Raw genomic sequence first — 55,443 nt, 5'->3', positions numbered from 1 at the left:
ATGCCGTCGGTCGCCGCCCGTAGTGAGCCATCAAAATCAATCGCGCGGCACAGTGCGACATCGACAGTCACGCGGAACCCCAGTTTCGCGGCGTCCACAGCAGAGTAGTTGACGCAATAATCCGTCGCCAACCCTACAAGCGTGAGCCGGTCGATACCGCGGGTTCGCAGATAGCCGTCAAGCCCGGTGGGCGTTCCGCGGTCATTTTCAAAGAACGCAGAGTAGCTGTCGATGGCCGGGTTATACCCTTTGCGGATGATCAGATCGGCCCGGTCGGTGGCCAGATCAGGGTGGAATTGCGCCCCAATAGACCCCTGAATGCAGTGATCGGGCCAAAGGACCTGCGGGCCATAGGGCATGTCCATCATGCTCATCGGTGCCGCATCATGGCTGGACGCAAAGGACGAGTGCCCCGCCGGGTGCCAGTCCTGCGTCAGGATCACCGCGTCAAAGTATTGCATCGCGGCGTTGATCCCCGGCACGATGTCGTCGCCACCCGCTACGGCAAGCGCGCCGCCGGGGCAGAAATCGATTTGCATGTCGATGACAAGAAGGGCGTGGGTCATGGCTGTCTCCCATTGGTTTTGGACAGGTTAGCAAGAATTGCGCTGGGCTGCACCGGTGTTTGTTGGGGTTGCTGCGTTGCGCATTATCGCCTAGATGCCCGCCTTTCCCCTTTGGACGCATCCCATTATGAACACGCTTGGCATTGATTTCGGCACATCGAACACAGCCGCTGGGGTGATGGTCGCGGGCCGCCCATTCTTGATCGAAGTGGAGCCGGGGCGCACGACGCTGCCGACCTCGGTTTTCCTGGACTATGACCGCAAGCAGACGACCTATGGGTCCATAGCCAACGCCGCGCTGATCGACGGGCGCGAAGGGCGGTTCATGCGGGCGCTGAAATCGGTTCTGGGCACGCCATTGATGCGCGAACGGCGCCAGATAGCGTATGAGCGGATGACACTGCTAGAGGTGGTGGCCCGGTTTTTGCGGATGATCCGCGAACGGGCAGAAGCGGCGACAGGCGTGGCCTATGATCATGCGCTTTCGGGGCGCCCGGTGCAGTTCCATTCCGCTGACGCCGTGCGCAATGCGCAGGCCGAAGTGGACCTGCGCGAAGCCTATGTGATGGCGGGCTTCAAGGACGTGACATTTATGTACGAGCCAGAAGCCGCAGCGCTGGCCAGTGGGCCGTTGGCTAAAGGCACGCTGGGGCTGATCGTGGATATCGGCGGTGGTACATCAGATTTTTCCGTGTTTGAGCGTGATGGCGAGGCGACGGCGGTGATTGCCAGCCATGGCGTGCGCGTCGGCGGCACCGACTTTGACCGCGCGATTAGTCTTGCCCATGTCATGCCCCTGCTGGGGCGGGGCGCCGAGGTGCGTAATGCAATGGGCCCCGGCACGCATCTGGCACCCAATGCGGTCTTTAATGATCTGGCGACCTGGCAAAAGATTGCTTTCGTCTACACGCCTGAAAACCGCAGGATGGTTGCGGATTTTGCCAAGAAGGGTGTTGATCCGCAATTGTTTGGCCGCCTGAAGACCGTGCTTGACATGGGATTGGGGCATGACATTGCCTTTGCGGTCGAGGCCGGGAAGATCCAGATCAACAGACCCGGCGTGCAGGATGCGGGCATTGATTTGCGGGTGATCGACAAGGCGCTTTGGCCGCGTTTCACCAAACCCGCGTTGGCTGACGCATTGGCCGACCACGCCGCACAGATCAGTGCGTGTGCAGCAGAGACCCTGAAAATGGCGCATGTCACCCCCGAGCGGATCGGAAAGATTGTTTTTGTGGGTGGGTCCAGCCTGATGCATGTGGTCGAGGATGCGATGGTCGCGATGTTCCCGGATGCCGCGCTTGAACGTGGCGAGGCATTTACCGCCGTTGCGGATGGTTTGGCGATTGCGGCCGGAAGCGTCTGACAGGCCCTTGCTCCTTTGGTCAGAGAGGCTTATTTCGGGCGCATGTTTACTGTTGCAGCTCTTTATCACTTTACCCGGTTCGATGACCCTGCCGCATTGCAGGGGCCGCTGCTGACGCTGTGCAAGGTGCGGGGAATAAGCGGGACGTTGCTGTTGGCGCGCGAAGGGATCAACGGCACGATTGCCGGGGATCGCGGTGGGATTGATGCCGTGATCGCGCATATCCGGGCCTTGCCCGGCTGCACGGATTTGGAGTGGAAACAAAGCACCGCCGCCACGCCACCGTTCCACCGCATGAAGGTCCGTCTTAAGCGCGAAATCGTGACGATGGGCCAGCCCGATGTGGACCCGGTCGCGCGCACGGGGCATTATGTCGATGCCGCAGATTGGAACGATCTGATCAGGGGGCCGGATGTGGCCGTGATCGACACGCGCAATGATTACGAAGTTGCCATTGGTACTTTTGACGGGGCGATTGATCCGCAGACCAAAAGCTTTGGTGAATTTCCTGCATGGTGGGAAGCCAACAAGCACCGGTTCCATAACAAGCGGATTGCGATGTTCTGCACCGGGGGGATCAGGTGCGAGAAATCAACGAACTACCTGATGGGGCAAGGGGTCGAGGATGTGTATCACCTTAAGGGTGGCATCCTGAAATACCTTGAGGAAGTGCCGCAAGAGACCAGCAAATGGGACGGCGATTGTTTCGTCTTCGATGCGCGCGTCAGCGTGGGGCATGGGTTGGCCGAGGGGCCGCATATTTTGTGCCATGCCTGCCGCCGCCCGCTGCGCCCCGAAGACCGTGCGCATGCATCCTATGAGGAAGGCGTCGCGTGTCACCAATGTGCCGACGAGACGACCGACGACGACAAGGGCCGGTTCCGCGAGCGCCAAAAGCAGATCGCGCTGGCCCGTAAACGGGGTACGCATCATATTGGCAGGCTTTAGGTGAACGGCTGGCAATCGCAGGGGTTTGCCTTGGCGATTGGGGTGATTTGCGGGATTGCTGCCTATAGGGTGGGGTTGCCGTTACCGTGGATGCTTGGGCCGATGATTGGCAACACGATTGCCGCGATGCTGCACGCGCCGGTGCAGGCGCCGATGAAATTGCGACCGATTGTGATGCCGGTGATTGGCGTTTTGCTGGGGTCCGCTGTGTCGGCGCAGGTGTTTGGCCTGTTGGGGTCCTGGATTGCCACGCTTTTGGTTTTGCCGCTGTTTCTGGTCTGTGCCGCGGCGGCGTCATATGCCGTGTATCGCCGGGTTGGCGGGTATGATCGGGTCACTGCATTTTATGCGGCAATGCCTGGCGGGTTGAACGATATGCTGATCCTGGGGGCCGAGGCGGGCGGGGACGAGAGGCGCATCGCGCTGGCCCACGCCGCGCGTATCTTGATCGTTATCAGCTTTGTCGCGTTGTTCTTTGGCTTGTTCCTAGGGGTGTCCACGGGCCGGGGTGCAAGTGCGCATTGGACCGATTTGGGCGCGCTGGGGCTGACGGACTACCTGATCTTGGGGATCTGTGCCGCATTGGGCGCATGGATTGGCAAGGCTGCCCGACTGCCAGCCGCCCCGGTCTTTGGCCCGATGATCCTAAGCGGGATCGCCCATGTGACCGGCTGGGTCACGGTGCCGCCACCGACGTTGTTTGTGATTGCCGCGCAGATCAGCATCGGGACAATCATCGGGACCCGTTTTGCCGGAGCAACCGTGGCTGAAATCCGGCGTGACCTGTCGCTGGCGACACTTGCGACGCTGGGCATGTTGGCTGTCGCGGTCTGCTTTGCCGAAATCATCGCGCAGGGCAGTGGTGTACCGCTGAGCCAGGCGTTTCTGGCCTATTCGCCCGGCGGCCTGACGGAGATGTCTTTGCTGACGCTCGCGCTGGGTCAAGACGTGGCTTATGTGTCGGTCATGCATGTGATCCGGATCACTTTGGTGATTGGCGCCGCGCCTTTCGTGTTGCGATGGATGCCACGCTAGGGCCTTGTCGTGGCGTCGCTTGCACCCTAGACGTAGCGGCAATATTTATGACACCGCCAGCAACGGGACCACCCTATGTCTAATGTAAACTCGGTCGAAGACAGCGCGATCTATCAAAACGAAGACCTGATCCGTGGGCTTGTGGCGAAATATCACAGCCCGCTTTACGTATTTGATGAAAATACCATCCGTGAAAACTGCCGCGAAATCAAAGCCGCAGTGCCCTATGCCCACCTGCACATTCGCTATGCGTGCAAGGCGCTGTCGCTCCAGGCCGTGCTGAAGATCATCCACGACGAAGGTATGTGGATTGATGCGTCGTCGATCAACGAGGTGCACCGCGCACTGCTGGCCGGGTTCCAACCGCATGAAATTTACTATACCGGCGAAGGTGCCGCGCTGAGCGTTTATCAGGACCTTGTTGTGCGCGATGTGCTGGTCAATTGCACGTCGATTGATCAGATTCACCTGCTGGGTCAGGCCAAAGGGACCCGCTGTTCGATCCGAATCAACCCCGGTGAAGGTCACGGTGCCAACACACAGACCAATACAGGCGGGCCAAGCAGCAAGCATGGGATCTATTTTGATCAGTTGGACGCGGCAAAGGCCGCCGCAGCACAATATGGCATCAAGATCACCGCTATTCATTCGCACATCGGGTCGGGCACTGATCTGGGGCATTGGCTGCGGATCAAGGATAAGACGCTGGATTTTGCACGCGGCTTTGACGGGATCGACACGATCAATCTGGGTGGTGGTTTGCCCGTAGTTTACAATAAAACCAATGACATGCCGATGCCACTGCGCGAATGGGGTGCCGCGCTGACACAGTCCATGGAGGAGTTTTCAGCCGAGATGGGGCGCGACATTGAACTGCAATTGGAACCCGGCCGCTTTCTGGTTGCCGGCGCGGGCGTGCTGCTGGCCGAGGCGCAGGCCGTCAAGACAACGACCGCGGCTGACGGGTCGGTGCAGTATAACTTTGTGATCGTGAACACCGGTCTGAACCATAACATTCGCCCCGCACTTTATGGCAGCTATCACCCGATCCGCTTTGTCACACCTGACGGCAAAGACCGCGACACCATGCGCGACTATGTCATCGCCGGGTATCTGTGCGAATCCGGAGACCTGTTCACTGTGGATGCAAACGGCACACTGTGCCCGCGCGTGATGCATGAAATCAAGGTTGGCGATATCATGGTCATGGCGGGTGTCGGCGCCTATTCGCACTCACTCAAAAGCGAATACAACTCGATGAACCTGCCCGCATCCGTCCTGATCCAGGCAGACGGCACGCCGCGCCTGATCGAACGGCGCGGGACGTTGGATGATGTCATGCGCCGCGAGCTTGAGGTTTATGAGGATGGCAGCGGGTCCTAGGTGCTTCGCAGACACCGTTCCAACCTGATGCACAAAAATAGTCGTCCGAAAATATAGTATCGCAAAGCCAATGCGGCTTCAGATTTCGGGCGCCTTCGGTTTGCCATTGAAAATTAAAACAAAGGGCCCGCTTCCACTCTTTCCTCCACGCGATCAGAAATCCAGGTTTTCGACATTCAATGCGTTGTTCTGTATGAATTCCCGGCGTGGCTCAACGACGTCGCCCATCAGTTTGGTGAACAGATCATCTGCTTCTGCAAGGTCTTCGACACGGACTTGCAGTAGCGTCCGCGCGTCCGGGTCCAACGTGGTTTCCCACAGTTGATCCGGGTTCATTTCGCCCAGGCCTTTGTAACGTTGCAGTGAAAGGCCTTTTTCGCCTTCCTGCAATATAGCCTCCAGCAGGCCCAGCGGCCCGTGGATCACTTGGCTGCGGTCCTTGCGCACCAATGTCGCCGGCTGGTCATAGACATCTTGCAGGCTTTGCGTGAATGTCCCTGCCCGCCGTGCTTCGCCAGATCGCAGGATGGACCCGTCGAGTGTCCGCACTTCTTCGACGCCGCGCAGGATGCGGGCAAGCTTCATGCCTTTGTCCTGCGTGATTCGGCCCTGCCAGCCCCGTTCCCATTCCAGCGCGATCAGATCAAGTCGCTTGGCAACTTTGTCAGCAACACCCTGCAGATCAGCGTCCACGACGCCCGGCACAAAGGCCCCGGCAATCGCGGCCTGTTCAAGAATGTGGCGGGGGTAATGCGTCGGGAAAGCATCGAGCACTCGCTTGAGCTGGCGTGCCTCATCGACGATGCGGCGCAGATCGGCACCACTGATTTCTTCACCGTTACCTTGGCGCAGCATCGCGCCGTCGATACCTTGTTCGATCAGGTATTCGTCCATCGCCGCCTGGTCCTTGAGGTAAACCTCGGATTTGCCACGCGCAACTTTGTAAAGCGGGGGTTGTGCGATATACAGATAGCCGCCTTCGATCAACTGGGGCATCTGCCGGAAGAAAAAGGTCAGCAGCAGCGTGCGGATGTGCGCACCGTCAACGTCAGCATCGGTCATGATGATGACCTTGTGATAGCGCAGTTTTTTGATGTTGAATTCATCGCGGCCAATGCCCGTACCCAGCGCCATAACAAGATTGCCGATCTCCTGAGAGCCAAGCATCCGGTCGAAACGCGCGCGTTCCACGTTCAGGATCTTGCCCTTCAGCGGCAGTATAGCCTGCGTGCCACGATCACGCCCGGTCTGGGCGGAACCACCTGCAGAGTCACCCTCGACCAGGAAGACTTCGGTTTTTGACGGGTCTTTTTCCGAGCAGTCCTTGAGTTTGCCCGCCAGAAAATTCACGTCCATCGCCGTCTTGCGGCGTGTCAGATCGCGGGCTTTGCGCGCCGCCTCGCGGGCCTGCGCGGCTTCGACGATCTTGCCAACGACGATCTTGGCGATTTGGGGGTTTTCCTCGAACCATTCGGCCAGTTTTTCACCGACAAGGTTTTCGACCGCCGGACGCACTTCGGAACTGACGAGCTTATCCTTGGTTTGCGAGGAGAATTTTGGGTCCGGCACTTTGACCGACAACACGCAGGTCAGACCCTCGCGGGCGTCGTCGCCGGTAAAGCTGATCTTTTCCTTTTTGGCGATGCCAGAGGATTGTGCGTAGTTGTTGATCGTCCGGGTAAGCGCGCCGCGAAATCCCGCCATGTGGGTGCCGCCATCGCGTTGCGGGATGTTGTTGGTAAAGGGCAGCACCATTTCATTGTAGCTGTCGTTCCACCACATCGCGACCTCAACCCCGATGTCGTCACGTTCGCCCCTGATGTAAATCGGTTCAGGCAGGATAGAGGATTTCGACCGATCAAGATATTTGACGAATTCCTTGACTCCGCCTTCATAGAATAATTCCGCGCGCAGTGGCTCGGCGGGCCGTGCGTCTTCCAGAATGATCCGGACGCCAGAGTTCAGGAAGGCGAGTTCGCGCAGACGCTTTTCCAACGTGTGAAAATCAAAATCACGGTTGCTAAAGGTGTCGAGGCTGGCCAGAAAACGGACTTCGGTACCTTTGCGGCCATTTGCGTCGCCCACAACGCGCAGGTGTTCGGTGGTAAAGCCGCCTTCGAACCGGGCAAAATGTTCCTTGCCGTTGCGCCAGATGCGCAGTTCCAGAAAATCGGAAAGCGCGTTTACAACAGACACGCCGACGCCGTGCAAACCACCCGAGATCTTGTAAGAGTTGCTGTCGAATTTTCCGCCAGCGTGCAGCTGGGTCATAATGACCTCAGCGGCTGAAACTCCTTCGCCCTCGTGGATACCAACCGGAATTCCGCGCCCGTTGTCGCCCACAGTGACCGAGTCATCGGCGTTGATTTTTACGTAAACATGGTCGGCGTGACCGGCCAACGCCTCGTCAATTCCGTTGTCCACGACCTCGTACACCATGTGGTGCAGACCAGAGCCGTCATCCGTGTCCCCGATATACATGCCGGGACGCTTGCGAACCGCCTCTAACCCTTTGAGAACTTTGATAGAATCTGCGCCGTATTCTTCGTGCGGTGTCTCGTCGTCGGCCATGTAATTTTTCCCGTGTCTCTACTCGCAAAATATATGCTTTTCAGGCCGGTTTGTCACGCGAATGGCACAATATTTTGTGGTTTGACGATACATTCGCGTAGGGTGGGTTTTAACCCTCCGCGCCGGGCCGCAAATGCCTAGGTGAACCCGATCACAACACCGACCCCAATCAGCAACCAACCGGCGGTCACATTCATCCGCCGGACAGCGCCCGGTGTCTTCAGAACACTGCGGACCCGGTCGACCGATGCGGCCAATATAAGGTTGCCCAGCAGCGGGATCAGAAAACTAAGAAAGCAGATCGCAGCGATATCAAGACCCGTCACCTTGGTCAGATCAAAGAAACCCGGTAGCACGCCCATGTAGAACAGGATGGCTTTGGGGTTGCCAAGAATGACCGCCACCCCTGCAACAAAGCCCGCCCAAATACCCGGTCGGGTCAACCTACTGTTGGTCCCAAGTGCCTGACCCGCGTTGCGGATCAACAGGGCACCCATGACGACAAAGACGACAACCGCGACCCACTGCAGCGCATCCATGAACCCCGAAAATTCCGACACCAGCCATGTGACCCCCAGCACCGCAACCAGCGGCCAAAGCACATCGCCGATCACGACGCCCATGGCCAGCGGCCATGCCGCCTGAAACCCGCCCGAAAGCGACCGCGCCAATAGTGCCACCCAAACCGGGCCGGGCGTCATGAACAAGATGATCAATGCGCCAGCATACAGCAGCAGGTCGTAGGGGGTGATTGTCATAATTGGTCAATCCGTCGGAAGGGTCAGGCTGCCATCATCGTTCAGGGGCCAGAACGGGTTATACGCCAGTTCCCAGACATGACCATCGGGGTCCGCATAATATCCCGAATAACCACCCCAAAACACCCTTTCCGGCATCTTGAGTGGCGTCGCCCCCGCAGCCGTCGCGCTGGTATAGGCCTGATCAACATCCGCTTCGGTGCTGAAATTCTGCGCCAGCGTCATTGACCCCGTGCCTAGGGCTGCATCCGGGCGCCCTTGGTCCTTGGCCAGCGCAGCGCGCCCGAACAACCCAAGTGCCATGCCGTTTACTTGATAAAACACGACCTCGCCGTTCATTTCACAGGTCGGCACCCAGCCAAGTGCTGCATAAAATGCCTTGGCCCGGTCCAGATCAGCGACGCCAAGGGTAATCAGGGTCACACGTTGTGGGGTCATGGTTTTTCCTTTCGCGTTACTGTGGACGCGCCTGCGACGTCGGTGACTTCGGCAAATTGGGCGCGGTCGCCAAGTTCACCAAAAAGCTCTGGTCCGGTTCCGGTCATGAAAGCCTGCGCGCCAAGGCTGCAGATTTCATCATAGAGCGCGGCGCGGCGGGTGGCGTCAAGGTGGGCTGCGACCTCGTCCAGCAGCAAGATCGGCGGGGCGCCGAAATCACGCGCGAGCGCGCGCGCATTTGCCAGGATCAGGCTGATCAACAGCGCCTTTTGCTCGCCCGTGGAACAGTCTTTGGCAGCGACGCCTTTGTCGGCGAAAATGGCGTCCAGATCGGCCCGATGGGGTCCGATCAACGTGCGCCCCGCAGACATATCGCGCGCGCGGTTGGTCGCAAGGGCAGCGCGCAGATCGTCGGGCATGGGCTCTGACGCTGTCAGGGCAAGGATCGCTGTCGGAAACGCCGTCGTTGCGGCGTCTTGCGCGGCGGTAAGTTCGGCGATGGCGTGGGTTCTGTTTGCATGGATCTGCGCGCCAGCATCAGCCATCTGCGCCTCGAGCGCGGTATACCAATGCGGGTCACGCACCATGTCCTTGAGTAGGCGATTGCGTTCGCGCATGGCCTTTTCGTAGGTGAGTACGGCATCAGCATGGGATGGCTCAAAGCTGAGCGTGGCGCGGTCAAGAAAGCGGCGGCGCCCCTCGGCCCCTTCGATCCAAAGACGGTCCATCGCGGGAACCAGCCACAAGATCCGGGCGATCCGGCCAAGCGCCACTTGCGGTGCGGCCTTGCCATCAATGCGCAACTGGCGCGGGCTGCCGGCGTCGGCCCAGGTTTCCAGCTCGTGGGTTTGGTGCAAAGATTGCAGAACGGCGGTGATCTTCCATCCCAGTGCCTCGGGCCTGCGGGTCAGGTCATCTGCTGCGGCACGCCGCAACCCGCGACCGGGTGACAGAAGCGACACAGCCTCGAGCAGGTTCGTTTTTCCTGCGCCGTTGGGGCCGAATATGGCCATCGGACGCGGATCAAGGTCAAGAACCGCGCGTTTGTGAGACCGGAAATGCGACAGGGTCAACGTTGACAGGGCAAGACGGGACATTCACGCGTGCCCTATTTGCCCGGTGCGTGAAAAACTTTGCGGCCCGTCACACGCGCATCGGCATGACGACATAGACCGCCGACATGTCATTGCCTTCGCGCATCAGGGTTGGGTCCCCGGATGAGTTGAACATGAACACAGCGTTTTCGCGGTCGACCTGGCTTGCTATTTCCAGCAGGTACTTTGCGTTAAACCCAATCTCCAGTCGCTCATCACTATAGGCTACGGCAAGCTCTTCTTCGGCGGCACCGCTGTCGGGCGCATTCACGGACAGCACGAGGCGGTCTTCGTCTAGGGACAATTTCACCGCGCGCGACCGCTCGGACGAAACCGTTGCCACGCGATCGACGGCTTTGGCGAATTCCGAGGCGTCCACCTCCATGCGACGGGTGTTTCCCTGTGGGATCACACGGGTGTAGTCGGGGAATGTGCCGTCAATCACCTTGGAGGTCAGCGTGATATCGGGTGTCGCAAAGCGGACCTTGGTTTCCGACACAGATACGGCGATTTGCATATCATCATCGTCCAGCAGCTTGCGCATCTCGCCCACGGTTTTGCGCGGCACAATTACACCGGCCATATCTTCGGCGCCTGCGGGCAGCGGGGCGTCGATACGGGCCAGCCGGTGACCATCGGTCGCGACACAGCGCAGAACCTTGGCACCCTCGCTTTCGGCGACATGCATATAGACGCCGTTCAGATAATACCGCGTTTCTTCAGTTGAAATCGCAAATTTCGACTTGTCGAACAACCGGCGCAGCAACGGCGCGGGCGCCGAGAAATTCGTTGCATAGTCCGACGTAGCCATGACAGGAAAATCTTCTTTCGGCAGCGTCGCAAGAGAGAAGTTTGAACGCCCTGCCTCGATCGTCAGGCGGCCCGTTGCGCCGTCTTCTGTCAATGTGACCAAGGCGCCGTCGGGCAGTTTGCGCACAATTTCGTTGAGGGTGACAGCCGACACTGTCGTGGCGCCCGCGCGTTCAACTTTTGCCGGGGCGCGATCCACGACCTCGATGTCAAGATCGGTCGCCCGAAACTGGACGCTGTCGCCCTCGGCCTCGATCAGCACATTGGCGAGGATCGGGATTGTGTTGCGCCGTTCGACGACCGATTGCGCCTGCGCGACCGCCTTGAGAAGGCTCGCGCGTTCGATGCTGAATTTCATGTCGCATGCTCCGCATATCTTGGTGGCTGAGGCCGCCGGGACGCAAAATGTATCGCATTCTGCGCCGGGCTCAAGCCTTTTGTTGGACTGTTGACGATGGGGTGGGCCGCGTCAAGCACCGCTTATTCCTCAAGCGCGCGCCGCAGCAATTCCAGATCATCCGCGATCTGGCTGTCGATCACCTTTAGCTCTTCAATGCGGCGTACGCCGTGCATGACGGTCGTATGATCCCGTCCGCCAAAACGCCGGCCAATTTCGGGCAGGGATCTGCTGGTCATATGCTTTGCCAGATACATCGCCATTTGACGCGGACGGGCGTAATTGCGCACGCGCTTTGGGCCGATCATGTCGGACAAGCGAATGTTGTAATGCTCCGACACCTTGCGCTGGATTTCCTCGACCGTAACCTTGCGGTCCGATGCCTTGAGGACGTCAGACAGACAATCCTGGGTCAGCTCCAGTGTGATTTCGCGCCCGACAAGCGAAGCAAACGCGAACAGACGGGTCAGGGCACCTTCCAATACGCGGACGTTCGTCGATATCCGGTGCGCCAGAAATTCTAGCACGCCGGGCACGATCTCCACGTCCGGGTATTGGGCGGCATATACTTCGACCTTGCACTGCAGAATGCCAAGACGAAGTTCGTAGTCGGTTGGGTGCAGGTCGACCACAAGGCCACACTGCAAACGCGACTTTATCCGTTCTTCGAGATCTTTGATTTCGCCTGGCGCGCGGTCAGCCGAAATGATGATCTGTTTTTGACCGTCAATGAGGGCGTTGAACGTGTGAAAGAACTCTTCTTGGGTGCTGTCCTTGCCGCCGATGAATTGCACATCGTCGACCATCAACACGTCGACCGAACGGAACAGTTGTTTGAAATCCATCATTTTGCGTTCGCGCAGGGCGGTAATGAAGCGATACATGAACTGTTCAGCAGACAGATACAGCACATTCAATTCTGGCGATCTGCGCTGGAGTTCATGGGCAATGGCATGCATCAGATGGGTTTTCCCAAGGCCGACGCCGCCATAAAGAAACAGTGGATTAAAGGTCACCGGGCCACCATCAGCAACCCGGCGAGCCGCAGCATGGGCCAGTTCATTGGGTTTGCCGACGACGAAGGTATCAAACGTAAACCGTGCATCAATCGGCGACCCGGAAATATCATCCGCTGCGGTAGCTCTGGGCGCAGGGCGCGCTGCAACTTTGACGGCCGGGCGGGTCAACGACGGCACTGCGAACTGCAGTCGCTGCACATCTTCACCGTGTTTGTTGAGGTGGTAAATAATCTGATCCCCAAAATTCTGGGATACGTAGTTGCCAATAAAGTTGGTCGGTACATTAAATGTCGCGACACCACCTGTTAGTTGCGAAAACTCAAGTGGTTCGATCCAGTTCGAGAAATTATTTGCCCCCAAGGCGCTTTTCAGCGCTGTCAGAACCCTTGCCCAGATATCGTTGGTCATCTTGTCCCTTTGCCCCGCCTAAAAATATTTTTTACACAACCGAGCCTACGCTCGTCACACAACAGCCGATCACATCGGACAAAAGGCATCGGGTCGTCCGGGGTGTCCCCACCCGGGCGGTATGCCTTTCACGAAATCCTTGGGCCTGATGCATGCGTGTTAATCCAAATAGGATGCACACAACGGCACCTTGCGGCAGAATATGAGAACACAAACAGCAGCACATGCACAGGGGGGCAGCCCCCAGACACAAGCGCAGACACAAAACAACTTGGCACCATAGCTATGCTATATGCCCCAAGCCACATTTGCATGAAGCCCAACACCTATCGTGAACCTGAAAACGGCAGAAAATTGCGCTGCGGTATTCATCAACAGATGTCGATCCTCTCCATGTCCCCCCGGAACGATGTGAATCGCTTGGGCAAACTAGCAAGGGGTTTGGGACCTCATCAATACAACATCGCGCTTGACTCAATGATTGGTCAAAAAGAATCTGTGGAGCCGCGGAATTGATGCAAAAACCCATCACTCCAAAAAAAAACGCGCCCACATGGGACGCGTCTTATCAACGTATGCAACCAACCAAGGCAGGCCGGAATGATCAGTTTAGCCGAGCGCTTTGACGCGCGATGCCAGACGGGACATTTTGCGTGAAGCTGTGTTCTTGTGAACGACGCCTTTGGTCACGCCGCGCATCAGCTCTGGCTGGGCTGCGCGCAGGGCTGCCGTTGCAGCAGCCTGGTCGCCGGACGCGATTGCTTCCTCGACGCCACGCAGGAATGTGCGAATCCGCGAACGGCGCATCTTGTTAACTTGAAAGCGGGCTTCGTTCTGGCGGGCGCGCTTATTGGACTGTGGTGTATTAGCCATGTGTTCTTTCCCTTTGTCGGGTCAATTGTAATTCAATAGCGCAATAAGCCCGACCGGGTTTTGAACCGGTGATTCTGGCCTAGCGGGCCTCACGCGCATGTATGATTGCGCTCTTAGGGCAGTTTGTGACGAAAAGAAACCCAAAAAGCGCGCAACTTAGCGGTCCCGGAACTGGGCCTCGCGTTTTTCAATGAACGCTGCCATGCCTTCTGCCTGATCGTCGGTCGCAAAAAGCGACTGGAACAACCGCCGTTCGTAATTCAGACCCTCGGCCAACGTAGTTTCGAACGCGCGATCAACAGCGTCTTTCGCGGCCATCGTGGCGATCTGTGATTTCTGCGCGATTTTTTCGGCCGCCGACCGTGCTTCGGCCATAAGTTTTTTGGCGGGCACAACACGGCTGACAAGTCCGCTGCGCTCCGCCTCTTCGGCATCCATGAAGCGACCGGTTAGGTGCATATCCATAGATTTGGATTTGCCGACAAAGCGCGAAAGCCGCTGTGTGCCACCCAGGCCTGCGATCACGCCGAGATTAATCTCGGGTTGGCCAAATTTGGCACTATCGGCCGCAATGATGAAATCGCACATCATCGCCAGCTCGCAACCGCCACCCAAGGCATAACCTGCGACGGCGGCAATGATCGGCTTGCGGATGCGGTTAAAACGGTCGGTTTCATTCTCAAAATACCGTTTTGTATACATCTCGGCAAAACTTTTGTCGGCCATGCCGCTGATATCAGCGCCAGCGGCAAATGCCTTCTCTGACCCGGTGATGATGATACACCGCACCTTGTCGCTTGCATCGGCTTCCTCCAGCGCTTTGCAAAGCTCGCCCAACATCACACCATTGAGCGCATTGAGCGCATCTGGCCGGTTCAGGGTGATGGTCGCCACATCATCGGTGATGTCTACGATAATTGTCTCAAAAGCCATGCTGCTGTCCCTGTTGCCGTCGGTCAGACCCCAGTGATTAACAAAGCGCGCCGCCGGATCAAGCTATCTTTGGCATTGCGGGCAAAAGAAAGATGAGCGTCCCGATTGTACGATTCGCTGAATCGTCTTTTCACAGTAAGGGGTTAGGCACTGCGCACCGTCGCGATCATAGACTTGGAAAACATGCTGAAAATAGCCCAGCTCGCCATCGGCCTGCCGATAGTCACGCAGTGACGACCCACCTGCAGCGATGGCCTGAGACAGTACATCGCGGACAAGCGGCACCAGTGTGGCGATCCGTTTCGCGCTGATCTGACCGGCCTTGCGCTGGGGATTGATGCGCGCCCGGTACAGAACTTCGCAGACGTAAATATTGCCCAGCCCCGAAACAATCCGCTGATCAAGAAGCGCTGATTTGATCGGCGTATTCCGGTCCTTTAGGCGACCGATCAGGTACTCTTCGTGAAACCCATTCCCAAGCGGTTCAGGGCCCAAATCGCGAATCAGCCAGTGGTCGGCTTGTGTCGCGGTGGCCATCAGATCCATGGCGCCGAAACGGCGTGCATCGTTGAACGTGATGCGCACCCCGTTTTGCATGTGAAATACGACATGGTCATGTTTGGCGGGGGCAGGGTGGTCATGATGGAAATCGCCGACGGTATGTCCGGAAATCAGCATACGGCCCGACATGCCCAGATGGATCAGCAGCGTTTCACCACTATCGAGATCGGCAAGGATGTATTTCGACCGTCGCCGCAGACCCAAGACCCGTTTGCCGGTCAGACGCGCCGTCATGCGTTCGGGAAACGGCCAGCGTAAATCAGGGCGGTTCACGTCGGCGCGGGCAATCACCTGGCCCTCCATCACGGGGGCAAGGCCGCTGCGAACTGTCTCAACTTCGGGTAATTCGGGCATGGCAGACTTTCTATCATCCGGGCGGCGTTGTATGCCGACGCTGGCGCCCTATAGTTGGCACCAATGCAAAGGACGACAAGCCCCGATGACGAACCAAACAGACAAGACCACCCATTTCGGGTTTGAAACCGTCCGCGAGGACGAAAAGGCAGGCCGCGTGCAGGGCGTCTTTTCATCCGTTGCCAGCAAATACGACATCATGAACGACGTGATGTCGATGGGCATTCACCGCGTTTGGAAAGACGCGATGATGGATTGGCTGGCCCCGCGCCCCGGTCAGCGGCTGTTGGATGTGGCGGGTGGCACCGGTGATGTTTCGTTCCGGTTTCTCAAACGTGCGGGCCATGGTCATGCCACCGTGCTGGACCTGACCGAGCCGATGCTGATCGAAGGCCGCAAACGGGCCGAGGCCGAACGGATGTCCGACAGCCTGAATTGGGTGGTGGGCGATGCGATGGCCTTGCCGTTCGAGGCGAATACATTTGACGGCTACACAATTTCGTTCGGCATCCGGAACGTCACCCGCCCGCAAGAGGCCCTGAACGAAGCCTACCGTGTGCTCAAACCCGGTGGTCGTTTGATGGTGCTGGAATTCAGCCAGCTGCCAAATCCGATGATGCAGGCAGCCTATGACACGTATTCATTCAACGTTATTCCGCGCATGGGGCAATTGATCGCGGGCGACAGGGACAGCTATCAATATCTGGTCGAATCGATCCGCAATTTCCCCGATCAGGATACATTCTTGGGCATGGTACAGGCCGCCGGTTTCGGAAACGCCAAATATCGTAATCTGACGATGGGCGTCGCCGCCCTGCATTCTGGTTGGAAACTGTAAGTTGCGCGGTCCTCATAATATCATCCGCCTGATCCGGACAGGCGCGACACTGGAACGCACAGGTGCGATGAAAGTCGTGCTGGACGCATTTGACGCAGGGCCACTGTTGCGGATCACTTTCCGGACCCTAGTCTGGCCGTTTCAATGGTTGGGCTACAAGGGCGATGTCAATGTGCCGCCCGCACCCCGCGCACTGACCGCGCTTGGGCCGGCTTACATCAAATTCGGGCAAATACTGTCGACCCGCCCTGATGTCGTGGGGGATGAGCTTGCCGTGCAGCTGCGCGTGCTCCAAGACAAACTGCCGCCATTTTCGATGCGCGAGGCGAAGGCCGAGATCCAGCGCGAGCTGGGCTTCCCTTTCGATCATCTTTTCAGTTCCTTTTCCGAACCGGTCGCTGCCGCCTCAATCGCGCAGGTTCACAAGGCGCATCTGGCCGATACCGGCGAAGCCGTCGCAGTCAAAATTCTGCGTCCAGGTATCGAAAAAGCGTTCCGCAAAGACATCGACGCCTTCTATTTCGCCGCCCGTGCGATTGAACTTCTGTCACCCGCGTCGCGTCGTCTGCGCCCGATGGAGGTGATCACCCATTTCGAAGGTGTGGTCATGGGCGAACTGGACCTGCGACTTGAAAGCTCTGCCGCGGCTGAATTTGCCGCCAATACAGAAACCGACGAAGGGTTTCAGGTGCCAAAGATACGTTGGCATCTGTCAAGCCGCAGGGTGATGACCCTCGATTGGGCCGAAGGCACCAATATTGGGCTGAATGACGCGCTGGACATAGCCGGCCACGACCGGCGCGCACTGGCAACACGGGTATTGGAACTGTTCCTTAATCATGCCCTGCGCGACGGGTATTTCCACGGCGATATGCATCAGGGCAACCTGAAGGTGGCTGCCAATGGCGATATCATCGCCTATGATTTTGGGATCATGGGGCGCATTGATGAATACACCCGCCGTGTTTACGCCGAAATCCTGTTTGGCTTTATACGCAAGGATTATTATCGCGTCGCCGAGGTGCATTTTGAGGCGGGTTATGTCCCCGCAGACCGTGATGTCGATGAATTTGCCCGTGCGTTGCGCGCGGTCGGTGAGCCGATTTTCGGCATGGATGCCAGCCGCATTTCGATGGCCCGCTTGCTCAGCTATCTGTTTGAGGTCACCGAACGCTTTGGCATGGAAACCCGCACCGAACTAATCCTGCTGCAGCGCACGATGGTCGTCGTCGAAGGCGTCGCACGCTCGCTTGATCCACATATGAACATCTGGCAGGTCGCCCAGCCGGTCGTCGAAGACTACATCAAGCAAAGCATCGGGCCAAAGGCACTGTTGCGCGATCTGGCCAAAACTGCGCGGGTGCTGGCCCGGTTCGGCCCGCAACTGCCGCGGCTGACCGAGGCTGCATTGATTCGGCTGAATAACCCCGCCCCTGAACCCAAAAGTCAACGCCGCATTGCGCGTTTGTCATGGATGGCGTTGGGCGGGGCATTGGTGGGCGGCGGCGTCTGGATCAGCAACCTGATTTAAGCTGCCGGATCGCGCAGCGCCGACACCTGGCTACTGGCAACAGCCGCCCCGCCCCTGAGGATCAGCATGGTTTGACCGCCCTGCGCGCGGACCTCTGTGACGGTGCTGTACACTTCAACTGCGTCCTGCATGATCACTTCACCATTGGATGAGCTGATCACTTCAAACGAATACATCCCGTTGGAAAATGGATATCCGCCCGGCCCGACCCCGGCCCATTCAACGGGCTCTGCGCTGACTGGCACATCGAACCGCTGTACTTCGGCACCGCTTCTATCGCGGACAACCACCTCGGCTCGATCAGCAATCAGAGCGGGGTTGGGTGACAGCGTGATCGGCGTTCCATCAAAATATGCGGGGGCCACGGCACGCGCCTCCTTGCCAACCCAGGCGGCCATTTCCGCCAGCCCGCTGGAATTCATCTGCGCCGTGAGCGCCGTGAGCAGATCATTCGTCCGTACGGCCTGTTCGACGCCCGAAAACGTGGCCAATTGCACCGCATAATCTGACGAATCGACTGGGTTCAATGGGTCCTGATTTTGCATCTGTACCGTCAGCATCCGCAAGAAAGTCTCAAAATCCGAACTGATCTTGCTCGTGGTTTGGGTGGGTGGTGCCACCGAAGTCGGCCCAACTGAAGGGCTTTGTCCAATTTCCATGTCGCTTCCTTATAGCCGCAGATCCAGCCCGCTGCTGGGTTGCCGTTGCGATGTGAGTTGTTGTGTTTCGGTGGGGTCGGCTTCCGGTGTTCCGCCGTCAAGCTGCGGTTCCTGATCCGATTGGTCATTGGCCTGACTGCCGCCGCTGAATGAGAACGAAATATTTTGATAGCCAAGCGCGCGAAATTCTTGCGCCAACGTCTCGATGTGACGGCGCAGCAGGTCGTTCGTCTCCGGCCTGTCCGCCTGCACATGCAGGGTAATTGACGCATCAATAGCCGTTATACTAAGACGGACCCGCCCCAATTCTTCTGGATTCAACGCGATTTCGGTCGACTGCCCCGCGTTCCCCGTGATTGCCACAGCAAGCTGCCCGGCCACGTGCCGCGCGGTTTCGGCGGCTGCGGTCACAGGGGTCGCCGTGACCGTGGCGATAGGCGGCGTATGCGTGGCCCGTTCGCTACCAGCCAGCGCCGGCTCGATGTCGGACACCGGATCGACTGGCCCATGCATTTTTCCATCTGTTTCGGGCTTGGCGGACAAGACAGGCGCCACGGCCACAGCGGTCTGTGGCACCATTACCGTGGTTGCTGGCGTTGAGGTTGCCAAAGCCAGTCGTGGCTCGGGCAGCGGTGTGTCGGAGGGTGATTTTTTGCCGCTTGTCAGGGTCTGAAAGGATAACTCAGCCGCCACTGGTGGGTTCACGGTCTTTACCCGCCCGATTGCGTTATCTTGTCGTAACCTTGGTGCATCGGCGACCTCCACCGCCATGGCCATGGCCATGGCCATTGCGATATCGGTGTGCGGTAACGGTGCCGGAACCACGACAGCCTTTGCGGCTACCACTTGCGCGGGCGATGCTGCTGTCGGAAACCGCCCTTCCACAACCATTTGCGCAAATGTCGTCTGCCGTGACGTCTGCTGCGCAGGCGCGTCTGGCGCTGCGGTCACCGCTTTTGTCTTTTCAAGCACCGTTTCTGGCGGGACGACCACGGCTTCCTTCGCTTTGTCCGGTGGGCCTTGCACGCGCCAATCCCGGCCATTCACAGTCTGCTTTTCGATTGTCGTGGCGTCGGTCGCGACAAAAGCGATCATTTCCTCGCCGTCTTCACCCTCGTCAGTTGAAGCCATGGGCAAGATGTCCGGCGCATCATCTTCCGCTGGCGTGCGCGCAGCCGCATCATTCACGCTGGTTTCCTGAAGTAGGTCAAATACCGCAGTGAATGCGGCCTGACCGGAAGCAAGCAGCGTTTCACCGGGCACCGCTGCTGCGGTTTTGGGCGCCAATGCGGCCTCTGTCATAAGTAACGGTATCATCGGTTCTCCGATAGAATCTGGATATCGTTTGTTATGACCCGGAAAACTTACTGATTCTTTACAGCTCACCGTCAAAAAGGAAAAATGATCACGACGGAGAATCCGATGACAACGATCCCAGCCCTGCCTGCGCCGCGCAGCATACCACGCGTGCCTGACTATATCCAATCCGATGATCGCTTGCGCGATGCCGCGCAGAAGTTGGAAGCGACGTTTCTTGCGGAAATGCTGAAATCAGCGGGTGTTGGTGCGCCACGCCAAACCTTTGGCGGCGGTGCGGGCGAGGAACAATTTGCTTCTTTCTTGCGGGAAGAACAGGCGCGCGAAATGGTTAAGGCTGGGGGCATCGGTTTGGCGCAATCGCTGTTCGAAGCGATGAAGGTGCGGATGGATGTCTGATACAGTTACCAAGCAATTTCTGACGCTCCTTTCCGACGAAAGATCTGCGATTCGTACGGCCGCCTTTGACACGCTCACAGCGCTGACTGACCCCAAGGCACGCCTGTTTGACGCGCTGGGCCGCACGCCGATCAGCCCAGAGAATTTGGCCGCCATTCAAAAGAAGGTGACTGAAAACCAAGTGCTGTTATCGGCGGCAATCGCGGGCGTCGGCGCCGCGCGCGACCGGTTGACCGCGCTGCAAAACGTGCGGGAACACCTCAATGTCTATGACCAGTCCGGACATATTGCCAAAGTTGTAACGGGCCTTCCTGGTCTGGAAAAAAAAGCATAAAACTGGATAAAATTGCCCCTAATTTGTAGTCTAGGGTTAACTTAATGTTCAGTGAGAACGGGCCAATGTCGGCCCACAGCCATAACGGCTAACCAGTCTCACAGTGATGCTGGTGATCACCGTCAGAATGACGTTTCAACTCAAGTGAAAACTTGGCTTCCTGAATCAACCCGGCGCAAAGCGCCTTTTTAAGGACCCTGAATCATGTCCAGCATTCTGACAAACAATAGTGCAATGGTTGCGCTCCAGACCCTCAAGTCCATCAACGGTGACCTTTCCAAGACCCAGTCGATGATTTCGACTGGCAAAGAAATATCATCAGCCAAAGATAACTCTGCCCTTTGGGCCATCTCGAAGGTGATGGAATCGGATGTCGCGGGCTTCAAAGCGATTTCTGACAGTCTGTCGCTAGGAGAATCTACTATTGCGGTCGCATCTGCGGGTGCGGAACAGATCGTTGAAACGCTCAAAGAGATGAAGCAGTTGGCGATTTCGGCACAATCCGAGAACGTCGATTTCACTAAAATTCAGGCCGATTTGGATGAAAAAGCCGCACAGGTTGCCTCGATCATCGGTGCATCTCAGTTTAATGGTGCGAACCTTCTGGCCACTGACGTAGACGGCAATGGCGGGACTTCTTTGAACATCCTGTCTTCTCTTGACCGCGTAGGTACCGCTGCGCCGACACCAACGCTGATCAGTGTCGGTTCCGTCGATTTCGAGGCGAACGTTGATCTTGCCACAAATTTGACGGCCATTACCGATACGACGACAGCTGCGACAGCCTTGGGCGAACTCGAGGCCTTCCTCACGACCGCCATTGACGGTGCGGCCGCGCTTGGCGCTTCTGGAAAGCGGGTGAATGACCAGAACACTTTCGTCGGAAAACTGTCCGATGCACTGAAGTCTGGCATCGGCGCAATGGTTGACGCCGACATGGAGGAAGCTTCTGCGCGTCTGCAGGCTCTTCAGGTACAACAACAGCTAGGTGTGCAGTCGCTTTCGATCGCGAATCAGGCACCGCAGACAATCCTGTCGCTGTTCCGGTAAATTTTTACCAGTGGCGCCGGGCATGCGGCGCCACTGATCCAATCGCTGCGGTAAAACCGCGCCTTCGTTCAACATTGTCCCGGAAGGACCTCACGTGAACGTCATCGAACAAGCCCGGCAAGCCTATGCCCCGACCCAAGTTTCTATCCGCACGGAACGCTCAGTGGAGGCGCAATTGATGAGCCAGATAACGGCGCGCCTGCATCAGGCGGCGACGGCACGCCCCGCTAACTTCTCATCGTTGGTAGCTGCATTGCACGACAATCGGCTGATGTGGACAACTTTGGCTGCCGACGTTGCCTCTAGCGAGAATGCGCTGCCCAGTCCGCTGCGTGCACAGTTGTTCTATCTTGCCGAATTCGCCGAAAATCACAGTCGCAAGGTATTGCGCGGCGAGGCGGACGCAACCGCACTTATCGACATCAACACGGCTGTTATGCGCGGCTTAAATGGTAAAAGGGCTGCATGATGTCTGGTCTTGTCCTCAAGTTGAATCCAAAGGAGCGCGTGTTGGTCAATGGTGCCGTGATCGAAAATGGCGATAGGCGCAGTCGCCTGTCGATTCTCACGCCCAACGCGAATATTTTGCGTTTGCGTGATGCAATACGACCCGATGAAGTGAACACTCCTGTCCGGCGGGTGTGCTATATTGCCCAGCTCGTTTTGTCCGGTGACGTTGCGGAAGAAGATGCAAAGTTGCAGATTCTGCGTGGTATCGAACAACTCAGCCAAGCGCTGCGCGATGACGACAGTCGCATTCATCTGGATGCAGCAACCGAGGCTGCTGGGCAAAACGATTTTTACAGGGCCCTCAAAGCGTTGCGCGGTCTGCTACCGCGCGAGGCTCGTCTTCTGGCAGGACATGGCTGATGGCGTTTCAGCCCGTCCTTCCTGTTACTGGCTATGTCGGCTGGCGGTTTCTTGAGAGAACGCTGGAAAAACAGCAAACCGCTTTTGCGGAAAGCCAGCCGATAGCGCGCGCGACCGACTACTTTCGGGAAAAGATCGGTAATGTGCGCACTGTTGACGATCTCGTAAATGATCGTCATCTGCTTTCTGTGGCGCTGGGTGCGTTTGGTCTTGATGATGATATCAACAGTCAATTCTTCATTCGCAAAATCCTCGCGGATGGGACAACTGCGGATGATGCCTTGGCGAACCGCTTGGCGGATAAACGCTACTTGGATTTCAGCCGCACTTTTGGCTTTGGCGGTGACGGGGCGCCACGGACTGGTTTGGTTGCGTTTCCTGATGAAATCGTCAGCCGGTTCGAAGCACGCCAATTTGAACGCGCCGTTGGTGAACAAAACAATGATCTTCGGCTTGCGTTGAATGTCGCAAGCGGCGTGTCAGACATTGTTGAAAGTACCAGCAGTCAGAATGCGCAGTGGTTTTCCATGATGGGCAATGCGCCTTTGCGCAACGTCTTTCAGACCGCTTTGGGCCTTCCCAGCGGTTTGGCCAGTATCGACCTTGACCAACAGCTGGGCATTTTCAAAGAGCGGTCAAAGTCCATTTTTGGCACCGAAAGCGTTGGGGATTTTACCGATCCAGACCAACAGGAAAAGTTGGTTCGCCTGTTCTTGATCCGTTCCGAAGCGGCCGCCATCAGCGTCAGCTCGGGTGCCTCCACGGCGTTGACCCTTCTGCAATCAGCCTCCAGCAGGTTTGCTCGCTAGATAGCTATCGGGCCAGCGCGGCTTTCTGTCTTCATACGGCTACCGGAACCCGCAAGCGTTTGCCGCAACTTGGCAAAATGGGCCAAGTGGCCCCGGCTATCTTTGATGGTCAGAAACTCTTCAAGCAACGGCTGACAGGCAACGGCGGAATCAATATTGCGATCAGACCCTGATGTGTAAAGCCCCGATTGGATCATCAGCGCGGCCCGGTCATATGTGCCCATATGTGCCCGTGCCTGCGCAATCATCTTATTTTCTTGGTTACTTGCCGCATCTGGCAGGGATCGCGACACCGAACGCAGCAGGTCTACGGCCGGAAATCGCCCTCTTTCGGCGATGTCACGATCAAGCACAACGTGGCCGTCCAAGACCCCCCGCAACATATCGGCGACCGGCTCATCCATGTCGGATCCGGCGACGAGTACGGAAAAAACAGCCGTGATATCCCCCATATGACCAACACCTGGCCCTGCCCGCTCGCACAAACCAGCGATCGCCGGACCGGTGGAGGCGGGATAGCCCCGCAAGTTCGCGCTTTCGCCGCCGGCGACTGCGACTTCTCGGTGGGCTTCGCAAAACCGCGTGACGGAATCGACGATCAATAGTACCTGCTGGCCGGCATCGCGAAAATGTTCTGCCACCGCCATTGCCGCCCACGCGCAGCGGCGCCGTACCTGTGGCGCGCGATCCGACGTCGCCGCCACGACAACCGATCGCTGCATGCCTTTGACTCCCAGTATCTCTTGCACAAAATGGCGTACCTCGCGGCCACGTTCACCGACCAGTGCGATCACAATCACGTCAGCCGTCATACCCCGCGCCAGATCGGCAAGCAGGGTTGATTTACCGACGCCAGACCCGGCAAACAGGCCGATGCGTTGCCCCTGCACAATAGGCAAAAGCGTGTTGAAAACAGCCAGCCCCGTTTCTAGCCGGGCACCCATCGCGCGGCGTTCATGTGGCGGTGGCGGTGCCGCGCGCAGATGCCGCGCCACCGTACCGGGCAGTAATGGACGACCGTCAATGGGGCGCCCGTCGGGGTCAATCACCCGCCCGATCCAGCCGTTATCTGGTGCAAATTTCGGTGGTGGATCCAGCCTTACCCGGTCCCCTATTGACACCCCATCCAGCGTTCCGTCGACAAGCAAATGTGCCCCGGCGACATCCAACTTGACCACTTCACCCTCGATCTGGTGCGCCCCGATGCAGATCTGCGCCCTATCACCAACGCGTGCTGCCTCTGCAAGGCCACCGACCTGGACCATGCCGGCCGACACGCCAAGGACACGACCAACTTTGTGAATAAGGCGTAAATCCTGAACGGCAGCCGTCATTTTGTCGAACACATTTTGAGTCATCTTCTGTCCCTGTTGGTTAACCACAACCTCTTCTTAAGGAATCAGGCTTAATCATTCGTTGAAACCAGACGAGGGAGAATCCCCGATGTACAAATCACTGGAGCTGTTCCAGACCGCCATCGCCATGGCCCGGCACGCCGGGGCTGGTCAGGCCGTTGTCGCCCGCAATATCGCGAATGCCGACACCCCGGGGTTTCGAGCCCAACACGTCAACTCGTTTGAAGGCGCCTACACCGGCAGCTCTCGGTCGTCGCAGCGGGCGACGCGTGCCGGCCATATGACGGGCGCCGAATCCGGGATGGCGACCGCCCGGGCCACCGCGTCTTCGGGTGAACCATCGCCCAACGGCAACACCGTATCGCTCGAGGAAGAGTTGCTGAATTCCGTCGCGGTCAGCCGTGAACACAATCAAGCGCTCGCCATTTACCGCCACACATTGACGGTGCTGCGCACCAGCCTTGGCAAATAACAGGAGGCCCCATGACCGATTTCAGTGAAGCCATGTCCGTTGCCGCCAGCGGCATGAAAGCCCAGGCCAGCCGCCTGCGCCATGTCTCCGAAAACATCGCCAATACCGATACACCGGGCTATCACCGCAAGGTCGTATCGTTCGAGGAAATGGTCACCAACGGCAGCCGCAGTGGTGCCGTCGCAACCGGGCCGATGCGCTTGGATCGTACGGCGCTTGATCGGATTTATGATCCCGCCAATCCGCTCGCCGATGATACCGGACACTATGATGGTTCGAACGTGAACCTTCTGGTCGAGATCGCAGACGCCCGCGAGGCGCAGCGCAGCTATGAGGCCAATCTCAAAATGTTTGATCAGGTGCGGCAGATGTCCTCTGCGCTTTTGGAACTTCTTCGCAACTAAGGATCGCAATCATGGATATCAGTAAACTCGTCGCCCAAAATTATGCAGCCAGCAAAACGGCGATGGCCCCCGAAGGTAGCGGTGGCAGTGCGTTTGCGGGGGTCGCACAGGATTTCATGTCAACCTTGCGAGCCAGCGAAAGCACCGCAATGTCCGCGATGACGGCGGGCGCAGATCCGCATGCATTGGTGCAGGCGCTGGCGCAAACAGAATTGGCCGTACAGACCGCCGTCACCGTGCGCAACAAGGTGGTCGAGGCCTACCAAGAAATCCTGCGAATGCCTGTCTGATGGATGAAACGCTGTTTTACGACGTTTTGCGCCAGGGTCTTTGGACCGCATTTGTGATTTCGATTCCGATCCTGACAGTGGCACTGGCAGCTGGTTTGACCGTCGGCTTGTTTCAGGCACTGACGTCAATTCAGGAAATGACCCTGACGTTCGTGCCCAAACTTGCCGCGATCATCGGCATCTTCTGGGTGACCATGGCCTATATGTCTGAAACGCTCGTCGGTTTGTTCCAGAACACCTTAGTTCCGATCATCGCCGGAGGATAAACATGGATAACGCATCATATACCGCGCTCAGCCGCCAATCCGGGCTGATGCAGGAAATGCGCGCTGTGGCCAACAATATCGCCAACGCATCGACGACCGGGTTCCGGGCCGAAGGGGTGATGTTTTCCGAACACGTCAAGGCGCTTGGCCCCGGCACGGAATCGCTGTCGATGGCGAATGCGGCCGTGCGTGACACGGTCATGACACAGGGCGGCCTGTCGCAAACGGGTGGCGCCTTTGATCTGGCGATTGAGGGGGACGGATTCTTTTTGATTGAAACCCCCGGTGGTCAGCGGCTGACGCGGGCCGGTGCGTTCCGGCCCAATGAAAACGGCGATCTTGTTACCGCTGACGGCTATCAGGTGCTTGACGCGGGCGGCGCCCCGGTTTTCGTGCCGCAGGGCGTTGGCCAGATTGGGATCAGCCCCGATGGCACAATCAGTGCAGGCGGCCAGCCGATTGGCCAGATCGGTCTGGTGATCCCCAGCGACGCCAATCAGATGATCCGTGAAAGCGGTGTTATGTTCGATTCTCGCGGAGGGTTTGAACCGGTGCCAGACCCGCGCATGATGCAGGGCTTTCTGGAAGACTCCAACGTGAATCCCATCCTTGAGGTCAGCCGCATGATCGAGGTGCAGCGCGCCTATGAGCTGGGCCAAAGCTTTCTTGATAACGAACATGAACGCATTCGTGGCGTCATTCAATCCATCGGGCGATAAAGGAGAACAATAATGCGTGCACTCAGGATCGCGGCGGCAGGCATGTCCGCCCAACAAATGCGGGTCGAGGTGATTTCCAACAACCTCGCCAATATGAACACCACGGGCTACAATGCCCGTCGGGCTGAATTTGCCGACCTGCATTATCAGCAGTTGTCGCGCCCGGGCACCATCAATGCATCTGACGGCACGGTGCTTCCCACGGGTGTGCAGCTTGGGCTTGGCGTTCGGGCGAGCGCGATTTCGGTCATGCTGAGCCAGGGGTCACTGGCCCAAACCGGCGGTGACCTTGACGTTGCGATCGAGGGCGACGGATACCTTGAGGTCACGCTGCCTTCTGGCCTTTCGGCCTATACGCGCGATGGCGGGTTAAAACTGACAGGCGATGGGCAAATCGTCACCTCGGACGGCTACCCGGTCGTGCCCGATATCACGATTCCACGCGACACCCGCTCGATCTCTATCAATGCAGAGGGAGAGATTTACGGATACTTCAGTGATCAGGTCGACGCCCAGCTATTAGGTCAGTTCACGCTGGCGGGTTTCACCAACGCCAAAGGGTTGGAGGCGATTGGGTCCAATCTTTTTGTGGAAACACCAGCCTCCGGCCCATCCGTCGTGACCACACCGGGCGAAGATGGGTTGGGCGTGCTGCGCCAGGGCTACCTGGAGGACAGTTCGGTCGATCCCGTGCGCGAGGTCACCGATTTGATCGAGGCGCAGCGCGGATACGAACTGAATTCCAAGGTGATCACCGCTGCTGATCAGATGCTCAGCGCGATGGTGCAACTGCGATGATCCGCCTTGCCGTCATGCTATGTGCAGTGGGACCCGGCGCGATGGCCGACACGGTGGTCGCCGCACGCACGATCCCGGCGCAAACCATGATCATGCTCGAGGATGTGATGATCCACGACCGCAGCGTCCCCGGCAGCGTCGAAGACCCCGCCGAAATCGTCGGCATGGAGGCGCGCGTCGCGCTTTATGCGGGCAGGCCGATCCGGCCCGGTGACGTCGGTTTTCCGGCGATTGTGGAGCGCAATCAAATTATCCCTCTGTATTATCAAAGCAATGGATTGGTCATCTCGACCGAGGGACGCGCATTGGGCCGGGCCGGGCCGGGCGATATGATCCGCGTCATGAACTCTGCCTCGCGCAGCACGGTGACCGCGCGTATCGGTGCCGATGGTGCCGCCTACGTGTCGCAATAGGAACGCATGATGCATAAACTTCTTCCCCTGATGATTGTCGTAGCCGGATGCACCAGCACACCGATTGGGCAACCGCCGCCATTTACGCCCCTTGAACGCACCATGGAACGTGCGGCCATGATTAACCCGGGCATTGTGGCCCCGATTGAGACGACAGCCCTTGGCCCATCGTCCCGGGCGTCACTTTGGACCGGCGCGCGCAGCTCGCTGCTTGGTGACCGGCGTGCCCTGCTGCGGGGTGATATCATGACGGTCGTGATCGAAATTGATGATAGTGCCGAGATATCAAACTCTTCGGACAGATCCCGTTCCGCATCACAACAGGCAGGTGCTCCCCAACTGATTGGTCTGCCGCAACGGATTGATCCGCGGCTACCCGAAGGGGCAAGCACGTCCGCTCTTGTCGACCTGAACTCGCAAAGCTCGTCTTCGGGTGATGGGTCGGTGCGGCGCAATGAAAAGCTGACGCTGCGCGTCGCGGTGACGATCACTGATGTCCTGCCCAACGGCGTGCTTGCCATTCTTGGCCAGCAAGAGGTGCGGGTGAATTTCGAACTGCGCGAATTGATCGTCACTGGTTATGTGCGGCCCGAGGATATTACCCGCCAGAATGAAATTACCTATGACAAAATCGCATCGGCCCGGATTTCCTATGGTGGCCGCGGTCAGATTACTGACATGCAGCAGCCCCGCGCAGGCCAGCAATTGCTCGAAACCATTCTGCCGTTCTGATCACCCCAAGGAGGGCTACTTATGAAACGTCTGTTGCTGCCGCTTTTGCTGTTGTTGATTGGCATCGGGTCCGGGGTGGGCGCGGGGCTTTTTCTCAAGCCTGGGCCAAACGAAGACATGTTGGCCGAGGGCGATCCCTGCGGCGATCCCATTGCTACGGACGGCCATGTCACGGATGCAGAGGCGGTCGAAATCACACAAGAACGCGAATATGTGAAGCTCAATAATCAATTCGTCATTCCGGTCGTCAAAGATGGCGCCGTGGAAGCCTTGGTGGTCATGTCGCTTAATCTAGAGGTCACAATTGGCAGCCAGGCGGCGGTCTTCGCCGTAGAGCCCAAACTGCGTGACGCCTTTTTGCAGGTCATGTTCGATCATGCCAATATTGGGGGGTTTTCGGGGAACTTTACGAACGGAACAACAATGCGCGCGCTGCGAAACGAGCTGTTGCGCAATGCACGCCGTATCGCAGGCGTACAGGTCACCGATGTGTTGATCGTCGATATCGTGCGTCAGGATTCGTAGGCTTCGCGCCGCCTGCGACCCCGCATCTGTTTGGCAATCGCGTTGGCTTGCAGTGCTTGTGTGACCCGATCCCGCCCAAATGCCTTTTTCAGTTTCGCGCGGCTGCCTTCCTTCAGGGCAAGTACCTGTGCCAGCTCGGCGTTGATGATGGCGCGGCGTTGATCCACCCATTGATTCCACCGGATGTCGGCCCCAGCGACCAGCGCAGTATCGCCGGATTGGCGCGGCGCTTGCGCTTGGTTCTGCTTGCTCTCGATCAACTGTGCCAGATTCTGACGCAGCCGAGTCTCGCGCGCCAGAATACCGGCCATCTCCGCTTGGGCGGCGCGAAAATGCAGCGCGGCCAGCTCGGCCAGACCATCAAAGTCTTTCCTGCCGGTCATCGCTGGCGCGCCTTCTGCCGGATACTTTCGGCAAAGCGGATCGCCGCAGCCACGGCCCGGTAATGATCTGGCGAAATTTCGCCACCGATTTCAACACCGGCATGCAAGGCGCGTGCCGTAGGCGGGTCGGAATGCACGGGAACACCATGTTCATAAGCCAGTTCGCGGATCATGGCGGCGGTTTCATCCACGCCCTTGGCGACACAGATCGGCGCGGCACCCGCCATACGATCCCACTTCAGTGCGACGGCAAAATGCGTTGGATTCACGATCACCACGTCCGCCGTTGGCACATCGGCCAGCATTTTGTTCATTGCAAGGGCGACCCCTTTTTGGCGTCGCTGTTGCTTCATGATAGGGTCGCCCTCGGCCTGCTTCATCTCATCCATCAACTCTTTGCGGGTCATCCTGTTCTTGCGAATATGTTCCGCTCGCTGCCACAGGTAATCAATACCGCCCAAGACGACAGCGACCAGAAACACCAGCATCATCAGCGCCATCACCATGTGCCCCAGTTCAGCCACGATCAAGGCTGGTTCCAGATACATGGACCCGACAATGCGGCCCATCTGTGCGACCAGAAAAAACCCCATTATCACGCAATAAATAATCAATTTGGTCAGACTTTTGCCAAACTCGAACAGGCCTTGGCGCCCAAATTTGTTCTTCAGTCCCGACAGTGGCGATATGCGGTCCAGTTTTGGCTCTAATTTGCTGGGCGCGACAATGAACGCCTGTTGGGCAACGATACACAGAATAGCAAGAATGGCAGGCAACCCAAACCACGGCGCCACACCAAAGAAAACGTGCTGCAAAACTCCCGCCGACAGAGGCATTCCAGATCCTGCAAATGTCAGCCGTGCCAACGCGTCGGATTGGCCCAACAATACGCTCAACGCTGTGCCAAGGCCGATGAGTGCGGCGGGTCCCATCGTCAGCCCAACCAAAAGAAAGCCGCCATATGCCGCCGCCGTCGTCAGGTCGGCGGACCTTGCAATCTCGCCTTTGGCGCGGGCGTCATCCAGCTTTTTCTGACTCGGCTCAAACTGTTTTTCGCCCTCATCGTCGTCGCTCACGGTGATATCCCGAACGGTGCGGCCATGAAATCGCCAAACGCGGCCAGCCAAATCCCCAGCATGATGGGGGCGGTCAGCAGCAACAGAAAAAGGCCACCTGCCGTGATCGCGGGGGCGCCGACAAACGACACCATCAACTGTGGCATTGCGCGATTTATGACGCCTAGGACCACGTTATAGATCAGCGATGCAATCAAGAAAGGCGCGGCCAGCGTAAAACCCAATCCAAAGATGCGCCCGACTTCGGCCATACCCGCGCTTGCCATGACTTCCGGCCGCATCGCGACCCCAAATGGCACCATCACGTAGCTTTGAATCATATAGGCGGCGGCCTTGATATGTAGTCCCGAAATGGCCGCCAATGCCGTTCCTGCAACTACCAGAAGATGCCCGATGGCTGGTTGTGCATCAACGCCTGCCGAGCCACCAAATATCTGCGACAGCGATGTCGACTGTGCCGCGATCGAGCCTGCGATTTGCAGGGCCAAGACAAAGAAACGCAGAAAAATTCCAAAGAAAAGACCGGCCAGAACCTCGGGGGCCAGCAGGGCCATTGCCTGCAACGGCGCGTCGGGTAGCGGGCCGATTTCTGACGTTACGGTCGGCGCGACAACCAGCGTAAACATGACCGACAGCGCCAGCCGCACCCGGATTGGCACGACCTGATCCCCGAATGCAGGCAGGACGGCCATCATCGCGCTGATCCGCACGAAAACCGCAAAGCCCGTCCAAAGAACAGATTGCGACAGCGGCAAAAGCGGCAGTAGGTCAGCAATCATGCCGGAACCAAACCGACAAGAGCGGGGCGCGCATCAATTCCGATTTCCTCAAACGATAAGACGGGGTTCATGATGCCCTTGGCTGCCATGACCGTCCGCAAAAACCTGCGCCGCCTCATCGACGTGACGACCGCCGCATAGGCTCCCGACGCTGCGGCCTGCCCCAGTTTTTCGGCGATCCCGTCAGCCAGTTGGTTAAAGCTTTCCGGTGGCAGCGCCACGTCCCCGCCGCCACGGTCCGTCCGGATTTCATAGGTTGTGAATGTGTCTTCCCACTCTGGCGCTAACTGCACCAGTGGGATTGTCCCGTCTGGTCGGCGCATCTGTGCGACCAGTTGAAACCCCAGCCGTTGCCGCACATGTTCGGTGATCCCATCGACCGTCTGAAACAGTTGCCGTCCCTCCGCCGTCGCCTCAAGGATCAAGGGCAGATTGCGGATCGAAACGCGCTCTTCCAACAACAGCCGTAAAACGGATAGCAAAACATCGACCGGCACCTTGTCAGGCATCAGCTCGTCCAGCATCTTGCGGTTTGCCTCGGCCCGGGCCGGATCGCTGAGGTTGACCATTTCATCCAGCCGGCGGCGCAGCGCCTTGAGCGTCAGGAGCCGGGAAAAATTGCGTTTCACAATCTCGAGCAGATGCGTGGCCAGCACTTCTGTTGGCTGCACAGTTGTCAGCCCTGCCAACGCTGCGGCCTCTTGATTTTTTGCGTCGATCCAGCGGGCGGGCGCGCCGTAGACCGGTTCTTTTACCATCTCGCCGGGGATATCTGTCGACTCGCCATCATTCATCAGGGCCAGTACTTTATGCGCGTTTAGCTTGTCGCGTACCTGCTCGACGCCTTGGACATGCACAACATAGAAGCCCCGCGGCAGTGCCGCGTTATCGGTAAGCCGAATTTCGGGCAACACTACTCCAAACGAGGTGGCGACATGGTTGCGCATATTTGCGATCCGCGCGTCCAGCCCTGTTCCCGGATCAAGCACCATTTCAACAAGATCGGGCGCAAATTCGACATGAATGTCATCAAGGTCCAGCATGTCTCCCATTGATGATTTCCGCGGACCGTCATCTTTTGGTTGTGGCGCGGCTGCTGCGATCCGGGCTGCCTTTTGCGCCGAGGATGCAACGGCGTACGCGCATCCGCCAAGGGTGACGGCGCCGACCATGAACGGCAAAAATGGCAGCCCGGGCACGAGCGCGAAGAGACCCATCAGAATGCCAACTGTGGCCAGCGCCGCAGGATGACGGCCCAACTGTGCGACAAGCGCCAAGTCGGTGGCCCCGGTGGCCCCGCCACGCGCCAGTAAAAGGGCAGATGCAATAGAAATGACGACCGCGGGGATCTGCGACACCAGCCCATCACCAACGGTCAAAATTGCATAAGTTTCAAATGCTTGGCCGACCTGCATTCCATGCATCGTGATCCCGATGATCAGCCCCATGATCAGGTTCAGGGCCGTGATCAGCAAACCCGCGACGGCATCGCCCTTTACGAACTTCGACGCACCGTCCAACGAGCCAAAAAATGTTGTCTCGGCTTGTTCGCGTTCGCGCCTCGCCTTGGCCTCTTTGTGGTCGATAGCGCCGGCCGACATGTCGCTGTCGATTGCCAACTGTTTGCCGGGCATCGCATCCAATGCGAACCGCGCACCCACTTCAGCCATCCGCGTGGCGCCCTTGTTGATGACGACAAAGTTCACAATCAGCAGGACGCAGAAGACGACCACCCCAAGCAACACATTGCCGCCCATCACAAACATTGCGAATCCGGCGATAACTTCCCCTGCGGCGTCGGTGCCGGTATGTCCTTCGCCAATGATCAGTTTTGTCGACGATACGTTCAGCGATAACCGCAACATCAGTGACGCCAGCAGCACTGTTGGAAACGCCGAAAAATCAAGTGGACGGTCGATGAACAACGTGACCGTAAACATCAAGATAGCAAGGGCGAATGAAGCGGCCAAACCGATGTCCAGCACCCAGGCGGGCATCGGCAGAATCATCATGACAATCACCGCCATGAGAGCCAGGGCGAGCAGGATCGTGGGCTGGAATATGTCGCGTAGTGACAATCCGATCATGTCTTAGCCTCCCTCAAAAAAGGGGACAAGCGACCCCAAGGTAGTCTGCCCTGCGCCAGAACGGAGCAGTGGGAATGTGTTGATTCGGGTCGCAGCCGCCATCACGGGGGGTGACCCGTTTTGCGCTGCGACGTAGAAACGATCAAAGCGTTCCCGATAGCGCGCGGCATAAACCGGAGTGCGCGAATGATAGGCACCAGCCGCTGCAGACCAATCGCCAGTTTGCGCATATAGTTTCTGCAAAAACTGGGCTGCATATACGGCACCGGCGTCTGGGTCCAACATCTGATCAAGCGATGCAAAATGTTGGCCATGCCAGCGATAGTTGATCTGAAAGCACCCAACATCAAAAAGGGTCACGCCCCTGGCCACGCTGGCCTGAGCCAAGGTTAATGCAGCGCTTCGCGTTTCCAGCCATTGCCCATCGCCACGGATATTCAGCGTCCACGGCCACGGCTGTACCGTATCGCCGATCCTGCGGCCGCTTTCCGTTTGCGAGATTGCCAAAAGCACCGGGTAGGGTACGCCAGTTTCAGTCGCAGCGTGCTGTGCCGCCGCCAAGCATTGCTCTGATGCGCGTGCGCGAGCCTGGCCAGCCAAAATGACGGACAACACGAAAATAGCCACACCAATTCCGGCATGAGAGCTAGGCCACATTGGCATTCTGCCATGCATGAAATCGCGCACCTTTTTGCTGTCCTGCTTCCAGACGCTATGTTCGACAGGTTGAGAATTCGTAAGTTTTCACCCGATACATCAAAATTGTTCCGGCGCGCCGAACCGCGTCAGCAAGTCATCCAGAACCGCACGCGATTCGGCCGATTGATCCAAAAGGGCCCGACCGTTCGCCAATGGCGTTTCAGGGTCCAATTGGGCGACCTCTTGACCAAGCACGACAGACGAGGCCGCCTGCAAAAGTTGATCTTCGGATTCCGCTAAGTTGCGCCAGACGCCGCGCCGCCAAAGGCTCTGCTCCGTGTCGACCCCAGCGGATGTATCGGCAACGACCGCGTCGCCAGATAGCGCATCATTGGCAATTCGGCGCAGTGCCGTGGCGCGGTCGCTGTCAATTGCCACAAGTGCTGCTCTGACAAGATCAGGTGCACCGATCGACAGTGCAATTTCCGCGCGCAAGTATGATCGTTCTGTTGCCGCATCTCCAGCTACGCTGTCAGCGATCACAATACCCGCCCGATCCGGGAACCCCAGGTCCAACAGCCGCCGCGCCAGTGCGTTTTCAGTCTCTGGTGCCATCTGGTCTGGCAGCGCGCTAAACGCAAACTCTAGAAATGGTGCATTCTGCATTCTCGCGACCGCTGCATGTGCAAGTTCAGTCGATAGGGCCAGATGCCGTTCTGCCCCTATTGCGCCTGCTTCCTCATGCAATAGCGCACTGGCCGCCGTAAACCGATCCCCGGCAAGATAGCCGCGTATTTGGGCCATAGCGAGATCAACTGCAACGGGCAGTTGCCCGTTCTCAAATCGAAGGGCATCGGCAAGTAGAAAATCTTCATCGCGGATCAGCAGGCCGCTCTTCACGGCTTCGACGAAAAGCTCTGTCATGGCTTCGGGCGTAATGCGTGCATCGGTACTCGCGATTTCGGCCAAATCCGCCATGGCAATCTCCGGCTCACCCAGCGCCCGCGTCAATGCGGTTTCCGCAAGTTCGGCGTCAATCGGGGGGGGGGTCGCCCCCCCTACGGCTGCCAGCGCTTGCGACGCGCCATCATTGTCGCCAATAGCGATGAACTTTTCGGCCAGCCGTGGCCCCAGATGAGACTGTAAACCGAACGGCAACGCCTTGAATGCATTAAGTACGGCAGATCGGTCCATCTGTGCGTCCAGTGCCCCATCGCCTGATGCAAGGATAGCCCACAATGCAGCAGGCGTGGCGCAGCTGACCTGTTGTGCAAATAATCCAGATTCCCAGGGGTCCCCATCCACAATCTGCCCTATTGCGGCAAGATAGCGCCGCTCCTGCGAGTTGATTCCGTCAAGCTTTAGCACTTGCAGCGCCTCTCGCCCGAACCCAAAAAACACGAATGTACGGGCGAGGTTGGTCACGGCGGCCTCCTCCGTATGATCGAATTCGCCGGTCAAACGGGCTCGCGCAGCACTGAGTTGCGCCGCAAACGGTTGCTCGTCACCCCAACTGCCAACGTCAAAATATGCGCTGGGCAAACAGGTGGCACCTTCTTGTGTCACGTTAATGGCCGGGTCATCGGGAATGGCCGCGCGGTCAACACTAGTTGAGGCCCGGACCCCCGGCGCGAGCGCGCCGTCAACACCAAGAGCATCGCGCAAGGCGTCATCCAACGGCACCACGGCATCACCGAGAGGCAGATCTGTCTCCAGTAAGCCCTGGCTCAGTCCACGGGCCATACTTTCTGTTACAGCTCGCTCCAGCGCATTCAAGTCCTCGTCCAAACTCAGTGGTGTAGACGCTTCGGGCTCGGTTTTTGCCACCATTGGTGTCGTAGCAATATCGCCTGCCCCAGGCGCCGCAGTGGGAATAATTCCAGAGTCTGGCAGAATAAGCGGCAAGAGTTGATTGCGGGGGACCACATAGGTGTTTTCCTTAGCGAGCTTGGCAGAACGAGCCGGTTCAATTCGCGGGCCAGCCAGAATTTCAAACGGCGAACCTGCATCCGGCGCTCCATCGCGAATATCGACGACCAAAGTGTCCGGACGATAGAGAAAAGCATCAGCACTACATTCGCAACTGACGGCCAAGCTCAGCTCGCCCGAATCAATACTCTGCGAGACATTCGTAATCCGATCACGTGGAATGATGTTAAAAAAACGGCGGGTATCGTATCCGTCTTCGACTGGCAGACGCAGCAGATACCCGTCTTCACCGCGCGCAAGTTGCCAGTCCGCACCCACAGGAATGGTCAGAACAACACGGGTGAACTGCGCATGTTCTCCCGTGCGGATTTGCACAGGTTCAGCCCATAGAGCCCCCGCTGACCACAGATAGGCAAACAGACATGCGATTGCTCTCATGCCGCATCCTGTTTGGTTGCCTTCAGCGCATCTTCCATCTGGGAAAAGCTCGGGCGGTAGTGGCCGGGCATGTTCTGGCGCCCGACCTCAATACAGATATTGGGCGCATGTGCGTGTAGATTGGCGACAAGGACCTCGCGGATCAATTGATGAAAATGCGCATCTTCTTCTATGACCGCTTTTACCTTGACCGAAAACGGGCCGACCAGACCATAGGCCAAAAATACGCCAAGGAACGTCCCAACCAAGGCGCCGCCAATCAGTTTTCCCAATACCTCGGGCGGCTGGTCGATCGAAGCCATCGTCTTGATCACCCCCAAGACCGCCGCAACAATTCCCAATGCGGGCAAGCCATCTGCAATGCTTTGCAGCGCGTGAGTCGAATGCATTTTGTGATGCAGCGTTGCCTCAATCCGCTTTTCTAGAATCTCTTCGACCTGATGCGGGTCGTCATAGTTCATGGAGGCGGACCGTAGCGTATCGCAGATCAGGGCAATCGCTTCACCGTCGCCGAGAATTTTGGGATATTTGCCGAAAATCGTTGATGTATCGGGTGCCTCAATATGGCTTTCCAGCGCGACGGGATTCGTGCGCGCGATACGGATCAATTCAAACAGCATACACAAGAGATCCCGATAGTCCTGTGCTTGCCATTTCGGCCCCTTGAACACCTTGCCGACATCTTTGACGGTGTGCTTGATCGCAGGCATGTCATTGCTGATCACAAACGCACCAACCGCGGCACCCCCGATCATGATCATCTCAAACGGCAAGGACTTCAGGATAATCCCCATTTTGCCGCCAGCCGCCAAGTAGCCGCCGAAAACCATCACAAAGATGATCACGATACCAATAATACCAACCATTCAGTGATGTTCCTTATTCAACCGAAGCCTGGTCTGGGGCTTCCACCGTGATCATTACACTGAAGGTATTAATGATGTCTCAGCGGCTACTGTGTTGGTGTGTTTGCGTTGCGTCCCGCCAGAACGACACTGAACGAATATGCCGTTGCCGGCTCTAATTCCGTCATGATCAAAGCAACTGAATCGGGGCGCATCATGCCCAAAAACCCGGCAGCAAATTGTGGCGGCATCTCTTCAAAAAGCGCGGCGGCTTCTTTTGGTTTCATGTTTTCATAGACCGCAGTCAACTGCCCCAGATCTGTCGCGGCCGCAGTATCTGCCAGCGCGATCGTCGCGCGGAGCGATGTCTCAGCCGCGCGCAGTGCTTCCAATTTTTCGGTTATTTCAACCTCGGCAACATGCATGGCTTGCATTCGGTCACGCACTTGCGCTTCGCGCTCGGCCAAGCGGGCTTCGCGCGCCTGAAATGCGGCCAAAAGCGCATTGGTCTCTGTTTCGACTACAGGCGTGGCGGTGACGGCCATTGTTTCTTCTTGCCTGCCATTGGCAAGCGCGGGACCCGCATGCGCGCTGACGCGGACAATGGCCGAAGCAATCAGAAGCCCGCCGATGACATGCAGCGTGCCGCGGCCGGCACGCCGTCTGATCTTTGCTGTCATTGGTGGCCCTCCGGGCCGTTTGGCCTGCGCACAAAGAACGGATTTTCGCTTGGTTTCGGTATCGCCGGATCTGGCAAATCGTGCAAAGACGCCACCAGCAACTCCAACCGTCGCGCGGCGGCTTCTGCCCGTGCGCTGACGTCGTCCAGAGAATCAACCGAAGACTTCGCGGTCGTCTGTGCCCGCGTCAGTGTCTTGGTCAAATCGTCGACCTGTGCAGACAAAACAGCCACCGCACCACCCACACCCTTTTCAAGATCGGTAAAACGACGCAGTCGGCGCGATAACACATGACAATAAAGCCCTGCACCCAGCGCCCCTGCCACAAGCAAAATATCCGCAATCATAGCCATCTATCTTTCCCTCAACTTAGCACGAATTCCATGATCAGAATGTCTCTGATCCGGCCCTCGCCCGCGACGACTTGAACCCGGCGCAGCATCTGACCTCGTAGCCGCACGAGCGCCGTCGGATCTTCCAACTCCGCAAGGTTTACCGCGCGCAAATAGCCGTTCAGCACATCAACGATACGTGGCTTTATCGCCTCAACTTCCGCCACAAAAGCGAGCGGGACTTCAAGTTGTGCTGCGAATCGCAAATGGTCACGTCCCGCTCTGCCGGGCAGTGAGACAATCAAAGGGTCAATAGCGACGAATGCGACCGTCAGCTCCTGCGGTATGGCTGAATTCTCGGCATGATCAGCGCCTTTGCGATGCGCGTCAGATCCGCCCAATAACCCCGTCTGCACAGCAAAAAACCCGCCGCCGCCGCCGACAAGCGCCAGCACCAGACCAATGATCAGCGGCATCTTCGACCCCTTCTTTGGGGTATTGTCGGGCGCGTCTGCTTCGGCAGTCATCCAGTATCCTGTCAGAACTTCTTTGGAACACTTCATAAGCCGACAAGCCCTAACCGATTGTTAAGGCTCATCGTGCAGACAGGCTTCATTAGGCAGAACGCCAATGTGATGGAGAACCAGTTTGCAAAGCCTCAGCACCGTGTGGTCTGCACTTGACGCCCGGCGTCGAATAATCGTCATCGTGGCAGCGGTGGCTGTTTTTGCCGCTGTGCTAAGCCTTGCCCGGGGCGCAGGGACAAAAGACATGTCGTTGCTTTTCGGCGGATTGGAGGCCCGCGCCGCTGGTGATGTGCTCACGACACTGGATCAGCGCGGTGTGCCTTACGAAGTGCGCGGCACCGCGATTTATGTGCCGACCACGCAACGCGACAATCTGCGTATGACTTTGGCAAGCGAGGGGCTGCCCGCTATGGGAAGCCAAGGCTACGAACTGCTGGATTCACTCTCTGGATTCAGCACAACCTCACAGATGTTTGACGCGGCCTATTGGCGCGCAAAAGAAGGGGAATTAGCGCGCACTATTTTGGCCAGCCCGCACATCCGCTCGGCGCGGGTACATATCTCAACGCCGTCGACGCGCCCGTTTCAGCGCAATCAGGTCCAGACGGCGGCTGTCACGGTGATCACGGCGGGCGGCGCCCTGTCCGGGCCACACGTCAAGGCGCTGCAATATCTTGTCGGCTCCGCTGTGGCTGGGCTGTCACCAGATTTGGTCGCAGTGATAGACGGTGATGGCGGGCTGATGTCTGACGCGGACGGCAACGCCAATATGCCCGGCGGTGAAGAACGGGCAGATGCGCTCCGCCAACGGGCAGAACGTCTTTTGGCCGCCCGCGTCGGGGCCGGAAATGCGGTTGTCGAAATCTCTGTTGATACCGTCACCGAAACCGAATCCATCACCGAACGACGGGTGGACCCCGGCAGCAGGGTCGCGATCAGCACTGATGTTACCGAAACCGCAGGCACGTCGTCGGACAGCGGGGGGGGCGATGTCACCGTCGCATCAAACCTGCCCAGTGGGGATGCGGGCGGCGCGGGTGGTGCATCCAGTAATGAAAATACCGAAAGCCGGTCCCTGACCAATTACGAAGTTTCCGAGACCGAGCGTCAGTTGCTGCGCGCGCCCGGTGCCGTGCGTCGGTTGACCGTTGCCGTTTTGGTTAACGACGTGACGACCGTAGCCGCCGACGGCACCGTCACAACAGCACCGCGTAGCGACGAAGAGCTGGCGAGCCTGCAAGAACTGGTTTCATCCGCCGTTGGTATTGATCAGGCGCGCGGCGATGTGATCACCCTCAGATCGATGGCGTTTGAGCCGATAGCGTCGCTTGGCACAGAGGTCAGCAGCCCCGCAGCAAGCCTGCCGCTGGACACGATGCAATTAATCCAGATTGCGGTTCTGGCGGTTGTATCCCTGATCCTGGGATTGTTTGTGGTGCGTCCAATTCTGGCACCGATCCGGCTTCTTGCCGCACCGCAAACCGTCGAGGCGTTGCCCGACTATGGTGTCGTTGTTCCGCCGATGACGATGGCGATCAATGACAACAGTATGAATGATTTTATGTCCGGCGACATGGGAATGCTGGGCATGGGGGGCCGCGGCGATGATGCCGTCTCGCGCCTGCGTCGCATGATTGCGGATCGCGAAACGGAAACGATTCAAATTCTCCAAGACTGGATCGAGGATCCGGCACCACAGGAGCGCGCATAAATGTCCCACAGCCTTTCACTCGAGTCCTTCGAAGAAATAGTGTCTGATCGCAGCGGCCCCAGCGCTGATTTCAATGACGGCTACGCAGAAGGCATCGCTGCCGGTCGGGCCGCCGCCCAAGCTGATGCTGTGGCGTTGACCGAAGCCTTTGTGCAATCCATCGCCGACATTGATTTTACCTATGCCGAGGCACGCAGTCAGCTGCTCCAATCGCTTGGCCCGCTGTTTCAGACCTTGTGCAAAAAAATCCTGCCGCATTGCGTCGCAACCGGCTTCGCAGGCCAGCTTGCTGATCAATTGCTGCATGCCGCTGCGGCTGATGCTGCTGGGCCAATCAAAATTCACGTCCACCCTGATCAAAGAAACGCGGTTGAGGCGGCGACGAAAACTCTGCCCACGCAGTTGCGCGTGCTGACCGACCCGGCACTCACGCTTCACGCGGCTTGGATTCAGCAAGGCACCAATGAAACGCTTCTGGATGCCGACAGCCTGTTATCCCACATCAACGCCGCTCTGGCCGCTATTTCCAACACAGAACACAGGACAAACGCTCATGGATGACACCTCCGCAAACCGCGACACTGCTGGCGATGGCCACCCGCTGCACCGGATTCCAATCGAAATATCGGTTTGCGTCGGCAAAGCACGTCCCTTGGTGCGTGACCTGCTTAGCCTTGGCGAAAATGCGGTCCTCCCCCTCGATAAACGGATCGAAGACCCGGTCGAACTTTACGTGGGTGACCGCCTGATCGCGCGTGGCGAACTTCAGGAATTGGAAGGGGGTGAGCCGGGCCAGCTCGCTGTGCGCCTGACAGAGGTGGCGTCCGACACGGGCGATCTGACCTAAGATGCCCAGGTTTTGGTGCATTGCCACTCTGGCCCTGCTGCTCGTGGCGGGGCCAGCCATGGCGCAAGATGTCGCGATCACCCTTGGCGATGATGGTTCGCTTGCCACACGGTCGGTCCAATTACTCGTTCTGATCACCGTGCTCAGCCTTGTGCCGGGCATCGCAATCATGGTGACCTGTTTTCCCTTCATTGTGACCGTTTTCGCAATTCTGCGGCAGGCCATCGGATTACAGCAATCTCCGCCCAATATGCTGATCGTCAGCTTGGCGTTGTTTCTGACCTATTTCGTGATGGAACCAGTTTTTATCGAAGCATGGAATGGCGGCATCGACCCGCTCATGAACGGCACGATGGAGCTGGAAGAGGCTTTTATGCGCACGATGGACCCCTTGCGCACCTTTATGGCGGCCCGTATCCAAGACGATACATTTGCAGCGCTGGCCGAATTGCGCCCAGACCTCGACCCGCAAACTCCGTTAATTGACGCCCCGCTTTCCGTACTCGTTCCGTCCTTTCTGCTCAGTGAGATGGAGCGCGCGTTTCAGGTGGGTTTCTTGATCTTTCTTCCGTTCCTGATCATTGATCTTGTCGTCGCTGCCGTCCTGATGTCGATGGGTATGATGATGGTGCCGCCAGCCATCGTGTCGCTGCCCTTCAAACTGGCGTTCTTTGTTGTGGCCGATGGATGGGGGCTGATCGCCTCCAGCCTTGTGAAAAGCTACAGCTAGGTGATCATGTGCAAACGCTGAGTGTTCATGGCCACAATGATGGCACCTTTACGATCAATGGTACGACAGCAACGGCATCCGAGGTCGGGCAATCCCCCGAAAGTGAGCGAGCGGATAAGTAGAATTTTCTCGGCATCGTGCATGAGGGGATATTGTTCGACTTTGCTCCTTCCGCAAAGACGTGGGGACAATCGTCATAGTAAATCCCAATGAAACCTTGGCCCGCAGCTTGGTCAAGCACCCTCTCCCAGATGTCTGTGTTCGCTTGTTCCAAGAGCCCATTTTGTCGCAGAAATCTAGATATGGCGATTTCGAAACGGCTGATTTCCATACGTTCGTTCTGCGATGCCGAAGGATGACATGTCAGTTTTGATCGCCAGCAGAAAAGCGGCCTCGGCCTCGGAATACCGCCGCGCGGAGTTGCTTATCAGGTAGATGCTGACCTGCGGAAGGTCTTCATAGGGCGGCAGCTGTCGGATACGTCCTGCGGCGACGTCTTGTTCGGCCACATGCAGCGGCAAGGCTCCGATCCCGATGTTCGACATGATCAAACGCCGGATTTCGTTCAGACTTGAGGAGACCCCGCGCCAGTTGCGCGAAAAGTTCAACCGGGACCGCAATATCGAAATCGCCTCGAGCGGCCCGCCTTCGGCTTCGGTCTGGAAGGCGACGAACGGCTCGCCTTCCAAGTCCTCTTGCGTGATGTTTTCCGCGGTGAACAAGCGGTGTCGCGCCCCGCAGAACAGCCCGAAGTATTCCTTGTAGAGCACCATGGTTTCGAGCGTCTCGGGCAGTCGCGACAGCAGGCAAATCCCGAAACTGGACCGGTTCAGTACAACCAACTTTTCGACCTCGTCGCTCTCGTGAACTGAAAAGGAATACGTGACGCTCGGATGCGCGGTTGAAAAACGATGCAGGAAATCGTCGAAGTGTTCGGAAATGACCGAGCTGGTGATCGCAATCGAAAGATGGCCGCGCAGTTCGGCGTTGTCTTCGTGCAGGATGGCCGGAAGTTGGGACACACACCCGAAGATCGTGGCGCATTCCGTGTAAAGGACTTGACCGGCGCGGGTGACGGTAAATTCGTTCGGTTTGCGGATGATAAGCGTCTTGCCGACCGTCTGTTCCAGACGTTTCAGGGCAGACGAAATCGTCGGCTGTTTCAGGCCGAGAAAGGCGGCTGCCTTTGATATGCCGTGCTGTTCGACGACGACCATGAAGGTGCGAAGCAAATTCCAGTCTAGATTCCAGGGAAAACGGTTGCGGTGCGGCAGGGTCATAGATCTTATCTATATTGATGATGTGTGATATCTATTTGCTCAATGACGGATGTCATGCAAGTGTTTTGTTCAGAGCGGGCGCAATCCGCCGATTTTCCAAGGTGCAATACCTGCATCGAATGAACCAACATGGAGATGAACATGACATTACGCCGTACGATCCTGAAGTCGGTCATTGTTGCTGCGGGCCTCGCGGTCGCCGGGCTGAACGCCGCCGCAGCAGATGAACTGGAAACCCTCAAGGAAAAGGGCGTGATCCGCATTGCGATGTCGGGTGCCTACCCGCCCTTCAACTTTGTGAACGATCAGAACGAAGTTGTCGGGTTCGACGCTGCCGTTGGCGCTGAAATCGCCCGCCGCATGGGCCTCGAAGCAGAGATCGTCACCACTGCGTGGGATGGGATCATCGGTGGCCTGTTGGCCAACAAATTCGACGCGATCGTTGGCTCGATGACCATCACGGCCGAACGTGACGAAGTCGTCGATTTTGTCGGCCCCTACTATTCGGACAAGCGCGCCATCTTTACCAAACCAGGCTCGGGCATCAGCAGCCTTGAGGATCTGGAAGGTAAGCGCGTGGGCTTGACCCTGGGCGAAACCCACGAGGATTGGGCGCGTGCGCGGGGCTACGACATCAATACCTACAAAGGCCTGCCCGAACTTCTGCTAGAGCTGGAAAATGGCCGTGTCGACGCCATCGTGAACGATTCAATCGCCGCTATTCTGGCGATGACCGCAAAGGGACAGGAATTCGAGATGTTCGCTGATCCGACGACTGAACCATTCGGCGCGGGAATCGCGATTCGCGAAGGCAATCCCGAACTGGCCGCGGAAATGCAGGCGGCACTTGATTCCATGATGGATGATGGCACCTACCTGCAACTTGCTGAAGAGTGGGTTGGCGCGGATATCCGTTAAATCCAAACTTGCCTCCGCCACATTTCGTGGTGGGGGTATCTGTTCTTGATGCGGCCTATTGAAAACCTCTGACGTGTAAAGAGGCCGCCGACAGGCTTGGGCGATGCGCCCGTTTTCGCGCGATCAGCAAAAAGGGGCGTGACATGGACATTGACCTGATGCTCAAGGTCTATCCGTTCTTTCTCGAGGCGGCCTGGGTGACGATCTTGCTGTCGGTTCTGACGGCGCTGATTGGGCTCACCTGCGGGGCGCTCGGGGCGGCGGCGCGGTTGTCGCGCTTTGCGTTGCTGCGCTTCGTGGGTGCAGCCTATGTCAGCTTGTTTCGCGGCACCCCGGCGCTGATCCAGTTGTTCATTCTTTACTTCGGCGGGCCACAGATTGGCATCCAACTGGACGCGTTCGAGGCGGGCGTCATCGGCCTGGGGATCAACGCCGGGGCCTACATGACCGAAACAATCCGCGGCGCGATCATCTCGATCGACAAGGGCCAGCGTGAAGCTGCCCGCACACTGGGGCTGAGCGCGTGGCAAGCGGTGTACAGGATCATATTGCCGCAGGCGGCGCGGCTCATGGTGCGCCCACTTGGTGTGAACCTGAATATGCTGATCAAGGCGACCGCATTGGTGGCCGCGATTTCGGTCATTGAACTGACCTATACGGCGCAGCGCTATATCGGCTCGACCTACAAGCCGTTCGAAATGTTCCTGCTGGCGGGGATTCTTTACATGATCATCATCTACGTGACCGGCCGGGGCGTCGCCTGGCTGGACCGCAAAGTGCAGATCAACTGAACCGGAAGGACTAACACAATGGGCCTCGATTTTTCGGTTGTTCCCCAATACCTTGATATCCTCCTGCTGGGCTGTGCATGGACGATAGGCATCACTCTTGCTGCGGCGGTGCTCAGCTTTTTCGGTGGTATCATGTTCGCTGTGGCGGCACTTTACGGGCCGTGGATCATTCGGCTGCCGTTTCGCCTGATCGCATGGGTGTTCATGGGCACGCCGCTGCTGTTGCAGCTATTCTTGATCTATTTCGGCCTCGTCCAGATCGGGATCGACCTGCCGGCTTTCGTAGCCGGGATCATTGGGTTGGGGCTGCATTTCGCAGTCTATAACTCGGAACTGATCCAGACGGCGATCCTGTCGGTGGACAAGGGCCAGATGGAGGCCGCCCGGACCGTCGGCCTGTCGCGTGGTCAGGCGCTGCGCAAGGTGGTGATCCCGCAGGCGGTGCGTGCCGTGATCCCGCCCATCGGTAATAATATGATTGCTCTTCTCAAAGACAGCGCGCTGGTCTCGGTGATCGGAGTAAGTGAGCTGACCCTCTCGGCACAGCGGGCAATAGGCGCGACCTATAGGCCGTTCGAGTTCTACCTCATGGCCGCCGCTTTCTACTACGTTATCAACCTCGGCATGGAATGGGTCGTGTGGAGAATAGAACGCCGCATCTCAATCTCGCGCTGATCTTAAGGGGCCAAATATGAACGATCAGAAAAACTTTGTCGAAATTCGTCATGCTCAGAAATCCTACGGATCACTCGAGGTTCTCAAGGATATCAGTCTGACTGTAGAGCGCGGGCAGATTGTCGCGATCATTGGTCCTTCCGGATCCGGTAAATCAACCCTGCTACGCGCGATCAACGATCTTGATCCCTTGACGGGGGGCGAAATCTTTCTGGACGGGGTGCAGGTGAACAAGACGCTGCCGCACAGGCAATATGAAAAGCATATCAACGAGATGCGCCAGCAGATCGGCATGGTGTTCCAGCACTTCAACCTGTTCCCGCACATGACCGCCCGCGAAAATGTCACCATGGCGCCGAAGATGCTCAAAGGTCTGTCCAAAGAACAGGCCGATGCGCTGGCCGAGGAACAGCTGGAGAAGGTCGGCATGCTCGACCGGATCGACTATTACCCTTCGCGGCTGTCCGGCGGCCAGAAACAGCGCGTGGCGATTGCTCGGGCGCTGGCGATGAAGCCCAAGCTGATGCTGTTCGACGAGGCGACTTCGGCGCTGGACCCGGAACTTGTGGACGAGGTCAACATGGTCATGAAAAAGCTGGCCGAAGAGCACATGACCATGATCATCGTCACCCATGAAATGGACTTTGCCGCAGCGGTCTGTGACCGGGTCCTGTTCATGGATCAGGGCGTGGTTGTCGAAGAAGGTCCGCCCGAGGTGGTGTTCAGGAACCCGACCAAGGACCGGACCAAGGAATTCTTACGTAAACATCTTGCAGGTGCCAAGTGACAGACCAACCCTCCTATCTGTTCTATCAGTCCCGAAATCCGCGCCCATTCCTTGACCGCGGAGAGGGCATCTACCTGTTCGACGAGAGCGGCAAACGCTACATTGATGGGTCTTCCGGGGCGATGGTGTCGAATATCGGCCATTCCAATCCGCGCGTTCTCGCCAAGATCAAGGCCCAGATGGACAAGGCCACATTCGGCTACCGCCTGCATTTCCGCACCCATCCGTCCGAAGATCTGGCCGCCAAGACCGTGGCGATGACACCCGAAGGGTTGGACCGCGTGTTCTTTGTCTCGGGTGGGTCCGAGGCGGTGGAAAGTGCCATAAAGCTTGCACGGCAATATGCCCTGACACAGGGTCAGGCTTCACGTTACAAGGTCATTTCCCGCTTTCCATCCTATCATGGCTGCACTTTGGGCGCGCTGGACCTGACCGGCTACGCCCCATTGCACGAACCATTTGCCCCGATGATGCAGGGGATGCCCAAGATTGCCGCGCCTGCGACCTATCTGGATCGGGACAACCTGACCGAGGAAGAGCGCGGGCTGAAATATGCAGAGCTCTTGCGCGACAAGATAGAGGAGTTGGGGCCGGAAACCGTATTGGCCTTCATCATGGAGCCTGTCGGCGGCGCCTCCACCGGGGCATTGGTCGCGCCGGACAGTTACTATGGTCGTGTGCGCGAAATCTGCGACGCATACGGTGTGCTGTTGATCTACGACGAGGTCATGACCGGTGCGGGCCGCACGGGCAAATTTCTTGCCGCTGAACACTGGGGCATCACGCCCGATATCGTGGCCATGTCCAAGGGCTTTGGCGCGGGTTACGCGCCTTTGGGCGCCATCGTCGCCAGCGCGCGCTTGGTAGAGCCGGTTCTGGATGCGGGCGGGTTTCTGCATGGCTTTACTTATGCGGGCAATCCTCTGGCCTGTTCTGCCGGACTGGCCGTGCTGGAGGAAATGGAAGATCAGGGCCTGATCGAAAATGCCGCGCGCATGGGCGAGGTGTTGATGGCCGAATTGCGCGCATTGATGGACCGATACCCTTTCATAGGTGATGTCCGTGGCAAGGGCCTTTTGACGGCGTTCGAGTTTGTCGCCGACCGCGCCACAATGGCACCGCTCGATCCCAAGCTGAACGCCTACGATCGGCTTGTCGAACTGGCGTATACGCGCGGCTTGATCATCTATTCGCGTCGCACGCGGGGTGGGACGGCAGGTGACCATTTCCTTGTCGCGCCGCCGCTGATCATCACCGAAGTGCAGATCAAAGATATGATGGTGATCCTGCGTGACGCTCTGGATGCCTTTGCCGATGAAGTTGGATTGCCGGTTGGGCCTGCGGTATGAAACTGCCTGACAAACGACGCGCCATTCACGATGCGATTGCCGAAATCAAGGATGGCGATACCGTCATGATTGGTGGGTTCGGGGTGCCGGGCACGCCCATGACGCTTATCCATGCTCTGGTGGACCATGGTGCCCGCAACCTGACCCTGATCAAGAACGATGCGAACGAGCCCGGCATGGGCATTGATCATCTTTTGCAAAGCGGACAGGTCGCACGCCTGATTACCACGCACCTTGGTCTGAACTGCAATGCGATTGCTTTGATGAATTCAGGCAAGCTTGCGGTGGAATTCAATGCGCAGGGTATTCTTGCCGAACGCATCCGGGCCGGTGGCGCTGGTATCGGTGCGATTCTCAGCGACATCGGGATCGGAACGGAACTGGCCGATGGCAAACAGGTTGTTGAAATGCAAGGCAAAGTCTACGTGGTCGAGCCGGCCTTGCGCGCCGATGTGGCCCTGATCCATGCTGATCGCGCCGACAGTTTTGGCAATCTGGCCTATGTTGCGACCGCGCGAAACTTTAACCCCTTGATGGCAACGGCCGCCGATTGCGTCATTGCCGAAGCCGAGCGGGTTCTGCCGCTTGGGCAGCTCCGTGCGGATGATGTCCACACTCCCGGTGTATTTGTCGACCACCTAACCGAGCTGGGTGAACTGTCAAAGGAGTATGCCGTTGTCCGACGTTAGGGATCGCATGGTCGCCCGTGCCGCACGGGAAATTGCACCGGGTATGGTGGTCAATTTGGGAATTGGCCTGCCGACAAAGGTGGTCAACCACCTGCCTGCGGATTTCCCCGTGTGCTTGCATACAGAGAACGGCCTGACGGGTATCGGCCCGACCTTGCCCCCGGAAAAGGCTGACCGGAACCTGATTGATGCCGGTGGCGCTTATGTCTCCACAATTCCGGGGTCGGCCTTTTTTGATAGCGCCACCAGTTTTGCCATCGTCCGCTCCGGTCGGCTTGACCTGACGATGCTTGGGGCTTTCGAGGTCAGTGCCGCAGGCGATCTGGCCAATTGGAGAATCCCCGGAAAATTCAGCCCCGGCGTCGGCGGTGGAATCGAGCTTGCGCAAAAGGCGCGGCGGGTCGTTGTTCTTACCACCCATACGGACCGTGCAGGAAACGCCAAGCTGAAGCAGGAATGTTCCCTGCCGCTGACAGCCCGCGCTTGCGTGTCGCGGATATTCACCGACATGGCCGTGATCGACATCACCGCGGTCGGGTTTGTCCTTGTTGAAATCGCAGAAGGCGTCAGCGCCGCCGACGTGGTTGCAGCAACCGACGCGCCGCTGGTGGTGCCTGATATGCCCCTGCCTACATTCTGAGAATTCTGATGCATGAAGACCTGAAAAACCGCCTGTGTGACGCTGTCGATCAAAAGTTTGAACGGCAGGTCGCTTTTCTGTCCGCGCTTACAGCACACCCGTCGACCCGTGGAAACGAGCAATCGGCACAAGGGTTCATGGCTGATGAACTGGGCGCGCGGGGATACGAGCTTGACCGCTGGCAGATAGATATTGCCGAAATCCAGCATTTGCCGGGTTTTTCGCCAGTGCTGGGTCCTTATGACGACGCGGTGAATGTCGTCGGCATCCATCGGTCCCGCACGCAAAATGGTCGATCGCTGATCCTGAACGGGCATATCGACGTCGTTCCCGCCGGGCCGCTGGACATGTGGGACAGCCCGCCGTTTGAACCGCGGGTCGCAGATGGCTGGCTTTATGGGCGCGGCGGCGGGGATATGAAGGCCGGTCTGGCATCGAACCTCTTTGCACTTGATGCGCTCACCACTTGCGGGCTTGCTCCGGGTGGCGATGTCTATTTCCAATCCGTGGTCGAGGAAGAATGTACCGGCAATGGCGCGCTTGCCTGTCTGGCGCGCGGCTACACCGCCGACGCCGCGCTGATCCCAGAGCCGTTTTCCGAACACCTTGTCACCGCCCAATTGGGTGTCATCTGGTTTCAGGTTCACCTCACGGGGCTGCCGACCCACGTTGCCTATGCCGGGACCGGGGCAAACGCGATCGAGGCGGCCTTTCCGCTGATCCACGCCTTGCATAAGATGGAGCATCGCTGGAACGCGTCGGAAAACCGCCCCGACGAATACGGGCACATGGACCACGCGCTGAACCTCAACATCGGCAAGATCGAGGGGGGCGACTGGACCAGTTCCGTCCCTGCATGGAGCGTGTTCGACGTCCGCATGGCGATCTTCCCGGGTCAGTCGATTGACGCCGCCAAGGCCGAAATCGAACAGGTGATCATGGATGCGGCGCGCGAAAACGCGTTCCTGCGCAATTCACTGCCCGAGGTCGTCTATCATGGTTTTCACGCAGAAGGATACGCACTGTCCCGCGACAGTTCCGCGAACGCGGCTTCGGCCATTGCGGCGCTGGATATGGCGCACCAAAGCGTCAGTGGAACGGCCTTGCAGCGCGAGGCGATAACAGCCACCACCGATGCGCGCTTTTTCGGGCTTTATGCGGACACACCGGCACTGGTCTATGGTCCGCGCGCCCAAGCGATTCACGGGTTCAACGAACGTGTCGATCTGGAAAGCATGCGTCGCATTACCAAGGCAACTGCACTGTTCATCGCCGATTGGTGCGGCACAGAAGAGGTATAAGTCATGCGCGATGCCGTCATAGTTTCAACCGCCCGCACACCGATCGGCAAAGCCTACCGCGGGGCGTTCAACAACCTGGAGGTTTCCAGCCTTGCAGCCCATGCGGTAAACGCGGCACTGGCGCGCGCCGGGCTAAGCGGCGGCGAGGTGGAAGAAGCCGTTTTCGGCTCGGCCCTGACCCAAGGGTCCGCTGGTATCAACGTGGCCCGGCATATCGTTCAGGCTGCGGGCCTGCCCGACAGTGTGGCAGGCGCGACAGTCGATCGTCAGTGTGCGTCGGGCCTTAACGCGATTGCCATCGCATCGCACATGGTGCGCTGTGAAGGTGTCGATGTCACTTTGGCCGGGGGTGTGGACAGCATTTCGCTGGTGCAGAACGCGCATTGGAACAGCTACCGCTACCATGACCCATCTGTGCGCGACGAATATTACCTCGCCATGCTCGACACCGCCGAGGTGGTCGCGCAGCGGTACGGCGTCACCCGCGCAGCCCAGGATGCCTATGCCCTGCAAAGTCAGATGCGCACAGCCAAAGCGCAGGAAGCCGGGCTGTTCGCGGATGAAATCGTCCCGGTTGAGGCGATCAAGCTGGTGACCGACAAGGCCACCGGTGAAACCTTTGAGGAAGCGGTGCGCCTTGAACGGGACGAATGCAACCGCCCCGGCACGACCGCCGACGCGCTGTCAGGCCTTGCCGCGGTGAAAGGCGAAGGCATGACCGTCACGGCAGGCAATGCCAGTCAGTTGTCCGACGGTGCCGCTGCCCTGATCATCATGGAAGCCGCAGAGGCGGAGCGTCGCGGGCTTGCGCCGCTTGGGGCGTTACGTGGCTTTGCCGTGGCCGGGGTCGCACCCGCAGAAATGGGCATTGGCCCGGTGCGGGCCATCCCACGTCTGCTGGCCCGTGCTGGCCTGTCCGTGAACGACATCGACCTGTGGGAAATCAACGAGGCGTTCGCGGCCCAGCTTCTCTGTTGCCGCGATAAATTGTCGATCCCTGATGCGCGCTTGAACGTGAACGGCGGCGCCATTTCCATTGGCCACCCCTATGGCATGTCCGGTGCGCGCATGGCCGGGCATATCCTGCTGGAAGGACGCCGCCGAGGCGCGAAATGGGGCGTCGTTTCCATGTGCGTTGGTGGCGGCCAAGGTGCCGCCGGATTGTTCGAAGTGTTCTGAAGGTATGACCATGCAAACCCTCGCCCCCGACCAACTTGCGCAATTGACGGCGCTGCGTCATGACCTGCACCGCTATCCCGAAGCCTCTGGCGAAGAAATCGCAACAGCCCAGCGTATCAGCGCCGAGCTGGAGGCGCTTGGCACCGACCGGATCTGGCAAGGGTTGGGTGGGCACGGCGTTGCGGCTGAATTCACGGGTGCCGCCCCCGGTCCAACCATATTGCTGCGGTGTGAGCTTGACGGGCTGCCAATCCGCGAACTGTCCGACCTGCCGTATAAATCCCTGATCGAAGGCAAGGGGCACCTTTGCGGCCATGACGGCCATATGGTGTCGATGCTGGGCGTCGGAATGCGGCTGAAGATGCGGCCAGCAACAGGCCGCGTGATCCTGTTGTTCCAACCCGCCGAGGAAACCGGCGCCGGGGCAAAGGCGGTTGTCGAAGATGGCAGATGGCCGGAAATCCGCCCGGACTACGCGTTCGCCTACCACAATGTGCCCGGTCGGCCCTTGGGGGAAATTGGCCTGCGGTCCGGGCCCGGCAATTGTGCGTCGCGCGGCATGCAGATCCTGTTCGAGGGTAAAAGCTCGCACGCTGCCGCACCAGAGGACGGATTGTCGCCCGCGCCTGTGATGGCCAAGCTGATGACCTCTCTGCCGGGCTTGGGCGGCGGCAAGATTGGAGACGATGCCTTTGCACTATCCACGCTGACCCATGCCAATCTGGGCGAACCCACCTTTGGTATCGCGCCGGCAGACGGTGAGCTGCGGGTGACCCTGCGGACCATGTCGAACGCGCGCATGGACTCCTTGATCGCTGATGCACTGGCCGAGGTGGAACGCAGCAAGGGCGCGCTTAGGGTGGGCGTCCAGTGGCACGACATATTCCCGTCCGTGGTCAACGATGCTGATGCAACGGCCATCGCACGGGACGTCGCACGGAAACTGGGGCATGCAATCAACGAAATGCCGCTGCCGATGCGCTGGTCCGAGGATTTCGGGCGCATCGGAGATGACGGGACCAAAGCCACCATGCTTTACATCGGGTCCGGTGAAACTCAGCCCCAGCTGCACAATCCCGACTATGATTTCCCCGATGCACTGCTGCCCATCGTGATCGACCAATTCTGTGGAATCGTCGAAAGCCTGTTGGGCCCGCTCGGATCATGACCCCAGACAGCTACCCCGGCTCCTGGTGTGAAATTCATCTTGATCGGATTTCCCGAAACCTGACGTTGGCGCTGGGACTTGTCCCCCCGGGGCGCAGGCTCTGCGCGGTGCTCAAGGCCGATGCCTACGGCCACGGGATTGCGCAGGTCGTGCCCTTGATGCAGGCACAGGGCGTCACTTGTATCGGCATCACCTCGAATGCAGAGGCTTGTGCAGTGCGCGATGCGGGGTTTGACGGCAGCTTGATTCGCGTACGCGCTGCCACGCCGGACGAAATCGAAAACGCATTGGAAGCACAGGTAGAAGAACAAGTCAGCTCGCTAGTCATAGCCGAAAAATTGAAGGCGCTCAAAGCTGCGGGCCATACCGTGCGTGCCCATCTGGCCTTGAATGCCTTTGGCATGTCGCGCGACGGGCTCGAGATTTCGACAGATAACGGGCAGTCGACCTGCCGATCTATCTTGAATTTGCTGGCCAATGATATCGTGGGCATCTGCACCCACTTCCCATGCAATACCCCTGAAAACCTGCGTTCCAGCGCACACCTGTTTCAGGAACAGGTATCTTGGATCATCGAAAACAGTGCGCTGGAACGGTCAGATATTCTGGTTCATGCGGGCAGTTCACTGACGTTGGTGTCAGACGAACCGATTGAGACCGATATGTATCGGTGCGGTGCGATCTTTTATGGTATCCTGAAGCCCGAACTGGGGTTTCAGACCACGATGAGTTTGAAGGCGCGCGTGGTCAGCGTTGGGGATTATCCAAAGGGTGCATCGGTCGGCTATGACCGGGCGTGCCGTCTGGACAAGGACCGGAAGCTGGCGTGCCTTTCGATTGGCTATGCAAACGGGTTTCGACGGGGCGCTGACCCTGATGCTGCCGTCGTGCTTGGCGGCTGTCTTGCTCCGGTCTTGGGCAAGGTCTCCATGAACACGCTGACGGTCGACGTTACCGATGTTGACGGCATCCAGATCGGGGACGAGGCCACCGTGTTCGGTGGCATTGCAGACACCAAAGCGTCGCTCACTGCGACCGAACAGTATTTTTGCACGATCATGGCCGATCTCTACGCCGATTGGGGAATGCGCAATGCGCGTATTTTTGGCTGATCAGCCGCGATTTGGCCCAAGGTATCCATCCTGCGGCCATTCAGGCGCGAAACGCTTTTGATTGAGAAAGGTCAACAACGGTGCCTTCCAGATGGGCAAGACTGCGTTTTGCACATGCCAAGCCCTCGGAAATTTCCCAATGAAAACGCGCCTAAGTTGAATATTCCACGGCATGTGGCCACCCTTTTGAGCAGAACCTGCGAGGCGATCTAACCCTGCGTATTCTGCGTCCTTTTCAGGATGCAGGAGAGCGAGATGGAAAGATTGCCAATGCGCAAGATCAAGGATGTTTTACGACTACGCGCGTCGGGGTATTCGACGCGTAAGACTGCACAGAGTCTGGGGTTGGGTCGGAGTTCTGCGCGGAATTATATTCAGCGTGCTGCCCAGGCGGGCCTCTCATGGCCAGATGTTCAGAACCTTGATGAGGGTGCTCTTGAACGGAAGCTTTTCCACCAAGTGGCGGGCGCGCAGGCTGATCCGTTCGGGGAACCGGACTGGTCGGAAATCTACCGGGAGTTGAAGCGCTCTGGCGTGACCCTGCGCCTTCTTTGGGAAGAATATCGCGCGTGTCACCCTGATGACGGGTATGGGTATTCCGCCTATTGCCAGCATTACCGCGCGTGGGTGAAGCGGTTGTCACCGCCCACGCGCCAGCGCCATGTTGCGGGCGAGATGGTGTTCGTCGATTATTCCGGGGTGCGCATGGAGGTGGCGGATCCCGCCACTGGCACGCGTCGACCCGTTGAGCTGTTCGTTGCGGTGTTGGGCGCGTCGAATTACACCTATGCCGAAGCCAGTTGGCGCCAGACGCTGCCGGACTGGATCGGTGCCCATGTTCGCGCATTCGAATTCTTCGGAGGCGCACCGGCCTTGATCGTCTCGGACAATCTAAAATCCGCCGTCGTGCGCGCATGTTTCCATGAGCCAGGCGTCAACCGCAGCTACACCGACCTGGCACGCCATTATCAAACGGCCATCCTCCCGGCGCGTCCTTACAAACCGAAGGCAGAAGGCGCGGTGCTGTTGGTTCAGCGCTGGATTGTCGCGCGGCTGCGCAATCGGGTTTTTTCTCACTGGAGGAGTTGAACGCGGCCATTCGCGAAGAGCTGACACGGCTGAATGCCCGCGTCAGCCGTCACCTTGGCGCCTCCCGCCAGCAGCTCTTCGAGCAGTTTGACAAACTCGCCCTGATCCCGCTTCCTCCGACACGCCAGGTTCATGCCGATTGGCAAAAGGTCACCGTTGGCGCAGAT

The 55,443-nt window shown here is 58.2% G+C and carries 61 protein-coding genes (1 of these 61 only partly in view); 37 read left to right on the top strand and 24 right to left on the bottom strand.

What is annotated here, in order from left to right; genetic code table 11:
- Positions 1 to 566 carry the 5' portion of a bifunctional nicotinamidase/pyrazinamidase gene (pncA, locus tag QZ196_RS10225; protein ID WP_296426073.1) on the bottom strand. 28 nt of this gene lie to the left of the window's left edge, so only the first 566 of its 594 coding nucleotides appear in the window; the start codon lies at positions 564 to 566; its stop codon lies off the left edge, out of view.
- Positions 567 to 660: 94 nt separating this feature from the next.
- Between pncA and QZ196_RS10220 the strand changes: the two genes are divergently transcribed.
- From QZ196_RS10220 to lysA, 4 genes are all read left to right on the top strand, one after another.
- Positions 661 to 1,932 carry an Hsp70 family protein gene (locus QZ196_RS10220; protein ID WP_296426072.1) on the top strand — a complete coding sequence of 424 codons (1,272 nt, stop codon included), beginning with the start codon at positions 661 to 663 and terminating at the stop codon, positions 1,930 to 1,932.
- 42 nt (positions 1,933 to 1,974) lie between these two features.
- Positions 1,975 to 2,880, top strand: a complete 906-nt coding sequence (locus QZ196_RS10215; RefSeq protein ID WP_296426070.1) for a rhodanese-related sulfurtransferase — start codon at positions 1,975 to 1,977, stop codon at positions 2,878 to 2,880.
- Positions 2,881 to 3,915: an AbrB family transcriptional regulator gene (locus QZ196_RS10210; protein ID WP_296426068.1), complete on the top strand. Its 1,035-nt coding sequence runs from the start codon at positions 2,881 to 2,883 to the stop codon at positions 3,913 to 3,915. It abuts the gene before it with no gap.
- 75 nt (positions 3,916 to 3,990) lie between these two features.
- Positions 3,991 to 5,298, top strand: coding sequence for a diaminopimelate decarboxylase (lysA, locus tag QZ196_RS10205; RefSeq protein WP_296426066.1), 1,308 nt, complete (start codon positions 3,991 to 3,993; stop codon positions 5,296 to 5,298).
- A 153-nt stretch (positions 5,299 to 5,451) separates the two neighbouring features.
- On the opposite strand, the gene gyrB is transcribed toward lysA, so the two are convergent.
- The 9 genes from gyrB to mutM form a co-directional block, all read right to left on the bottom strand.
- A complete protein-coding gene (gyrB, locus tag QZ196_RS10200) occupies positions 5,452 to 7,869 on the bottom strand; it encodes a DNA topoisomerase (ATP-hydrolyzing) subunit B (RefSeq protein WP_296426064.1) in 2,418 nt (805 codons plus the stop codon).
- Positions 7,870 to 8,006: 137 nt separating this feature from the next.
- Positions 8,007 to 8,627: a LysE family translocator gene (locus tag QZ196_RS10195; RefSeq protein WP_296426062.1), complete on the bottom strand. Its 621-nt coding sequence runs from the start codon at positions 8,625 to 8,627 to the stop codon at positions 8,007 to 8,009.
- A 6-nt stretch (positions 8,628 to 8,633) separates the two neighbouring features.
- Positions 8,634 to 9,065 (bottom strand): VOC family protein, encoded by a 432-nt coding sequence (locus QZ196_RS10190; protein ID WP_296426060.1) that lies wholly within the window; start codon positions 9,063 to 9,065, stop codon positions 8,634 to 8,636.
- Positions 9,062 to 10,162 (bottom strand): DNA replication/repair protein RecF, encoded by a 1,101-nt coding sequence (gene recF / locus QZ196_RS10185; RefSeq protein ID WP_296426059.1) that lies wholly within the window; start codon positions 10,160 to 10,162, stop codon positions 9,062 to 9,064. Before recF ends, QZ196_RS10190 begins: the two co-directional genes overlap by 4 nt.
- 46 nt (positions 10,163 to 10,208) lie before the next feature.
- Positions 10,209 to 11,327 (bottom strand): DNA polymerase III subunit beta, encoded by a 1,119-nt coding sequence (gene dnaN, locus QZ196_RS10180; protein ID WP_296426058.1) that lies wholly within the window; start codon positions 11,325 to 11,327, stop codon positions 10,209 to 10,211.
- Between the two features lie 122 nt (positions 11,328 to 11,449).
- Complete coding sequence (gene dnaA / locus QZ196_RS10175) at positions 11,450 to 12,793, bottom strand: chromosomal replication initiator protein DnaA (protein ID WP_296426055.1); 1,344 nt, start codon at positions 12,791 to 12,793, stop codon at positions 11,450 to 11,452.
- 609 nt (positions 12,794 to 13,402) lie between these two features.
- Positions 13,403 to 13,666, bottom strand: coding sequence for a 30S ribosomal protein S20 (gene rpsT / locus QZ196_RS10170; protein WP_296426053.1), 264 nt, complete (start codon positions 13,664 to 13,666; stop codon positions 13,403 to 13,405).
- A 156-nt stretch (positions 13,667 to 13,822) separates the two neighbouring features.
- Complete coding sequence (locus QZ196_RS10165) at positions 13,823 to 14,599, bottom strand: enoyl-CoA hydratase (protein ID WP_296426051.1); 777 nt, start codon at positions 14,597 to 14,599, stop codon at positions 13,823 to 13,825.
- Positions 14,600 to 14,662: 63 nt separating this feature from the next.
- The gene (gene mutM / locus QZ196_RS10160) at positions 14,663 to 15,514 is read right to left on the bottom strand and encodes a bifunctional DNA-formamidopyrimidine glycosylase/DNA-(apurinic or apyrimidinic site) lyase (RefSeq protein ID WP_296426049.1); all 852 of its coding nucleotides are present in this window, start codon (positions 15,512 to 15,514) and stop codon (positions 14,663 to 14,665) included.
- 85 nt (positions 15,515 to 15,599) lie between these two features.
- On the opposite strand from mutM, the gene ubiE reads away from it, so the two are divergent.
- Both ubiE and ubiB read left to right on the top strand, forming a co-directional pair.
- Positions 15,600 to 16,352 (top strand): bifunctional demethylmenaquinone methyltransferase/2-methoxy-6-polyprenyl-1,4-benzoquinol methylase UbiE, encoded by a 753-nt coding sequence (gene ubiE / locus QZ196_RS10155; protein WP_296426048.1) that lies wholly within the window; start codon positions 15,600 to 15,602, stop codon positions 16,350 to 16,352.
- 1 nt (position 16,353) lies between these two features.
- Positions 16,354 to 17,883, top strand: a complete 1,530-nt coding sequence (gene ubiB, locus QZ196_RS10150) for a 2-polyprenylphenol 6-hydroxylase (RefSeq protein ID WP_296426046.1) — start codon at positions 16,354 to 16,356, stop codon at positions 17,881 to 17,883.
- On the opposite strand, the gene QZ196_RS10145 is transcribed toward ubiB, so the two are convergent.
- Together QZ196_RS10145 and QZ196_RS10140 are read right to left on the bottom strand one after the other, a co-directional pair.
- Positions 17,880 to 18,542, bottom strand: coding sequence for a flagellar hook capping FlgD N-terminal domain-containing protein (locus QZ196_RS10145; RefSeq protein ID WP_296426044.1), 663 nt, complete (start codon positions 18,540 to 18,542; stop codon positions 17,880 to 17,882). The genes ubiB and QZ196_RS10145 overlap by 4 nt on opposite strands.
- A 9-nt stretch (positions 18,543 to 18,551) precedes the next feature.
- A complete protein-coding gene (locus QZ196_RS10140) occupies positions 18,552 to 19,859 on the bottom strand; it encodes a flagellar hook-length control protein FliK (RefSeq protein WP_296426042.1) in 1,308 nt (435 codons plus the stop codon).
- A 105-nt stretch (positions 19,860 to 19,964) separates the two neighbouring features.
- Between QZ196_RS10140 and QZ196_RS10135 the strand changes: the two genes are divergently transcribed.
- The 6 genes from QZ196_RS10135 to QZ196_RS10110 all read left to right on the top strand — a co-directional run bounded on the left by QZ196_RS10135 (position 19,965) and on the right by QZ196_RS10110 (position 23,321).
- On the top strand, positions 19,965 to 20,258 hold the full coding sequence (locus QZ196_RS10135) for a rod-binding protein (RefSeq protein ID WP_296426040.1): 294 nt from the start codon (positions 19,965 to 19,967) through the stop codon (positions 20,256 to 20,258).
- On the top strand, positions 20,251 to 20,592 hold the full coding sequence (locus QZ196_RS10130; protein ID WP_296426037.1) for a flagellar protein FlgN: 342 nt from the start codon (positions 20,251 to 20,253) through the stop codon (positions 20,590 to 20,592). Before QZ196_RS10135 ends, QZ196_RS10130 begins: the two co-directional genes overlap by 8 nt.
- Before the next feature lie 204 nt (positions 20,593 to 20,796).
- Positions 20,797 to 21,642 (top strand): flagellin, encoded by an 846-nt coding sequence (locus tag QZ196_RS10125; RefSeq protein WP_296426035.1) that lies wholly within the window; start codon positions 20,797 to 20,799, stop codon positions 21,640 to 21,642.
- A gap of 94 nt (positions 21,643 to 21,736) precedes the next feature.
- Positions 21,737 to 22,111: a flagellar biosynthesis regulator FlaF gene (flaF, locus tag QZ196_RS10120; protein WP_296426033.1), complete on the top strand. Its 375-nt coding sequence runs from the start codon at positions 21,737 to 21,739 to the stop codon at positions 22,109 to 22,111.
- Positions 22,111 to 22,512: a flagellar biosynthesis repressor FlbT gene (gene flbT, locus QZ196_RS10115; protein ID WP_296426031.1), complete on the top strand. Its 402-nt coding sequence runs from the start codon at positions 22,111 to 22,113 to the stop codon at positions 22,510 to 22,512. Before flaF ends, flbT begins: the two co-directional genes overlap by 1 nt.
- Positions 22,512 to 23,321 carry a DUF1217 domain-containing protein gene (locus tag QZ196_RS10110; protein WP_296426030.1) on the top strand — a complete coding sequence of 270 codons (810 nt, stop codon included), beginning with the start codon at positions 22,512 to 22,514 and terminating at the stop codon, positions 23,319 to 23,321. Before flbT ends, QZ196_RS10110 begins: the two co-directional genes overlap by 1 nt.
- Here QZ196_RS10110 and QZ196_RS10105 read toward each other — a convergent pair.
- Positions 23,318 to 24,679, bottom strand: a complete 1,362-nt coding sequence (locus QZ196_RS10105; RefSeq protein WP_296426029.1) for a FliI/YscN family ATPase — start codon at positions 24,677 to 24,679, stop codon at positions 23,318 to 23,320. The two genes, QZ196_RS10110 and QZ196_RS10105, sit on opposite strands and share 4 nt — an antisense overlap.
- 85 nt (positions 24,680 to 24,764) lie before the next feature.
- On the opposite strand from QZ196_RS10105, the gene QZ196_RS10100 reads away from it, so the two are divergent.
- Genes QZ196_RS10100 through QZ196_RS10060 form a run of 9 tightly spaced genes read left to right on the top strand, consistent with a single transcriptional unit; the run spans position 24,765 to position 29,295 of the window.
- Positions 24,765 to 25,148 (top strand): FlgB family protein, encoded by a 384-nt coding sequence (locus QZ196_RS10100; RefSeq protein ID WP_296426026.1) that lies wholly within the window; start codon positions 24,765 to 24,767, stop codon positions 25,146 to 25,148.
- An 11-nt stretch (positions 25,149 to 25,159) separates the two neighbouring features.
- Positions 25,160 to 25,552: a flagellar basal body rod protein FlgC gene (gene flgC, locus QZ196_RS10095; RefSeq protein WP_296426023.1), complete on the top strand. Its 393-nt coding sequence runs from the start codon at positions 25,160 to 25,162 to the stop codon at positions 25,550 to 25,552.
- Positions 25,553 to 25,563: 11 nt separating this feature from the next.
- The gene (gene fliE / locus QZ196_RS10090; RefSeq protein ID WP_296426021.1) at positions 25,564 to 25,842 is read left to right on the top strand and encodes a flagellar hook-basal body complex protein FliE; all 279 of its coding nucleotides are present in this window, start codon (positions 25,564 to 25,566) and stop codon (positions 25,840 to 25,842) included.
- Positions 25,839 to 26,108 carry a flagellar biosynthetic protein FliQ gene (locus QZ196_RS10085; RefSeq protein ID WP_296426076.1) on the top strand — a complete coding sequence of 90 codons (270 nt, stop codon included), beginning with the start codon at positions 25,839 to 25,841 and terminating at the stop codon, positions 26,106 to 26,108. Before fliE ends, QZ196_RS10085 begins: the two co-directional genes overlap by 4 nt.
- Positions 26,109 to 26,110: 2 nt before the next feature.
- Positions 26,111 to 26,827, top strand: coding sequence for a flagellar hook-basal body complex protein (locus tag QZ196_RS10080; RefSeq protein WP_296426018.1), 717 nt, complete (start codon positions 26,111 to 26,113; stop codon positions 26,825 to 26,827).
- A 12-nt stretch (positions 26,828 to 26,839) separates the two neighbouring features.
- On the top strand, positions 26,840 to 27,625 hold the full coding sequence (gene flgG / locus QZ196_RS10075) for a flagellar basal-body rod protein FlgG (protein ID WP_296426016.1): 786 nt from the start codon (positions 26,840 to 26,842) through the stop codon (positions 27,623 to 27,625).
- A complete protein-coding gene (flgA, locus tag QZ196_RS10070) occupies positions 27,622 to 28,038 on the top strand; it encodes a flagellar basal body P-ring formation chaperone FlgA (RefSeq protein WP_296426013.1) in 417 nt (138 codons plus the stop codon). The genes flgG and flgA overlap by 4 nt, the downstream gene beginning before the upstream one ends.
- Before the next feature lie 6 nt (positions 28,039 to 28,044).
- Entirely contained in the window at positions 28,045 to 28,770 is a 726-nt protein-coding gene (gene flgH, locus QZ196_RS10065; RefSeq protein WP_296426012.1) for a flagellar basal body L-ring protein FlgH, read from the top strand.
- Between the two features lie 21 nt (positions 28,771 to 28,791).
- Positions 28,792 to 29,295, top strand: coding sequence for a flagellar basal body-associated FliL family protein (locus QZ196_RS10060; protein WP_296426011.1), 504 nt, complete (start codon positions 28,792 to 28,794; stop codon positions 29,293 to 29,295).
- Here the strand turns inward: QZ196_RS10060 and QZ196_RS10055 are convergent.
- The 10 genes from QZ196_RS10055 to QZ196_RS10010 form a co-directional block, all read right to left on the bottom strand.
- Complete coding sequence (locus QZ196_RS10055) at positions 29,283 to 29,678, bottom strand: hypothetical protein (RefSeq protein WP_296426010.1); 396 nt, start codon at positions 29,676 to 29,678, stop codon at positions 29,283 to 29,285. The genes QZ196_RS10060 and QZ196_RS10055 overlap by 13 nt on opposite strands.
- The gene (locus tag QZ196_RS10050) at positions 29,675 to 30,754 is read right to left on the bottom strand and encodes a flagellar type III secretion system protein FlhB (protein WP_296426009.1); all 1,080 of its coding nucleotides are present in this window, start codon (positions 30,752 to 30,754) and stop codon (positions 29,675 to 29,677) included. Before QZ196_RS10050 ends, QZ196_RS10055 begins: the two co-directional genes overlap by 4 nt.
- Positions 30,751 to 31,533, bottom strand: coding sequence for a flagellar biosynthetic protein FliR (locus QZ196_RS10045; RefSeq protein WP_296426008.1), 783 nt, complete (start codon positions 31,531 to 31,533; stop codon positions 30,751 to 30,753). Before QZ196_RS10045 ends, QZ196_RS10050 begins: the two co-directional genes overlap by 4 nt.
- On the bottom strand, positions 31,530 to 33,620 hold the full coding sequence (gene flhA / locus QZ196_RS10040) for a flagellar biosynthesis protein FlhA (RefSeq protein WP_296426006.1): 2,091 nt from the start codon (positions 33,618 to 33,620) through the stop codon (positions 31,530 to 31,532). Before flhA ends, QZ196_RS10045 begins: the two co-directional genes overlap by 4 nt.
- Positions 33,621 to 33,623: 3 nt before the next feature.
- On the bottom strand, positions 33,624 to 34,247 hold the full coding sequence (locus tag QZ196_RS10035) for a transglycosylase SLT domain-containing protein (protein WP_296426004.1): 624 nt from the start codon (positions 34,245 to 34,247) through the stop codon (positions 33,624 to 33,626).
- A gap of 129 nt (positions 34,248 to 34,376) precedes the next feature.
- Positions 34,377 to 36,626 carry a hypothetical protein gene (locus tag QZ196_RS10030; RefSeq protein ID WP_296426002.1) on the bottom strand — a complete coding sequence of 750 codons (2,250 nt, stop codon included), beginning with the start codon at positions 36,624 to 36,626 and terminating at the stop codon, positions 34,377 to 34,379.
- Positions 36,623 to 37,492, bottom strand: coding sequence for a flagellar motor stator protein MotA (gene motA, locus QZ196_RS10025; RefSeq protein ID WP_296426000.1), 870 nt, complete (start codon positions 37,490 to 37,492; stop codon positions 36,623 to 36,625). The genes QZ196_RS10030 and motA overlap by 4 nt, the downstream gene beginning before the upstream one ends.
- Before the next feature lie 86 nt (positions 37,493 to 37,578).
- The gene (locus QZ196_RS10020; RefSeq protein ID WP_296425998.1) at positions 37,579 to 38,151 is read right to left on the bottom strand and encodes a hypothetical protein; all 573 of its coding nucleotides are present in this window, start codon (positions 38,149 to 38,151) and stop codon (positions 37,579 to 37,581) included.
- Positions 38,148 to 38,504, bottom strand: a complete 357-nt coding sequence (locus tag QZ196_RS10015) for a hypothetical protein (RefSeq protein ID WP_296425996.1) — start codon at positions 38,502 to 38,504, stop codon at positions 38,148 to 38,150. The genes QZ196_RS10020 and QZ196_RS10015 overlap by 4 nt, the downstream gene beginning before the upstream one ends.
- A gap of 11 nt (positions 38,505 to 38,515) precedes the next feature.
- A complete protein-coding gene (locus tag QZ196_RS10010) occupies positions 38,516 to 39,010 on the bottom strand; it encodes a flagellar basal body-associated FliL family protein (protein ID WP_296425994.1) in 495 nt (164 codons plus the stop codon).
- Positions 39,011 to 39,131: 121 nt separating this feature from the next.
- Between QZ196_RS10010 and fliF the strand changes: the two genes are divergently transcribed.
- The 4 genes from fliF to fliP are packed head-to-tail and all read left to right on the top strand — an operon-like array spanning position 39,132 to position 42,298.
- On the top strand, positions 39,132 to 40,721 hold the full coding sequence (fliF, locus tag QZ196_RS10005) for a flagellar basal-body MS-ring/collar protein FliF (protein ID WP_296425991.1): 1,590 nt from the start codon (positions 39,132 to 39,134) through the stop codon (positions 40,719 to 40,721).
- Positions 40,722 to 41,282: a hypothetical protein gene (locus tag QZ196_RS10000; protein WP_296425989.1), complete on the top strand. Its 561-nt coding sequence runs from the start codon at positions 40,722 to 40,724 to the stop codon at positions 41,280 to 41,282.
- Positions 41,275 to 41,568, top strand: coding sequence for a FliM/FliN family flagellar motor C-terminal domain-containing protein (locus tag QZ196_RS09995; RefSeq protein ID WP_296425986.1), 294 nt, complete (start codon positions 41,275 to 41,277; stop codon positions 41,566 to 41,568). The genes QZ196_RS10000 and QZ196_RS09995 overlap by 8 nt, the downstream gene beginning before the upstream one ends.
- A gap of 1 nt (position 41,569) precedes the next feature.
- On the top strand, positions 41,570 to 42,298 hold the full coding sequence (gene fliP / locus QZ196_RS09990; RefSeq protein ID WP_296425984.1) for a flagellar type III secretion system pore protein FliP: 729 nt from the start codon (positions 41,570 to 41,572) through the stop codon (positions 42,296 to 42,298).
- 296 nt (positions 42,299 to 42,594) lie between these two features.
- Here fliP and QZ196_RS09985 read toward each other — a convergent pair whose 3' ends face one another.
- Positions 42,595 to 43,578: a LysR family transcriptional regulator gene (locus QZ196_RS09985; RefSeq protein ID WP_296425983.1), complete on the bottom strand. Its 984-nt coding sequence runs from the start codon at positions 43,576 to 43,578 to the stop codon at positions 42,595 to 42,597.
- A gap of 141 nt (positions 43,579 to 43,719) precedes the next feature.
- On the opposite strand from QZ196_RS09985, the gene QZ196_RS09980 reads away from it, so the two are divergent.
- The 12 genes from QZ196_RS09980 (at position 43,720) to istA (ending at position 55,276) form a co-directional block, all read left to right on the top strand.
- Positions 43,720 to 44,496, top strand: a complete 777-nt coding sequence (locus QZ196_RS09980; RefSeq protein WP_296425981.1) for a transporter substrate-binding domain-containing protein — start codon at positions 43,720 to 43,722, stop codon at positions 44,494 to 44,496.
- Between the two features lie 143 nt (positions 44,497 to 44,639).
- Positions 44,640 to 45,287: an amino acid ABC transporter permease gene (locus QZ196_RS09975; RefSeq protein WP_296425979.1), complete on the top strand. Its 648-nt coding sequence runs from the start codon at positions 44,640 to 44,642 to the stop codon at positions 45,285 to 45,287.
- Positions 45,288 to 45,305: 18 nt separating this feature from the next.
- Entirely contained in the window at positions 45,306 to 45,962 is a 657-nt protein-coding gene (locus QZ196_RS09970; protein ID WP_296425977.1) for an amino acid ABC transporter permease, read from the top strand.
- Between the two features lie 16 nt (positions 45,963 to 45,978).
- Positions 45,979 to 46,749: an amino acid ABC transporter ATP-binding protein gene (locus QZ196_RS09965; RefSeq protein WP_296425976.1), complete on the top strand. Its 771-nt coding sequence runs from the start codon at positions 45,979 to 45,981 to the stop codon at positions 46,747 to 46,749.
- Entirely contained in the window at positions 46,746 to 48,098 is a 1,353-nt protein-coding gene (locus QZ196_RS09960; protein WP_296425975.1) for an aspartate aminotransferase family protein, read from the top strand. The genes QZ196_RS09965 and QZ196_RS09960 overlap by 4 nt, the downstream gene beginning before the upstream one ends.
- The gene (locus tag QZ196_RS09955) at positions 48,095 to 48,787 is read left to right on the top strand and encodes a CoA transferase subunit A (protein WP_296425973.1); all 693 of its coding nucleotides are present in this window, start codon (positions 48,095 to 48,097) and stop codon (positions 48,785 to 48,787) included. The genes QZ196_RS09960 and QZ196_RS09955 overlap by 4 nt, the downstream gene beginning before the upstream one ends.
- Positions 48,768 to 49,427, top strand: coding sequence for a 3-oxoacid CoA-transferase subunit B (locus QZ196_RS09950; RefSeq protein WP_296425971.1), 660 nt, complete (start codon positions 48,768 to 48,770; stop codon positions 49,425 to 49,427). The genes QZ196_RS09955 and QZ196_RS09950 overlap by 20 nt, the downstream gene beginning before the upstream one ends.
- Before the next feature lie 8 nt (positions 49,428 to 49,435).
- On the top strand, positions 49,436 to 50,728 hold the full coding sequence (locus QZ196_RS09945) for an ArgE/DapE family deacylase (RefSeq protein ID WP_296425969.1): 1,293 nt from the start codon (positions 49,436 to 49,438) through the stop codon (positions 50,726 to 50,728).
- Between the two features lie 3 nt (positions 50,729 to 50,731).
- Positions 50,732 to 51,907, top strand: a complete 1,176-nt coding sequence (locus tag QZ196_RS09940; RefSeq protein WP_296425967.1) for an acetyl-CoA C-acyltransferase — start codon at positions 50,732 to 50,734, stop codon at positions 51,905 to 51,907.
- A gap of 10 nt (positions 51,908 to 51,917) precedes the next feature.
- Positions 51,918 to 53,075, top strand: a complete 1,158-nt coding sequence (locus tag QZ196_RS09935; RefSeq protein ID WP_296425965.1) for an amidohydrolase — start codon at positions 51,918 to 51,920, stop codon at positions 53,073 to 53,075.
- The gene (locus QZ196_RS09930) at positions 53,072 to 54,187 is read left to right on the top strand and encodes an alanine racemase (RefSeq protein ID WP_296425963.1); all 1,116 of its coding nucleotides are present in this window, start codon (positions 53,072 to 53,074) and stop codon (positions 54,185 to 54,187) included. Before QZ196_RS09935 ends, QZ196_RS09930 begins: the two co-directional genes overlap by 4 nt.
- Positions 54,188 to 54,442: 255 nt before the next feature.
- On the top strand, positions 54,443 to 55,276 hold the full coding sequence (gene istA / locus QZ196_RS09925; RefSeq protein WP_296425960.1) for an IS21 family transposase: 834 nt from the start codon (positions 54,443 to 54,445) through the stop codon (positions 55,274 to 55,276).
- The last annotated feature ends 167 nt before the right edge of the window (positions 55,277 to 55,443 follow it).

Origin of the sequence: Yoonia sp. (genome assembly GCF_017854565.1) — a bacterium.
Classification (GTDB): Bacteria; Pseudomonadota; Alphaproteobacteria; order Rhodobacterales; family Rhodobacteraceae; genus Yoonia.
This window is presented reverse-complemented; position numbering and strand designations above follow the sequence as displayed.

What these genes read in the sequence shown, in the direction of transcription:
- QZ196_RS10220 (WP_296426072.1), top strand. Translation starts at nt 661, where the DNA reads ATGCCCGCCTTTCCCCTTTGGACGCATCCCATTATGAACACGCTTGGC.
- QZ196_RS10215 (WP_296426070.1), top strand. Translation starts at nt 1,975, where the DNA reads ATGTTTACTGTTGCAGCTCTTTATCACTTTACCCGGTTCGATGACCCT.
- lysA (WP_296426066.1), top strand. Translation starts at nt 3,991, where the DNA reads ATGTCTAATGTAAACTCGGTCGAAGACAGCGCGATCTATCAAAACGAA.
- gyrB (WP_296426064.1), bottom strand. Translation starts at nt 7,869, where the DNA reads ATGGCCGACGACGAGACACCGCACGAAGAATACGGCGCAGATTCTATC.
- QZ196_RS10195 (WP_296426062.1), bottom strand. Translation starts at nt 8,627, where the DNA reads ATGACAATCACCCCCTACGACCTGCTGCTGTATGCTGGCGCATTGATC.
- QZ196_RS10190 (WP_296426060.1), bottom strand. Translation starts at nt 9,065, where the DNA reads ATGACCCCACAACGTGTGACCCTGATTACCCTTGGCGTCGCTGATCTG.
- recF (WP_296426059.1), bottom strand. Translation starts at nt 10,162, where the DNA reads ATGTCCCGTCTTGCCCTGTCAACGTTGACCCTGTCGCATTTCCGGTCT.
- dnaN (WP_296426058.1), bottom strand. Translation starts at nt 11,327, where the DNA reads ATGAAATTCAGCATCGAACGCGCGAGCCTTCTCAAGGCGGTCGCGCAG.
- dnaA (WP_296426055.1), bottom strand. Translation starts at nt 12,793, where the DNA reads ATGACCAACGATATCTGGGCAAGGGTTCTGACAGCGCTGAAAAGCGCC.
- rpsT (WP_296426053.1), bottom strand. Translation starts at nt 13,666, where the DNA reads ATGGCTAATACACCACAGTCCAATAAGCGCGCCCGCCAGAACGAAGCC.
- QZ196_RS10165 (WP_296426051.1), bottom strand. Translation starts at nt 14,599, where the DNA reads ATGGCTTTTGAGACAATTATCGTAGACATCACCGATGATGTGGCGACC.
- mutM (WP_296426049.1), bottom strand. Translation starts at nt 15,514, where the DNA reads ATGCCCGAATTACCCGAAGTTGAGACAGTTCGCAGCGGCCTTGCCCCC.
- ubiE (WP_296426048.1), top strand. Translation starts at nt 15,600, where the DNA reads ATGACGAACCAAACAGACAAGACCACCCATTTCGGGTTTGAAACCGTC.
- QZ196_RS10145 (WP_296426044.1), bottom strand. Translation starts at nt 18,542, where the DNA reads ATGGAAATTGGACAAAGCCCTTCAGTTGGGCCGACTTCGGTGGCACCA.
- QZ196_RS10140 (WP_296426042.1), bottom strand. Translation starts at nt 19,859, where the DNA reads ATGATACCGTTACTTATGACAGAGGCCGCATTGGCGCCCAAAACCGCA.
- QZ196_RS10135 (WP_296426040.1), top strand. Translation starts at nt 19,965, where the DNA reads ATGACAACGATCCCAGCCCTGCCTGCGCCGCGCAGCATACCACGCGTG.
- QZ196_RS10130 (WP_296426037.1), top strand. Translation starts at nt 20,251, where the DNA reads ATGTCTGATACAGTTACCAAGCAATTTCTGACGCTCCTTTCCGACGAA.
- QZ196_RS10125 (WP_296426035.1), top strand. Translation starts at nt 20,797, where the DNA reads ATGTCCAGCATTCTGACAAACAATAGTGCAATGGTTGCGCTCCAGACC.
- flbT (WP_296426031.1), top strand. Translation starts at nt 22,111, where the DNA reads ATGTCTGGTCTTGTCCTCAAGTTGAATCCAAAGGAGCGCGTGTTGGTC.
- QZ196_RS10110 (WP_296426030.1), top strand. Translation starts at nt 22,512, where the DNA reads ATGGCGTTTCAGCCCGTCCTTCCTGTTACTGGCTATGTCGGCTGGCGG.
- QZ196_RS10105 (WP_296426029.1), bottom strand. Translation starts at nt 24,679, where the DNA reads ATGACTCAAAATGTGTTCGACAAAATGACGGCTGCCGTTCAGGATTTA.
- QZ196_RS10100 (WP_296426026.1), top strand. Translation starts at nt 24,765, where the DNA reads ATGTACAAATCACTGGAGCTGTTCCAGACCGCCATCGCCATGGCCCGG.
- flgC (WP_296426023.1), top strand. Translation starts at nt 25,160, where the DNA reads ATGACCGATTTCAGTGAAGCCATGTCCGTTGCCGCCAGCGGCATGAAA.
- fliE (WP_296426021.1), top strand. Translation starts at nt 25,564, where the DNA reads ATGGATATCAGTAAACTCGTCGCCCAAAATTATGCAGCCAGCAAAACG.
- QZ196_RS10080 (WP_296426018.1), top strand. Translation starts at nt 26,111, where the DNA reads ATGGATAACGCATCATATACCGCGCTCAGCCGCCAATCCGGGCTGATG.
- flgG (WP_296426016.1), top strand. Translation starts at nt 26,840, where the DNA reads ATGCGTGCACTCAGGATCGCGGCGGCAGGCATGTCCGCCCAACAAATG.
- flgA (WP_296426013.1), top strand. Translation starts at nt 27,622, where the DNA reads ATGATCCGCCTTGCCGTCATGCTATGTGCAGTGGGACCCGGCGCGATG.
- flgH (WP_296426012.1), top strand. Translation starts at nt 28,045, where the DNA reads ATGATGCATAAACTTCTTCCCCTGATGATTGTCGTAGCCGGATGCACC.
- QZ196_RS10060 (WP_296426011.1), top strand. Translation starts at nt 28,792, where the DNA reads ATGAAACGTCTGTTGCTGCCGCTTTTGCTGTTGTTGATTGGCATCGGG.
- QZ196_RS10055 (WP_296426010.1), bottom strand. Translation starts at nt 29,678, where the DNA reads ATGACCGGCAGGAAAGACTTTGATGGTCTGGCCGAGCTGGCCGCGCTG.
- QZ196_RS10045 (WP_296426008.1), bottom strand. Translation starts at nt 31,533, where the DNA reads ATGATTGCTGACCTACTGCCGCTTTTGCCGCTGTCGCAATCTGTTCTT.
- flhA (WP_296426006.1), bottom strand. Translation starts at nt 33,620, where the DNA reads ATGATCGGATTGTCACTACGCGACATATTCCAGCCCACGATCCTGCTC.
- QZ196_RS10030 (WP_296426002.1), bottom strand. Translation starts at nt 36,626, where the DNA reads ATGAGAGCAATCGCATGTCTGTTTGCCTATCTGTGGTCAGCGGGGGCT.
- motA (WP_296426000.1), bottom strand. Translation starts at nt 37,492, where the DNA reads ATGGTTGGTATTATTGGTATCGTGATCATCTTTGTGATGGTTTTCGGC.
- QZ196_RS10020 (WP_296425998.1), bottom strand. Translation starts at nt 38,151, where the DNA reads ATGACAGCAAAGATCAGACGGCGTGCCGGCCGCGGCACGCTGCATGTC.
- QZ196_RS10015 (WP_296425996.1), bottom strand. Translation starts at nt 38,504, where the DNA reads ATGGCTATGATTGCGGATATTTTGCTTGTGGCAGGGGCGCTGGGTGCA.
- QZ196_RS10010 (WP_296425994.1), bottom strand. Translation starts at nt 39,010, where the DNA reads ATGACTGCCGAAGCAGACGCGCCCGACAATACCCCAAAGAAGGGGTCG.
- QZ196_RS10000 (WP_296425989.1), top strand. Translation starts at nt 40,722, where the DNA reads ATGTCCCACAGCCTTTCACTCGAGTCCTTCGAAGAAATAGTGTCTGAT.
- QZ196_RS09995 (WP_296425986.1), top strand. Translation starts at nt 41,275, where the DNA reads ATGGATGACACCTCCGCAAACCGCGACACTGCTGGCGATGGCCACCCG.
- fliP (WP_296425984.1), top strand. Translation starts at nt 41,570, where the DNA reads ATGCCCAGGTTTTGGTGCATTGCCACTCTGGCCCTGCTGCTCGTGGCG.
- QZ196_RS09985 (WP_296425983.1), bottom strand. Translation starts at nt 43,578, where the DNA reads ATGACCCTGCCGCACCGCAACCGTTTTCCCTGGAATCTAGACTGGAAT.
- QZ196_RS09980 (WP_296425981.1), top strand. Translation starts at nt 43,720, where the DNA reads ATGACATTACGCCGTACGATCCTGAAGTCGGTCATTGTTGCTGCGGGC.
- QZ196_RS09975 (WP_296425979.1), top strand. Translation starts at nt 44,640, where the DNA reads ATGGACATTGACCTGATGCTCAAGGTCTATCCGTTCTTTCTCGAGGCG.
- QZ196_RS09970 (WP_296425977.1), top strand. Translation starts at nt 45,306, where the DNA reads ATGGGCCTCGATTTTTCGGTTGTTCCCCAATACCTTGATATCCTCCTG.
- QZ196_RS09965 (WP_296425976.1), top strand. Translation starts at nt 45,979, where the DNA reads ATGAACGATCAGAAAAACTTTGTCGAAATTCGTCATGCTCAGAAATCC.
- QZ196_RS09955 (WP_296425973.1), top strand. Translation starts at nt 48,095, where the DNA reads ATGAAACTGCCTGACAAACGACGCGCCATTCACGATGCGATTGCCGAA.
- QZ196_RS09950 (WP_296425971.1), top strand. Translation starts at nt 48,768, where the DNA reads ATGCCGTTGTCCGACGTTAGGGATCGCATGGTCGCCCGTGCCGCACGG.
- QZ196_RS09945 (WP_296425969.1), top strand. Translation starts at nt 49,436, where the DNA reads ATGCATGAAGACCTGAAAAACCGCCTGTGTGACGCTGTCGATCAAAAG.
- QZ196_RS09940 (WP_296425967.1), top strand. Translation starts at nt 50,732, where the DNA reads ATGCGCGATGCCGTCATAGTTTCAACCGCCCGCACACCGATCGGCAAA.
- QZ196_RS09935 (WP_296425965.1), top strand. Translation starts at nt 51,918, where the DNA reads ATGCAAACCCTCGCCCCCGACCAACTTGCGCAATTGACGGCGCTGCGT.
- QZ196_RS09930 (WP_296425963.1), top strand. Translation starts at nt 53,072, where the DNA reads ATGACCCCAGACAGCTACCCCGGCTCCTGGTGTGAAATTCATCTTGAT.
- istA (WP_296425960.1), top strand. Translation starts at nt 54,443, where the DNA reads ATGGAAAGATTGCCAATGCGCAAGATCAAGGATGTTTTACGACTACGC.